39 protein-coding genes are annotated in these 41,193 nt (G+C 68.0%); 22 read left to right on the top strand and 17 right to left on the bottom strand.

Annotated features, from left to right (window positions below; translation table 11 throughout):
* The 4 genes from ACXJKR_RS01065 to ACXJKR_RS01050 form a co-directional block, all read left to right on the top strand.
* On the top strand, positions 1–1,873 hold a 1,873-nt coding region (locus ACXJKR_RS01065; RefSeq protein ID WP_457320012.1), incomplete at its 5' end, for a TonB-dependent receptor domain-containing protein.
* Positions 1,874–1,918: 45 nt separating this feature from the next.
* Positions 1,919–3,172: an MFS transporter gene (locus ACXJKR_RS01060; protein WP_082532879.1), complete on the top strand. Its 1,254-nt coding sequence runs from the start codon at positions 1,919–1,921 to the stop codon at positions 3,170–3,172.
* Positions 3,169–4,740: an alpha,alpha-trehalase TreF gene (gene treF / locus ACXJKR_RS01055; RefSeq protein ID WP_457320010.1), complete on the top strand. Its 1,572-nt coding sequence runs from the start codon at positions 3,169–3,171 to the stop codon at positions 4,738–4,740. The genes ACXJKR_RS01060 and treF overlap by 4 nt, the downstream gene beginning before the upstream one ends.
* A 69-nt stretch (positions 4,741–4,809) precedes the next feature.
* A complete protein-coding gene (locus tag ACXJKR_RS01050) occupies positions 4,810–5,502 on the top strand; it encodes a CAAX prenyl protease-related protein (protein ID WP_457320008.1) in 693 nt (230 codons plus the stop codon).
* A gap of 60 nt (positions 5,503–5,562) precedes the next feature.
* Here ACXJKR_RS01050 and ACXJKR_RS01045 read toward each other — a convergent pair whose 3' ends face one another.
* Both ACXJKR_RS01045 and ACXJKR_RS01040 read right to left on the bottom strand, forming a co-directional pair.
* Complete coding sequence (locus tag ACXJKR_RS01045; protein ID WP_457320006.1) at positions 5,563–6,522, bottom strand: caspase family protein; 960 nt, start codon at positions 6,520–6,522, stop codon at positions 5,563–5,565.
* Between the two features lie 226 nt (positions 6,523–6,748).
* The gene (locus ACXJKR_RS01040; protein ID WP_457320004.1) at positions 6,749–7,519 is read right to left on the bottom strand and encodes a helix-turn-helix domain-containing protein; all 771 of its coding nucleotides are present in this window, start codon (positions 7,517–7,519) and stop codon (positions 6,749–6,751) included.
* 198 nt (positions 7,520–7,717) lie between these two features.
* On the opposite strand from ACXJKR_RS01040, the gene ACXJKR_RS01035 reads away from it, so the two are divergent.
* From ACXJKR_RS01035 to ACXJKR_RS01005, 7 genes are all read left to right on the top strand, one after another.
* Entirely contained in the window at positions 7,718–8,185 is a 468-nt protein-coding gene (locus ACXJKR_RS01035; RefSeq protein WP_056201340.1) for a YiaA/YiaB family inner membrane protein, read from the top strand.
* 15 nt (positions 8,186–8,200) lie between these two features.
* The gene (locus ACXJKR_RS01030; protein WP_457320002.1) at positions 8,201–8,641 is read left to right on the top strand and encodes a hypothetical protein; all 441 of its coding nucleotides are present in this window, start codon (positions 8,201–8,203) and stop codon (positions 8,639–8,641) included.
* Positions 8,638–9,423, top strand: a complete 786-nt coding sequence (locus ACXJKR_RS01025; protein ID WP_457320000.1) for a DUF2145 domain-containing protein — start codon at positions 8,638–8,640, stop codon at positions 9,421–9,423. Before ACXJKR_RS01030 ends, ACXJKR_RS01025 begins: the two co-directional genes overlap by 4 nt.
* A 134-nt stretch (positions 9,424–9,557) precedes the next feature.
* Positions 9,558–11,462 carry an MFS transporter gene (locus ACXJKR_RS01020; protein WP_457319998.1) on the top strand — a complete coding sequence of 635 codons (1,905 nt, stop codon included), beginning with the start codon at positions 9,558–9,560 and terminating at the stop codon, positions 11,460–11,462.
* Positions 11,459–11,713: a hypothetical protein gene (locus ACXJKR_RS01015; protein WP_457319996.1), complete on the top strand. Its 255-nt coding sequence runs from the start codon at positions 11,459–11,461 to the stop codon at positions 11,711–11,713. The genes ACXJKR_RS01020 and ACXJKR_RS01015 overlap by 4 nt, the downstream gene beginning before the upstream one ends.
* Positions 11,710–12,450, top strand: a complete 741-nt coding sequence (locus tag ACXJKR_RS01010; RefSeq protein ID WP_457319994.1) for a prolipoprotein diacylglyceryl transferase — start codon at positions 11,710–11,712, stop codon at positions 12,448–12,450. Before ACXJKR_RS01015 ends, ACXJKR_RS01010 begins: the two co-directional genes overlap by 4 nt.
* Positions 12,447–13,907 carry a radical SAM protein gene (locus ACXJKR_RS01005; RefSeq protein ID WP_457319993.1) on the top strand — a complete coding sequence of 487 codons (1,461 nt, stop codon included), beginning with the start codon at positions 12,447–12,449 and terminating at the stop codon, positions 13,905–13,907. The genes ACXJKR_RS01010 and ACXJKR_RS01005 overlap by 4 nt, the downstream gene beginning before the upstream one ends.
* Here ACXJKR_RS01005 and ACXJKR_RS01000 read toward each other — a convergent pair.
* From ACXJKR_RS01000 to tgt, 3 genes are all read right to left on the bottom strand, one after another.
* A complete protein-coding gene (locus ACXJKR_RS01000) occupies positions 13,873–14,382 on the bottom strand; it encodes a hypothetical protein (protein WP_457319991.1) in 510 nt (169 codons plus the stop codon). The two genes, ACXJKR_RS01005 and ACXJKR_RS01000, sit on opposite strands and share 35 nt — an antisense overlap.
* A 154-nt stretch (positions 14,383–14,536) precedes the next feature.
* Positions 14,537–15,091 carry an adenylyl-sulfate kinase gene (cysC, locus tag ACXJKR_RS00995; RefSeq protein WP_056200800.1) on the bottom strand — a complete coding sequence of 185 codons (555 nt, stop codon included), beginning with the start codon at positions 15,089–15,091 and terminating at the stop codon, positions 14,537–14,539.
* A 2-nt stretch (positions 15,092–15,093) separates the two neighbouring features.
* The gene (gene tgt / locus ACXJKR_RS00990; protein ID WP_457319989.1) at positions 15,094–16,221 is read right to left on the bottom strand and encodes a tRNA guanosine(34) transglycosylase Tgt; all 1,128 of its coding nucleotides are present in this window, start codon (positions 16,219–16,221) and stop codon (positions 15,094–15,096) included.
* 68 nt (positions 16,222–16,289) lie between these two features.
* Between tgt and ACXJKR_RS00985 the strand changes: the two genes are divergently transcribed.
* Together ACXJKR_RS00985 and ACXJKR_RS00980 are read left to right on the top strand one after the other, a co-directional pair.
* On the top strand, positions 16,290–17,093 hold the full coding sequence (locus ACXJKR_RS00985) for a substrate-binding periplasmic protein (RefSeq protein WP_457319987.1): 804 nt from the start codon (positions 16,290–16,292) through the stop codon (positions 17,091–17,093).
* Positions 17,094–17,114: 21 nt separating this feature from the next.
* Positions 17,115–17,720 (top strand): IMPACT family protein, encoded by a 606-nt coding sequence (locus ACXJKR_RS00980; protein WP_457319985.1) that lies wholly within the window; start codon positions 17,115–17,117, stop codon positions 17,718–17,720.
* On the opposite strand, the gene queA is transcribed toward ACXJKR_RS00980, so the two are convergent.
* The 3 genes from queA to ACXJKR_RS00965 form a co-directional block, all read right to left on the bottom strand.
* A complete protein-coding gene (queA, locus tag ACXJKR_RS00975; protein ID WP_457319984.1) occupies positions 17,672–18,736 on the bottom strand; it encodes a tRNA preQ1(34) S-adenosylmethionine ribosyltransferase-isomerase QueA in 1,065 nt (354 codons plus the stop codon). The genes ACXJKR_RS00980 and queA overlap by 49 nt on opposite strands.
* A gap of 176 nt (positions 18,737–18,912) precedes the next feature.
* Positions 18,913–21,279 (bottom strand): YCF48-related protein, encoded by a 2,367-nt coding sequence (locus ACXJKR_RS00970; protein ID WP_457319982.1) that lies wholly within the window; start codon positions 21,277–21,279, stop codon positions 18,913–18,915.
* A 284-nt stretch (positions 21,280–21,563) separates the two neighbouring features.
* A complete protein-coding gene (locus tag ACXJKR_RS00965) occupies positions 21,564–23,969 on the bottom strand; it encodes a YCF48-related protein (protein ID WP_457319980.1) in 2,406 nt (801 codons plus the stop codon).
* Between the two features lie 138 nt (positions 23,970–24,107).
* On the opposite strand from ACXJKR_RS00965, the gene recG reads away from it, so the two are divergent.
* A complete protein-coding gene (recG, locus tag ACXJKR_RS00960) occupies positions 24,108–26,159 on the top strand; it encodes an ATP-dependent DNA helicase RecG (protein ID WP_457319978.1) in 2,052 nt (683 codons plus the stop codon).
* A 14-nt stretch (positions 26,160–26,173) separates the two neighbouring features.
* Here recG and ACXJKR_RS00955 read toward each other — a convergent pair whose 3' ends face one another.
* The 8 genes from ACXJKR_RS00955 to panB all read right to left on the bottom strand — a co-directional run bounded on the left by ACXJKR_RS00955 (position 26,174) and on the right by panB (position 32,542).
* A complete protein-coding gene (locus tag ACXJKR_RS00955; RefSeq protein ID WP_457319976.1) occupies positions 26,174–26,368 on the bottom strand; it encodes a hypothetical protein in 195 nt (64 codons plus the stop codon).
* Positions 26,369–26,483: 115 nt separating this feature from the next.
* Positions 26,484–27,203 (bottom strand): LytR/AlgR family response regulator transcription factor, encoded by a 720-nt coding sequence (locus tag ACXJKR_RS00950; protein WP_457319974.1) that lies wholly within the window; start codon positions 27,201–27,203, stop codon positions 26,484–26,486.
* A complete protein-coding gene (locus ACXJKR_RS00945; protein ID WP_457319973.1) occupies positions 27,200–28,240 on the bottom strand; it encodes a sensor histidine kinase in 1,041 nt (346 codons plus the stop codon). The genes ACXJKR_RS00950 and ACXJKR_RS00945 overlap by 4 nt, the downstream gene beginning before the upstream one ends.
* 19 nt (positions 28,241–28,259) lie before the next feature.
* Complete coding sequence (locus ACXJKR_RS00940) at positions 28,260–29,156, bottom strand: alpha/beta fold hydrolase (protein ID WP_457319971.1); 897 nt, start codon at positions 29,154–29,156, stop codon at positions 28,260–28,262.
* A 271-nt stretch (positions 29,157–29,427) separates the two neighbouring features.
* Positions 29,428–30,117, bottom strand: a complete 690-nt coding sequence (locus tag ACXJKR_RS00935; protein ID WP_457319969.1) for a peptidylprolyl isomerase — start codon at positions 30,115–30,117, stop codon at positions 29,428–29,430.
* A 75-nt stretch (positions 30,118–30,192) separates the two neighbouring features.
* Entirely contained in the window at positions 30,193–30,837 is a 645-nt protein-coding gene (locus ACXJKR_RS00930; protein ID WP_457319967.1) for a peptidylprolyl isomerase, read from the bottom strand.
* Between the two features lies 1 nt (position 30,838).
* Positions 30,839–31,672, bottom strand: a complete 834-nt coding sequence (gene panC / locus ACXJKR_RS00925) for a pantoate--beta-alanine ligase (protein WP_457319965.1) — start codon at positions 31,670–31,672, stop codon at positions 30,839–30,841.
* 60 nt (positions 31,673–31,732) lie between these two features.
* Positions 31,733–32,542, bottom strand: a complete 810-nt coding sequence (gene panB / locus ACXJKR_RS00920) for a 3-methyl-2-oxobutanoate hydroxymethyltransferase (RefSeq protein WP_457319962.1) — start codon at positions 32,540–32,542, stop codon at positions 31,733–31,735.
* A gap of 301 nt (positions 32,543–32,843) precedes the next feature.
* Here panB and ACXJKR_RS00915 point away from each other — a divergent pair, with 301 nt between their 5' ends.
* The 5 genes from ACXJKR_RS00915 (at position 32,844) to ACXJKR_RS00895 (ending at position 38,180) form a co-directional block, all read left to right on the top strand.
* A complete protein-coding gene (locus ACXJKR_RS00915) occupies positions 32,844–33,767 on the top strand; it encodes a hydrogen peroxide-inducible genes activator (protein ID WP_457319959.1) in 924 nt (307 codons plus the stop codon).
* Positions 33,768–33,835: 68 nt separating this feature from the next.
* Positions 33,836–34,558 carry a P-loop NTPase family protein gene (locus tag ACXJKR_RS00910; RefSeq protein WP_056200848.1) on the top strand — a complete coding sequence of 241 codons (723 nt, stop codon included), beginning with the start codon at positions 33,836–33,838 and terminating at the stop codon, positions 34,556–34,558.
* Positions 34,559–34,697: 139 nt separating this feature from the next.
* The gene (gene katG, locus ACXJKR_RS00905) at positions 34,698–36,860 is read left to right on the top strand and encodes a catalase/peroxidase HPI (RefSeq protein ID WP_457319957.1); all 2,163 of its coding nucleotides are present in this window, start codon (positions 34,698–34,700) and stop codon (positions 36,858–36,860) included.
* Between the two features lie 220 nt (positions 36,861–37,080).
* Positions 37,081–37,575: a Dps family protein gene (locus ACXJKR_RS00900; protein ID WP_457319956.1), complete on the top strand. Its 495-nt coding sequence runs from the start codon at positions 37,081–37,083 to the stop codon at positions 37,573–37,575.
* Positions 37,575–38,180 (top strand): AraC family transcriptional regulator, encoded by a 606-nt coding sequence (locus ACXJKR_RS00895; RefSeq protein ID WP_457319955.1) that lies wholly within the window; start codon positions 37,575–37,577, stop codon positions 38,178–38,180. The genes ACXJKR_RS00900 and ACXJKR_RS00895 overlap by 1 nt, the downstream gene beginning before the upstream one ends.
* On the opposite strand, the gene ACXJKR_RS00890 is transcribed toward ACXJKR_RS00895, so the two are convergent.
* Entirely contained in the window at positions 38,155–39,183 is a 1,029-nt protein-coding gene (locus tag ACXJKR_RS00890) for a fatty acid desaturase family protein (protein WP_162247827.1), read from the bottom strand. The genes ACXJKR_RS00895 and ACXJKR_RS00890 overlap by 26 nt on opposite strands.
* A 205-nt stretch (positions 39,184–39,388) precedes the next feature.
* Here ACXJKR_RS00890 and ACXJKR_RS00885 point away from each other — a divergent pair, with 205 nt between their 5' ends.
* From ACXJKR_RS00885 to ACXJKR_RS00875, 3 genes are all read left to right on the top strand, one after another.
* Positions 39,389–39,961 carry a hypothetical protein gene (locus ACXJKR_RS00885; protein ID WP_056200862.1) on the top strand — a complete coding sequence of 191 codons (573 nt, stop codon included), beginning with the start codon at positions 39,389–39,391 and terminating at the stop codon, positions 39,959–39,961.
* Positions 39,958–40,995, top strand: coding sequence for a sensor histidine kinase (locus tag ACXJKR_RS00880; RefSeq protein WP_457319953.1), 1,038 nt, complete (start codon positions 39,958–39,960; stop codon positions 40,993–40,995). The genes ACXJKR_RS00885 and ACXJKR_RS00880 overlap by 4 nt, the downstream gene beginning before the upstream one ends.
* The coding region (locus ACXJKR_RS00875) for a response regulator (protein ID WP_457319951.1) at positions 40,992–41,193 on the top strand (202 nt) is incomplete at its 3' end. The genes ACXJKR_RS00880 and ACXJKR_RS00875, both read left to right, overlap by 4 nt.

The following is a 41,193-nucleotide window of genomic DNA, read 5'->3' as shown; positions in this document are numbered from 1 at the left end:
ATGGAATGTCATGGTCGGCGGCTTCTGGCGCCAGAGCCAGGGGGTGCGCGACACGCAGTTCCCGGCCGACGAAGGCGGGCAGGCCAGCGTCGTGCTGAGCCGCAAGCTCGAAGGCGGCAGCCTGCAGCTCTATGCCCGCGCGCTGCGTGACCGCAATGCCTTCTTCACGGCCATTCCGGTCGTCGGCAGCACCGACGGCAAGAGCGCGTCCAGCTAYCCCGGTTTCGATGCGCTGAAGGACTACTTCTACGGCAACGAGCTGCGCAGCATCGTGCTGGAAACCGGCCGCGCGACGGGCCGCACCCTGCCCAACGGCAAGCCCGAGATCCAGCGCAGCACCGTCACCAAGGACCTGGCCGACGGCCGCGGCGCCGACGTGCAGACCTATGGTGCCAACCTCGACACCAAGCTGGGCGACTGGACGCTGACCAACAAGCTCAGCCACACCACCGGCGACACGCCAACCTATGCGTTGTTCTCCGGCGCGAATCCGCAGACGCTGTCGAGCTACATCACGTCCCAGGTCACCGCAGCCAATGGCGATGCGGCCGTCGTCGCAGCGGCCGGCCGCGCGGCGACGACCGGCACCGCCACCTTCACCAACGGCGGCGGCACGGTCGCCGGCAGCACGCCCGTCATCGTCAACGGCATGTGGGCCGTCGACAAGGCGCTGCGCTCGACCAGCAACGAGACCCGCCTGTCGCGCGAGATCGCGCCGGGCAACAACCTGACCGTCGGCCTGTATCTGGCCGGCTACAGCTCTCACGACGTGTGGACGCTGGGCCAGGCCCAGCTGATGACGGTGCAGTCGCATGCCCGCCTCATCGACGTGGCCCTGGACAACGGCGTCAAGGCCTCGCGCAACGGCTATGTCACGCCGCCGTTCTCCTTCAACCTCGACGCGAACTACAGCGGCAACACCCACGCCTTCTTCGTCGCCGACGAGTGGCAGCTGAGCAAGGAACTGCGCATCGACCTCGGCGCCCGCCGCGAGACCCAGCGCATCACCGGCACCATCGCCAACGTCAGCAGCGGCGACCTCGATGCCGACCCGACGACGATCTACAACAACAACCTCTCGTACTTCAACGGCACGAACACGCTGATCGACAGCAAGCTCAGCCGTTCGTCGTTCACCGGCGGTGCCAACTACGCCTTCAGCCGCGAGTTCAGCGCCTTCGTGCGCGTCAACAAGGGCCACCGCCTGCCCGACTTCGACGTGCTGCGCGGCCGCGGCGCCAACGAGACCAAGGATTCGGTCGAGGACATCACCCAGTACGAGATCGGCCTGAAGACCGCCACCAAGCTCTACAGCGCCTTCCTGACGGCCTACGCCAACAAGCTGACCAACTCGCAGACCCAGCAGTTCACCAACGCCGGCAATGTCGTGCTGCGCCCCAACAGCAAGGCCACGGGCGTCGAGTTCGAGCTGGCCCTGCGGCCTGGCTATGGCTTCGAGATCGCCGCGACCGGCAATTTCCAGGACGCCAAGTACAAGGACTTCCAGCAGTTCACCGGCAACCGCGTGGAGCGCGCGCCCAAGTTCCAGGCTCGCCTGACGCCGAGCTGGCAGACGCAGACCGGCTTCGGCCAGCTGCGCACGTTTGCCACCTTCAGCCACGTCGGCGAGCGCTTTGCGGACCAGACCAACACGCTCAAGCTGCCGGCCTACCGGACCATCGACGCGGGCGCCGTGTTCTCGATGGACAACGGCCTGGAGGTGCGCCTGACCGGCACCAACCTGACCAACAAGGTCGGCCTGACAGAAGGCAACTTCCGCGTGCCGGGCCAGGGTGCGGGCCAGGACGGCGTGTTCCTGGCGCGGCCGCTATTCGGCCGGGCCTACGAGCTGAGCGTCGGCTTCCAGTTCTGAGGAGGCGCCAAGATGGCGACGCCTGAACTTCAAGCCCCACTCGACATGACACAACCCACAACCCTCCCGGCGGTGCCCCTGTCGAGCGGCGGCCTGCGCATCAGGCTTGCCATCATCCTGACCTACATGCTGTTCGGCGCCCTGCTGAACAGCGTCGGTGCGGTCAACCTGCTGGTCGTGCAGACCCTCGGCGTGCCGCGCGCCGAGGCCGCGCTGCTGGACGCGTGGAAGGATCTGCCGATTGCGCTCACCTCCTTCCTGGTCGCCTCGCTGCTGCCGCGCCTGGGTCTGAAGCGGTCGATGCTGCTGGCCCTCGCGGCCGTCGGCGCGGCCTGCCTGGCGATGCCGGTGCTGTCGGCCTTCTGGGCGATCAAGCTGCTGTTCTGCACGCTCGGCGCGGGCTTCGCCCTCGTCAAGGTCTCGGCCTATTCCATGATCGGCCTGGTCACGCACGACCGCGCCGGCCATGCGCGCTTCACCAACCTGCTCGAAGGCCTGTTCATGGTCGGCGTGCTGGGCGGCTATCTGCTGTTCAGCCAGGCCGCGCATGCCGAGGGGCGAGGTTGGCTGCAGGTCTATCCGCTGCTGGCCGCGTTGGCTGCCGGTGCCTTCGTGCTGCTGCTCACCAGTCCGCTCGACGAAGGTCCGATCCAGTCCCCGAACACCAGCGTGCGCGAAGACCTGCTGGCGATGGCGCCGCTGCTGAAGATGGCCCTGGTTGTCGTCTTCCTGCTGTCGGCCTTCCTCTACGTGCTGATCGAGCAGGGCATCTCGACCTGGCTGCCCAGCTTCAACAACGAGGTGCTGCACCTGCCCACGGCGATGAGCGTGGGCCTCGCGGTCATCATGCCGGCGACGACGGCGCTGGGCCGCCTGACCAGCGCCGCCGTCATCGGGCGGCTGGGCTGGTTTGCCGTCGTCATCGCCTGCCTGGTCGGCATCGCAGCGCTGATCCTCATCACGCTGCCGCTGTCTCTGAACGTCGCACCGCTGGGCGCCGATGCTGGCTGGCTGAACGCCCCGCCCGCGGCCTATCTGCTGCCGCTGACCGGCCTGCTGCTGGCACCCATCTACCCCGCCATCAACTCGGCCATGCTGAGCGCTCTGCCGCAGCGCCAGCATGCGGCCATGACCGGCCTCATCGTCGTCTTTTCGGCCTTGGGCGGCACGCTGGGCAGCTTCGTCACCGGCCGCCTCTTCGTTGCCTTCGACGGCACCACCGCCTTCGGCCTGCTGCTCGTGCCCGTCACGGCCCTGGCCATCTCGCTCGCCCGGCTGCGCCGGCATCTCGCGTCATGACTTCCTCCTCCCAGCGCCCCGGCGACCTCTTGGCCGCCGCGCCCGCTCACGCCACCGCGCATAGCAGCGCAGCCACCCCGCACGAGCTCTACGGCGAGCTTTTCGTCGCCGTGCAGATGACGCGCGTCTTCGGCGACGGCAAGAGCTTTGTCGACGCCCGGCCCAAGACCCCGCCCGCCATGGTCCGTGCGCGCTTCGAGGTCGAGCGTCGCCTGCCGGGCTTCTCGCTCACCGACTTCGTCCACGGCCATTTCGTGCTGCCCGGCCATGACACCGCCGTTGGCCCGCGCCTGGGTGTGCGCGAACACATCCGCGCGCTGTGGCCGCTGCTGGTGCGCGAGCACCGCCAGGCCGAAGACGGCGAAAGCCTGCTCGCGCTGCCCAAGCCCTATGTCGTGCCAGGCGGGCGCTTTCGCGAGCTCTATTACTGGGACAGCTACTTCACGATGCTGGGCCTGGTGGCCGACGGCCGGTGCGACCTGGCCGAGGCCATGCTGGCCAACTTCGCCCACCTGATAGCGACCTACGGCTTCATTCCCAACAGCAGCCGCAGCTACATGCTGAGCCGCTCGCAGCCACCGTTCTTCTTCAGGATGGTCGAGCTGCTGCACGCCGACGACCCGGCCGCCGGCTTCGCGGCCCATCTGGACGCGTTGAAAACAGAACACGGCTTCTGGATGGCCGGCGAGGCCACGCTGGCACCCGGCCAGGCCCATCGCCGCGTAGCCCGCACCGCCGACGGCGCCTTGCTCAACCGCTATTGGGACGACCGCTGCACGCCGCGCGAGGAGAGCTGGCGCGAGGACGTGCTGACGGCCGAGGCCGCGACCGGCCGCACGCCGACAGACGTCTGGCGCGACCTGCGCGCCGGCGCCGAGAGCGGCTGGGACTTCTCCGGCCGCTGGTGCGCCGATCCCGCCGACATCGCGACGATCGAGACGACAGCGCTGGCACCCGTCGATCTGAACGCGCTGCTGGCCGGCTTGGAGAGCGCGATCGCCCTGGGTGCTGCGCGCAGCGGCGACACCGCCACGGCCCAGGCCTTCGAGGCCCGCATGGCCGCCCGCCGCCAGCTGCTGCAGACGCGCTTCTGGCGCGCCGATGCTGGCCCAACGGGTCACTATGCCGACCTGAACTGGCGGCAGGCCACCGACCCGCGCCCGCTGACGGCCGCCGCCCTCGTGCCCCTGTACCTCGGCATGGCCACCCAGCCGCAGGCCGACGCGATGGCCGCCCAGGTGCAGCGCCACCTGCTCGGCGCCAATGGCCTGTTGACGACGGCCCTCACGACTGGCCAGCAGTGGGATGCCCCCAACGGCTGGGCGCCGCTGCAATGGATGGCAGCCCAGGGCCTGCTGCGCTACGGCCATGCGGCGTTGGCCCGCGACATCGCCGAGCGCTGGTGCGCCAGCGTGCACCGCGTCTACCTCGCCACCGGCCGGCTGCTGGAGAAATACGACGTCGCCCAGGACAAGCCCGGCGGCGGCGGCGAGTACGAGACCCAGGACGGCTTCGGCTGGACCAATGGCGTCTTCGTCGCCTTCAAGGATGGCCTTCTTAGCCCCTAGTTCCGGTGCCCACCCCTGAGGCTTGGGGGGGCCCAGCGCCCTGAGTCGTCACGGCCTCGGGCTAAGCTGATGGCCGACATGCCTGCCGACACGCCCACGCTCAGCCCCGCCGCCCTCGCCCGTTGCATTCCCTTCTTCGTCTTCATGGCGCTGCTGGCGCTGCGTGGCTACCTGCCCGCCGAAATCGGCCTGGATGGACGTTGGATCTATGGCGCCCAGACTGTCATCGTCGGCGGCCTGCTGGCCTGGTACTGGCGCGGCTATGGCGAGCTGGTGCGGCAAAACCTGCCCGACGCGCGCGAGACCGGCTGGGCCGTGGTTGTCGGCATCGCCGTCTTCGCGATCTGGGTGCAGCTGGATGCGCCGTGGATGCAGCTCGGCTCAGCCACGGCCAGCTTTGTGCCGCTGGATGCCAACGGCCAGCTGATCTGGCCACTGATCGTGCTGCGCCTGGCCGGCGCAGCCCTGGTTGTGCCGGTCATGGAGGAGCTGTTCTGGCGCAGCTTCCTGATGCGCTGGGTGCAGCATCCTGGCTTCGAGCGGGTCAACCCGCAGACAGTCGGTGCGCGTGCCGTCGTGCTGTCCACCTTCGTCTTCACGCTGGCCCACACGCTGTGGCTGGCCGCCGTCGTCGCTGGCCTCGCCTACGCCTTGCTCTACCGCAGGAACGGCAAGCTGTGGAGCGCCGTCATCGCGCACGCGGTGACGAATGGGCTGCTGGGCCTCTGGGTCATTTGGACCGGGCGTTGGGAGTTCTGGTAAGGCTTGAGCCCCATCAAACGCTCCAGAGTCGCCGCACGGTAAATGCAGCAGAGCCGTGCGTCAGACGCTGAAGGGGCGTTGCGCTTCGAAGCCTGCGTTGGCCGCACCGACCACGTAGTAGTTAGGCGTCTGGCTGGGCGGCATGAGCCTGATGATGTCCCTGCAGAAAGACTCGTAGTCCCGCCCGTACTGGCCATCTGCCCAAACGCGCTTGAGCGTGCCGGTGAACAGGCCGTTGTCCATGCCGTCCATTGACAACTGGTTGTCCTGGCAGCCCGAGATCAGAATCACGCTGGCGCCGATGTTGGCCTTGTCAGCGGGGCCGCAGAGATACTGCAGCGAGTCATAGAAGTTTTTTCGCTCCTGGTAGACAGGCCATGCCCTTTCGAACGGGATCGCCTTGATCGCACCAGCAGGCGGGCTCAGCCCGGCCTGGCGAGGATTCGTCACCGCCATCATGCCCACTGCCTGCGCGACGAATTCATAGCGCGCCATCCTCGCGACCGTGCCGCTATGGCAGCTGTCGGACAGCACCACGATGCGCACGCCAGGCGCGAAGCGGGCCCACATCGCATACAGCTCGTCATCGATCAGCATGCGATCAAAGAGGCACCATGTTTCATCCAGGGCATCGGCCTCCTCGTCGTTCGCGTCCCCGAGCTGCCCGCCGTGGCCCGAGTAGCTCAGAATGAACAGGTCGCCCGGGCGCAATTGCTGCGCCGCGTCCGCAAGTTCCGCGAGTACACGCGCAGACGTCGCCTCCTGCGTCAGCAGCAAGGTGCCCGTGCAGCCGACGCCGGTCGCGATGGCCGCCATGTCCCGTGCATCAGCCTCGCAGGCAATCAGCGGGCCGGCCCAACCACCGTACTGCGCCGGATCGACGGCATTGAGCCCGATCGCCAGGTACCACCCGCGCGACGCAGGTCTGCCGCCGGGGCCTGCGGGCCTGTGCGATTGCGCCGGTCGTCGTGTGGCGTCCGACGGAGTCTGGGCGCCTTGCCATTGGTCAATGCCTGTCATGAGCTTCTCCCGCAAAGGTGGGCGCAGACTGTCCTTGCCCGGACGACGTTGTACGGTTCGGAGCGTCTGTTGAACTCGTCAAACTTGCGGAGGCCATTGCCGATGGACGCACCGCCGGGGGGCAATGCTTGCGAACATGCGTCGGAAACCCTAGCCAAAACAGGCCAGGCCGCGCGCAAGGCCGGCCTCGCCGAGCCTTATCCGGGAGCCTGATTCGGTCGTTTGCCTATCCAGCACGACCGGCGCGGCGCTGGCCCAGGCCCGGCCGCTCCAAGTCGCGGAACGCCTCGAAGATCCATGACCTCAGGCCAATGACCACGCTGTAGGGCCGCTTCTCAGAGGACGGCAGCTTCTGGTCCAGCAGATGCTGTCGGGCGAAGTCATCGGCCGTGCGCTGCAGCCGTTCGGCCAGCTCGCGCGCATGGCCGGCGCCGAACTCGCCATGCACCAGCGTCAGCAGCTCGCCTTCGCCATCGAAGCCGCCGGCGAAGAAATCGGCCATCACCCGCTCGCGGAAGAACTGCATGACCGGCCCCTGCGGCCGCCAGCGCAGCGTCTTGGCCACCTTGAGCTTGTAGCGGTTGTGCGGGCGCAGTTCGATGACGCCGAGACGGTCGAGCTGGGTCAGGGCCGCAACGGCGTCGGATTCGGCAATGCGATAGCGCGACAGCACGTCCTCGATGGCCCAGTGACTCAGGCAGCAGATGGCAACAAGCAGCAGCACGGGCGAGGCCACGACGGCACCCTCCTGCTCCAGTGTCAGCTCGCGCAAAGCCGGCGCCTGTTGCCCCAGGCGCGCGGCCAGCTCGGCGAACTCCAGCTTCAGCACGCGGCAGATCTCGTCCACACGCGACAGTGGCATCTCGCCGCCCGGCGCGAGCATGCGCTTCACGCTGGACTCCGACAGGTCCAGGGCCAAGGCCAGCTCGGCATAGCTCAGGCCCTGCGTCTTCAGCTCGGCCTTGATGAGGGCCACCAGCGATTGCGTGCTCGACATGAGGCGAGACGGTAGCGCATGACGACACCGGCGGCTCGGCGCCTGCGCGACACGGGTCCCCCTCGACCGTCGGGCAGTGTCATGAAGCGCTACTTTGCGGCGCTTGCCACGCGCCTTGGAACTATTCCCGAGGCCAGYCACCCCGGCTTCACGCAAGATCGCGGCCATCGCAACATTCGTTCACAAGAAGACACCCGCATGGCTCAAACCCCTTTCATCCGCCGCGACACCAACGCCTGGCGCCTGCAAGTCTGGATCTCCTTCGGCCTCAGCGTCACGCTGTGCGGCTCGGGGCTGGCCTGGCTGCCGGGGCAGGATCTGGACCGCGCCTTCATGGTCATGGGCTATGTGTTCTGCCTTTCCACCGCCTTTGCGCTGGCCAAGTTCATCCGCGACAACCAGGACCGCCAGGTCGACACGCCGATGTGGCGCCTCGTTGTCTGGTGCGGCTTCGCGCTCGCCATGGGCCTCACCGGCTGGGGCCTGTGGCGCATGGAGATCCAGCCCGTCTGGAAAGCCTACCTCGGCGTCTGCTGGCTCTACCTGATCTCCAACGTCTTCACGCTCGCCAAGATGCTGCGCGACGCCCACGATGCCGACATGCTCGAAGCCCGCATGCAGGGCCGCCGTGAAGCGGCTGCGCAGGCTGACGCCGCAGCCCAATAACCCAAGGAGCCTTTGATGAAGCGCCTGCTCGCCCTCTCCAGCCTGTCACTCGCCCTGGCCCTGCCCGCCCAGGCCCACAACAGCCCGTCCGAGGCCAGCGCGGTGCTGTCCCTGGCGCCCGTCGTGCTGTCGGTCGGCGCGGTCAGCGCCGGCGGCGTCGCACTCAGCGCCATCCCCGCCGGCATCCTGTCGGCCGGCGTGACGTTGGTGGTGGTGTCCGTCGAGGTCGTCGGCAGCGCGACGGTCTGGGTCCTGGAGCGCGCCTCCGACGGCGCCCGCATCAGCATCAAGGCCACCGGCAAGCTGGCCGAGGGCGTCGTCGTGTCCACCGGTGCGGCCGTCGTCGTCTCCGTCATCGGCGCGGGCACCCTGCTGTCCGCCGCCGGCGAGGTCATCGCCTTCATCCCCAATGAGATCGGCAAGGCCCTGCTCTACAACGAGCAGGTGAGCCGTTGAGGCAGGCCCTCGCCCTGGCCGGCGCACTGGCTGTCGCAACCGCCGCCCACGCCGGCCGGCCTTGCGAGGAGAAGCAGCCAACGGCGCGCCAGATCGAGCAGGGGCTCAACCTCGCCCAGGCCACGGCCCGCCAGCTCGATGCCAGCGGCGCCCAGGTCGTCGTCCTTGCCCGCGCGGGGCAGGACCTCTCCAAATACGGCCTGCAATGGTCCCACCTGGGCTTTGTGTACAAGGACACGACGCAGCAGCCGGCCGTCTGGCGCGTCATGCACAAGCTCAACAACTGCGGCACCGACCATGCGGCGCTGTATCGCCAGGGTCTCGGTGAGTTCTTCCTCGACAACCCGCACCGCTACCAGGCCGCCTTTGCCGTGCTCAAGCCTGAGTTGCAGCAGGCCTTGCTCCCCGTGCTGACGGACAACAGCCGTGTGGCGCGTTTCAACGAGCGCCGCTACAGCATGGTGGCCTATGCCTTCGGCACCACCTACCAGCAGAGCAACCAGTGGGTGCTGGAGACCCTGGCAGGCAGCGCCGGCTCCGGCATCTCCAATCGACGCGACGCCCAGGCCTGGCTGAAGTCCCAGGGCTACCAGCCTACCGACCTGCACCTGTCCACACTGACCCGCCTGGGCGGCCGCATGACCCAGGCCAACATCGCTTTCGACGATCATCCGAGCGCGCGTCGTTTCAGCAGCCATATCGACACCGTCACCGTGGATTCGATGTTCACGTGGATGCAGCGCGCCGGCCTGTCCCAATCACCCCAACTCGTCCAGCAATGACGGAATAGCCCACCCCCTACCGGCTTCGCCGGCCCCCTCAAGAGGGCACCGCCAGTGGACCGGCAAAGCCGGATCCACGGCAGTCACTGGGTGGTGCACCATGACTCGGCCCATCCCCCTCTCCGGAACAACGCATGTCTGATCCTCATTCGCATCCGAATCAATTTGCGCTGCTGGGCCAGCGCCGCTTCGCGCCCTTCTTCTGGACGCAGTTCCTCGGCGCCGCGAACGACAACGTCTTCAAGTTCGCGTTCACGCTGATGATCACCTACCAGCTGCAGCTGGACTGGCTGCCGTCCAAGATGGCGGGCCTGGTCATCGGGGCGCTGTTCATCCTGCCCTATGTGCTGTTCTCGGCCACCAGCGGCCAGCTGGCCGACAAGCACGACAAGGCCAGGCTGATGCAGCTCGTCAAGAGCCTGGAGATCGCCATCATGGTGATCGCGGCCTGGGGCTTCTACGCGGCCAATGTGCCGGCGCTGCTGGGATGCGTCTTCCTGATGGGCCTGCACTCGACGCTGTTCGGTCCGGTCAAGTACGCCTACATGCCGCAGCAGCTCAGCGAGCGCGAGCTGACCGGCGGCAATGGCATGGTGGAGATGGGCACCTTCGTCGCCATCCTGCTGGGGCAGCTGCTTGGCGGCATCCTGGTCGATACACCGGTCGTCGGTCCCCAGCACGTGGCCTGGGCCTGCCTGGCGCTGGCCGTGGCCGGCCGGGTCACCGCGCAAGCCATTCCCGCCAGCCCGTCGACCGACCCCGACCTCGTCATCAACTGGAACCCCTTCACCGAGACTTGGCGCAATCTGAAGATCGCACACGAAGGCCTGGCGGTGTTCCGCTCGCTGCTGGGCATTTCGTGGATGTGGTTCTTCGGCGCCGTGTTCCTGAGCAACTTTCCCGCGTTCGCGAAGGAAGTGCTGCATGGCAGCCCGCAGGTGGCGTCGCTGCTGCTGGCGGTGTTCTCCATCGGCATCGGCATCGGCTCGCTGATGTGCGAAATGCTGTCCAAGCGCCATGTCGAGATCGGCCTCGTGCCGCTCGGCGCCATCGGCATGAGCGTGTTCGCCATCGACCTCTATTTCGCCGCGAGCGGCCTGCCCGCCAGCGAGCCCTACAGCGTCAGTGCCTTCCTGGCCGTCACGGCGCACTGGCGCGTGCTGGCCGACCTGACGCTGCTGGCGCTGTTCGCCGGCCTGTACAGCGTGCCCATGTATGCGCTGATCCAGCTGCGCGCCCAGCCCAGCCACCGTGCCCGCATCATCGCGGCCAACAACATCCTGAACGCGGTCTTCATGATCGCCAGCTCGGTCATCGCCGGCGCCATGCTGGGCGCGGGCCTGACCATCCCGCAGATCTTCCTGGCGGTCGGCATCGCCAACGCGGTCGTCGCGTTCTACATCTTCCTCATCGTGCCGGAGTACCTGCTGCGCTTCGCTGCCTTCGTGCTGACGCGCATCGTCTATCGCTTTCGCGTCGTCAACGACGAGCGCATCCCGACCACCGGCCCGGCCGTGCTGGTCTGCAACCACGTCAGCTTTGTCGACGCCGTGCTGCTGATGGCCGCCAGCCCTCGGCCCATCCGCTTCCTGATGGACGCGCAGATCTTCCGCATCCCCGTGCTCGGCTGGATGTTCAAGCTCGCCAAGGCCATTCCGATCGCGCCGCAGAAGACCGACCCGGCCACCTATGAAGCCGCCTTCGCGGCCGCCCGGGCCGTGCTGGCCGATGGCGAGATGGTCTGCATCTTCCCCGAGGGCGGCATCACGCGCGACGGCGAGCTGCAGCCTTTCAAGGGCGGCGTCATGAAGCTCATCGAAGGCATGCCCGAGGTGCCCGTCATCCCGATGGCGCTGGGCAATCTGTGGGGCAGCTATTTCTCGCGCGTCGAGGGCGGCAAGGCGATGGTCAAGCCGATGCGGCGCGGGGTGTGGAGCCCGGTCAGCCTGACAGTGGACCGGCCGATGCCGATGGCCACCGTGTCGCCTGATGGCCTGCGCACCCGCGTACAGGCGCTGCTGGCCGGAGCAGCGTCATGAGCGAGGACGTCAACCCCGTCGGACGGGCATCGCTCATCCTCGTGCTGATCGTGGCCACGCTGGGCTTTGGCGCAGCAGGCCTGTGTGGCGCGGCCTTCACGCTGATGTCGCTGCCCGACATGTTCTCCAACAGGGCTGAGAACTATGCGGGCGCCATACTCGTCATCGCGGTGCCCAGCCTGCTGATCGGCGGCGGCCTGACCTGGTGGTGCGGGCGGGCGCTATGGCGGCAGTTCAAGCGCCAGCCTTGATCGCCGACGCCACCACAGCCGCCTGGGTTCACAGCGCTTTTGCCTACGCGGGCATGGCCATCGGCGCGGCGATGTGGCGCGCCACGCTGCGGCGCCAGCCCACCGGCGGCGCGCTGGCACCAGGCAACTTTGGCGTGCTCGTCGGCCTGTTGATCGGCGCGGCTCTGGGCAACAAGCTCGTCTTCCTCATCGAGCGGCCGGACGTGGCGCTGGCCATCTGGCAGGGCCAGGCCCTCGCGCCTGGCCAAAGCATCGTCGGCGGCCTGCTGGGCGGGCTTCTTGGCGTGGAGATCGCCAAGAAGCTGACCGGCCAAACCCGCAGCACCGGCGACGCCATGGTGCTTCCCATCGCCGTCGGCCTCGCCATTGGTCGCATCGGCTGCTTCCTCGCCGGCCTGCATGACGACACCTACGGGCTGCCGACGGCGTTGCTCTGGGGCGTGGACTTCGGCGACGGCATCCCGCGGCACCCAACCCAGCTCTACGAGATCGCCGTCGTGCTGGTCCTCGGCATCACGCTGAGCCGCGCGCGCTTCACCACACCCGGCCTGGCCTTCAAGCTCTTCCTGAGCGCCTACCTGCTGTGGCGCTTCGCAGTCGAATTCCTCAAGCCCGTGCCGGTCCCTTATCCGCTCGGCCTGTCCGGCATCCAATGGACCTGCCTCATCGCGCTCGCCGTCTACACCCCCATCGTGCTGCGCGCCTGGCGCCGGCCGCCCTTGCTCGCCACGCCATGACCCGCAAAGTCCGTCCCTACCTGTTCTACGACACGACGCAGTCCGTCTGCACGACCTGCCTGCGCCCTGTCGAAGCCAAGATCGTCATCAAGGACGATCACGTCTACATGGACAAGTGGTGCCCCGCGCACGGCACCGAGCGCGTGCTGGTCAGCGACGACGCGGCCTACTACCGGCAGTGCCGCGAGGTGTTCGTCAAGCCACCAGAGATGCCGCAGAGATTCGCGACGCCGATGAAGTACGGCTGCCCCTATGACTGCGGCCTGTGCCCCGACCACATGCAGCACAGCTGCCTGTCCCTCATCGAGATCAGCGACCACTGCAATCTGCGCTGCCCGACCTGCTATGCGGGCTCAGGCCCCGAGCGGCTCAGCCACCGCACGATGGAGGAAGTCATCGCGATGCTGGACGCCGTCGTGGCCAGCGAGGGCGAGGCCGACGTCGTGCAGATCTCGGGTGGCGAGCCGACGCTGCACCCGCAATTCTTCGACATCCTCGACGCTGCCAAGGCCCGGCCCATCAAGCACCTGATGGTCAACACCAACGGTCTGCGCATCGCCCAGGACGAAGCCTTTGCCGAGCGGCTGGCCGGCTATGCACCGGGGCTGGAGGTCTATCTGCAGTTCGACTCGCTGCGGCGCGAGGCGCTGATGGACCTGCGTGGCGCCGACCTGCGCGGGCCGCATGACGCTGCGCTGGCCAGGCTGGACGCGCTGGGCATCTCGACCACGCTGGTCATGACCGTCAAGCGCGGTGTGAACGACGACGAGATCGGCGACGTGATCCGCCACGGCCAGAGCTATGCCTGCGTACGCGGCGTGACGCTGCAGCCCATCCAGAACGCCGGCCGCGTCGAGGCCTACGACGCCGCGAAGCACCGCCTCACCGTCAGCGAGCTGCGCCGCCGCATCGCCGAGCAGAGCGGTGTGTTCACGCTGGCCGACGTGCTGCCGGTGCCCTGCAACCCCGACACGCTGGCGATGGCCTACGCCTTGCGCGGCCCGAACGGCCTGGTGCCCCTGACCCGCTTCCTCGACGCCGCCACGCTGCTGTCCGGCGACCGCAGCACCATCGTCTTCGAGGGCGACCCGGCGCTGAAGGCCTCGGTCTTCAAGCTGTTCTCGACCAACCACTCGCCCGAGAGCCAGTCCAACTGCCTGTCCGAGCTGCTGTGCTGCCTGCCCAAGATCGACGCGCCCCAGCTCAGCTATCGCGACGTCTTCCGCGTGCTCATCGTTCAGTTCATGGACGCCCAGTCGCTGGACATCCGCGCGCTGAAGAAGAGCTGCATCCACATCGCCAGGCCGGACGGCCGCATGGTGCCCTTCGAGGCCTACAACCTGTTCTATCGCGACGAGCGCCAGACCGAGCTGGCTCACATCCGCGCCGAGATCGATGCGCAGCGCGAGCAGCGCCTGCACTTCAAGCCGAAGGCGGTTCCACTCGTGCGCGCCTGAACAACCGCTTCACCCTTAGCTTGATCGCCCGCGCGGTACGCCAGGCCGAGCTGGCCCGCACCCAGGCCAGCAGCTCCGTCTTCCAGGCCGTCCAGCGGGTGTAGAAGCGGGCGAACCACGGCAGCTGCATCAGCGCCGGCTGGATGRGCTGGAACAACCATGCCAGCAGCGCCGTGCCCAGCAGTTTGGCCGCAACGACGATGCCCACGCCCAGCATGACGTGGCCCTCGGCCACCAGCCAGACGGCAGCCAGCTTGATCGGCAGGATCAGCAGGCTGGGCAGCACCAGCACGACGAAAGCCCAGCGCGGCGGCAGGCGCTGGAGCAGGGCCTCGAACTGGCGGATGAGCGGCAGCTTGGCCAGCAGCGCGAAGACGCGCCGCAACGGCTCCCAACCCCATTCCTCGAACAGGATGAGCAGGGCCAGGACGACGCGGATGAGCCAGCGCAGCGGAGCGAGCATCGACTTCAACATGGTCGGGGATCATGCCAGGGCGACGACGCAGTGCCAGAATCCCGGCGGCCCGTTGCGCCGGCCCGATTTCAGGCCATGGACGACCCGGTTTTTCCAGCTGCGTGACACCCCCACCGGGGATCTGTCCGCCGGGCAAGGGTGACGCAGGCGATCGCTAGCCGCTGATGACGCCGGCCGCGCGCAGATGCTCGAATGCCACGGCGGCGGCCTCGTCCGGCGACAGCGTGGCGGTCTGCAGGTGCAGCTCGGGCGACACCGGCGGCTCATAGGGCGAATCGATGCCGGTGAAATCCTTCAGCAGGCCGGCGCGGGCCTTTCGGTACAGCCCCTTGGGATCGCGCGACTCGGCAACGGCCAGCGACACGTCCACGTAGACCTCGAAGAACTCACCCGGTGCGAAGCGTTCGCGCACCGCCTGGCGGTCGCGCCGGAAGGGCGAGATCAAGGCCACGATGACGATCAGGCCCGCATCGGCCATCAGCCTTGCGACCTCGCCCACGCGGCGCACGTTCTCGGCCCGGTCTTCGGCGCTGAAACCGAGGTCGCGGTTCAGGCCGGTGCGCAGAACGTCACCGTCAAGCAAGCAGGTGAGCAGGCCATGGGCACGCAGGCGTTGATCAAGCCGACCGGCCAGCGTGGACTTGCCGGCGCCCGACAACCCTGTCAGCCAGACCACCGCGCCGCCAGGACGTTCCACTGCGGCGCTCATGTTCAGATGCCGCGCGCCCGATCGGCGTGGAACTGCACCCGCCAGGCCTCAAAGCGGCCCGCATCCAGCGCGTCGCGCATCTCCTGCATCAGGTTCAGGTAGTAGTGCAGGTTGTGCACGCTGGTCAGCATCGGGCCTAGCATCTCGCCACAGCGGTCCAGGTGGTGCAGATAGGCGCGGCTGAAGCCCTTGCAGCATTCGCAGCTGCAGGTCTCGTCGACCGGCTTCTCGTCGGCCTTGTAGCGGGCATTGCGCAGACGCAGGTCGCCAAAGCGCGTGAACAGATGGCCGTTGCGCGCATTGCGGGTGGGCATCACGCAGTCGAACATGTCGATGCCCTGGGACACGCCTTCGACCAGGTCCTCCGGCGTGCCCACGCCCATCAGATAGCGCGGCTTGTTCGCCGGCAGCTGGTGGCCGGTGTGTTCCAGGATGCGCTGCATCTCGGCCTTGGGCTCGCCGACTGACAGGCCGCCGATGGCGTAGCCCGGCAGGTCCAGTTCGGCAAGGCCCGCCAGCGACGCGTCGCGCAGGTTGGTGAACATGCCGCCCTGCACGATGCCGAACAAGGCGTTCGGGTTCTCAAGGCGGTCGAACTCGGTGATGCAGCGCCTGGCCCAGCGCAGGCTCAGCTCCATCGAGGTCTTCGCCTCTCGCTCGGTCGTCAGCACGCCCTTGCTCTCGTAGGGCGTGCATTCGTCGAACTGCATGACGATGTCGGAATTGAGGATGGTCTGGATCTGCATGCTGACCTCGGGGGTCAGGAAGAGCTTGTCACCGTTGACGGGCGAGGCGAACTTGACGCCCTCCTCGCTGATCTTGCGCATGGCGCCCAGGCTCCAGACCTGGAAGCCGCCCGAGTCGGTCAGGATGGGCTTGTTCCAGCTCTCGAAGCGGTGCAGGCCGCCGAACTGGGTGACGACGTCCAGGCCCGGCCGCATCCAAAGGTGGAAGGTGTTGCCCAGGATGATCTGCGCACCCATCTCCTGCAGCGAGCGCGGCGTGACGCCCTTGACCGTGCCGTAGGTGCCCACGGGCATGAAGATGGGCGTCTGCACGACGCCATGGTTGAGCGTGAGCGTGCCGCGGCGGGCGCGGCCTTCGGTCTTGAGGAGGTCGAACTTCAGCATGGGGGCGCGATTGTCGCAGCCGGCCGGGGCTGGACGCGAAGCTGCCGAACCGCCACCATCGGCCCATGATGCGCGCATCGCTCCAGCCGCTGATTGCAGGCCTGCTACTCGCCCTGATAGGGGAGCAGGCGRCCGCCCAGGCCTGCGGCCCGTACACAGCGGCGCTCTACCCCTATGCCCGCTTCTATTACGAAGACCCGCATACCGGGCCCGCCGGCATCGACAAGGACATGTTCGACGAGCTGGCGCGCCGTTCGGGCTGCCAGTTGCGGCTGGTGGTCGAGTCGCGCGTGCGCATCTGGGACCAGATGCGGCGCGGTGGCGTGCAGCTGACGCTGTCGGCGCTGGTGAGCCCGGAGCGCCGCGAGATCGCCGAACTGGTGCCCTATGCCCAGGGCCGCTACCAGGTGCTGATGCGCCGCGAGCTGGCGGCGCGCACCCCGACCATCGCCGCCTTCGAGGCCAACACCGAGCTGCGGCTGCTGGACGTGCGCGGCTATGCCCATGGCCCGACCATCGACGCCTGGGTGCAGCGCATGCGCAACCAGGGGCGCCTCGTTGAGGCCGGCGACTTCAAGACCGCCACTCGCATGCTCAAGGCCGGCCGCGCCGACGCCCTGCTGGCCCTGCCCAGCGGCTGGGGCATCGCCATGGCCGCCTTCGACGACCCGGACGAACTCGTTCCTGTGGACGTCACACCCACCGAGCGCAATGCCGTCGCGCTGGCCATGGTGCGCAGCATGCCGGAGGACGACCGCCAGCGGCTGCGCCGCGCGCTGCAGGCCATGCTGGCCGAGGGCAAGGTCCACGAGATCCTGCGTCGCCATCTCGGCGACAAGGGCGCCCGAGCTGCGGCCTATACGGGTGACTGAGCACGGGACAATCCCCGCCACATGTCCCTGACCCTCGCGGCACCTGCCGAACACGAACTCGTCATCAAGAAGAGCCGCTTCCTCGGCCGCGTCGAGCCGTGCGCCGATCGCGCGGCCGCCCTGGTCCGGGTCGCCGAGCTGCGCGCCGCCCACCCCGGCGCGGCCCATGTCTGCTGGGCCCTGCTCGCCGGCGGGCATTCGGCCGCCAACGACGACGGCGAACCCGGCGGCACCGCGGGCCGGCCCATGCTGGACGTGCTGCGCCACCAGGGCCTGGACGGCGTGCTGGCGACCGCCGTGCGCTACTGGGGCGGCGTCAAGCTCGGCGCCGGCGGGCTGGTGCGGGCTTACACCGACTGCATCGCCCAGGCCTTGCTGACTGCCGACAAGATCGAGCGCGTGGCCCAGGTGGAGCTGGGCTGCGAGCTGCCCTATGAGCTGGAAGGCCGGCTCCGGCGGCTGGCCGAGCAGCATGGCGCGCAGCTCGTGGACGCGCGGCACGAGGCGCGCGTGACCATGCGCTTCGCGCTGCCCGTAACTTCACGCGCGGCATTCGTGGCGGCGGTCGACGAGGCGGCTCAAGGTCGCGTTGCTTGGGCGCGCGAAAGCAGCATCGCATCGCCATAGCTGAAGAAGCGGTAGCGCTCGGCAATCGCATGGGCGTACAGCGCCTTGATGCGCTCGTAGCCGGCAAAGGCGCTGACCAGCATCATCAGCGTGCTCTTGGGCAGGTGGAAATTGGTGACGAGGCGGTCCACCACGCGGAACTCGAAGCCCGGCGTGATGAAGATGTCGGTCTCGCGCGCGCCGGCCTCGAGTTGGCCACCCCGCGCCGCCGATTCGAGGGCACGCAGCGTCGTCGTGCCGACGGCAACCACCCGGCCGCCTCGCGCGCGGCAAGCGGCGACGGCATCCACCGTCGCCGGCGGCACTTCGAACCATTCGCTGTGCATCTTGTGGTCGGCCAGTTGCTCGACGCGCACCGGCTGGAAGGTGCCGGCCCCCACGTGCAGGGTCACATGCGCGGTCGCGACGCCACGTTCGGCCAGCCGGGCCAGCAGGGCCTCGTCGAAATGCAGGGCCGCGGTCGGCGCAGCGACGGCGCCGGGCTCCTTGGCAAACACCGTCTGGTAGCGGCGCAGGTCGTCTTCGCCGTCGGCATGGGCGATGTAGGGCGGCAGCGGCACATGGCCGTGCGCCTCCAGCAGCGTGAAAGGATCGCCGGCGAAGCGCAGATGGAAGAGGCCGTTGTCGGGCCCGCAGCGGCCCAGCACCTCGGCGTCGAACGCGTCGGCAAAGCGCACACGGCTGCCGGGCTTGGGGCTCTTGCTGGCGCGCAGGTGCATCCAGACTTCCTGCGTGCCGGGCAGCACCCGCTCGACCAGGGCCTCGACCGACCCGCCAGTAGCTTTGATGCCGAAAAGGCGTGCCTTGATGACCTGGGTGTTGTTGAACACCAGCAAGTCGCCCGCGTTCAGGAGCCCCGGCAGCTCACGGAACACGCGGTCTACATGCATCGCGCCAGTTGCGTCGAGCAGTCGCGAGCCGCTGCGCTCGGGTGCCGGGTGCTGGGCGATCAGCTCTGGCGGAAGGTCGAAGTCGAAGTCGGCGACCGTGAAGGCCGGCGCGGCGGGCGCTTGCATCGTGAGTTGAGGGCCGGACAGACCCGGGCCAGGAGAGTGGGCAGCGATTGTCCCTGACCGCCACGCGTTGTTCGCGGCCATCTCCCGCTCTCGCCCCCCGGACCTTCAAACGAACGAAGGGCTGCATCTGAGTTTGATTGGCCCTCGAAGTGGCCAATCAAATCGGTGCTGGGAACTCAGTTGCCGCCGTTCCCCGTCGCCAAAACGAGACCGCCCTGGCCCGTGATCCAGGCCGTGTTCAAGTCAGCCGCCTGAATGGTATAGAGCGGGAGCGTGGTGCCGCTGGCTTGTTGGCGCCAGGTCTTGCCGCCGTCCTGGGTGGCCAGGATGACGCCCGCATCGCCGACGATCCAGCCGACTTTGGCGGTGGCGAACCTGATATCGCGCAGCGTCGTGTTGCCGGTCGCAAGCTTGACCAGCGTCCATTTCGCGCCACTGTCTTCTGACTTCAGCAGCGTGCCTTCGGCCCCCACTGCCCACGCGGTCTTGCCATCGGAAAAGGCGACTGCGTTCAGCTGGCTGTACGTGCCGGTGTACATCGCGTTCCAGGTGCCTCCGGAGTCGGTGGAGACATAGACGCCGCCGTTGCCGCCGACCGCCACCCAGGCCTGGTCTCCGAAGCGCAACGAGACCACGCCGCTGGGTAGCGCCAATTCCGTCCAGGTCTTGCCGCCATCCTTGGTGAATGCGGCTTGCGCGCCGCCATAAAGGCGTTGCGACCAGCCAAGGTTCTCGTTGACGAAGTAAAGCCCGCTGTAGTAGACGCCCGCCGCGATCGGTGCGGCCGACCAGTTCTGCCCCGCGTCCGTCGACTTGTACAAACGGCCGTCGGCACCGACCAGCCAACCGGTGGTCTTGCTGACGAATTGCACCGCCCGCGCCGTGCCGAAGTTCGTACTCGTGAGCTGCCAGGTGGCACCGCCGTCCTTCGTCGTGAACGCCCGGCCGACCGGGTCGGTCATGAAGCCGTTCTTGCCATCGGCAAATGCCAGTGCGGCCTGCTGGCCGTAGCCGGTGTCGGAGGCCGCAACCACCTGGGCCCAGCTCTGCCCCCTGTCCTTGCTCAGGTAGGTTGCACCGGAGTTGTCCGTAACGAGCAGCGTGTTGGCATMGACACGGCGCAGGCTGTTGCTGTTGACGTTCAACGAGCTTTGCCCTGGGTTGCTCAACTTCTTCCACGTCTGGCCGGCGTCCTCGCTCAGCCACGTGTCGGACGAGGTCGTTGTCGCGACATCGTTTCCGCCAAGCGACACGAATCCGTAGTAGTACGCGCCGTTCACGGGGCCTGCCAACGGAGTCCAGGTCGCACCACTGTCCGCGCTACGCATCACGCCGCTGTTACCGCTGGCGGTCAGCGTCTTGCCATCGGCGGAGATGCCGAGCAGGCGTTGAACGCCGGTCGTCGTGCCCGCGTTCCGAACCTCGACCTTGGACCAGGTCGCACCGCCATCCACCGTCGTGTAGAAGTTTTCGAAGTTGGTGTACGTGTACGAGGTGTAGTCGAAGGTCGAACTCCGGGTGAAGACCGCCGCCTGCAGGTCGCCTTGGGCTACCAGGCTGGTGGTGTCGAAGTAGTAGCTGTTTGCAGGCGTCTTCAGGTCCAGCACTTGCGAGTAGTTCTGACCCCCGTTGCTCGACACGCGCACGCTGTAGCCATTGCCGTTCTGTACGCTCCAGAACTTGCCGGTCGACGTGATCGCATGAGGAACGGTGCTCATGGCACGCCACGTCACGCCACCGTCCGGGCTGCCATAGATGGTGCCGTAATAGCTGCCCGTACCATCGGCGAGTCGGCCAACATAGACCGCCTTGGCGTCCACGATAGTGATGGGGCCCTGGTCGTAGCCGTACGAGGCGTCGCCGGCCTTGGCCACGTTCCAGGTGGCGCCGCCGTCTGTCGTGCGAAGCATGGCGCCGAATGCGCCGGTGGCCCAGCCTGTGTTGGCATCGAAGAACTTGATGCCRTAGATGGTGGCGCTGATGCCGGAGTTCTGGCGCACCCACGTTGAACCACCGTCGGTGGTCTTGAAGATCTCACCGTTGTCGCCAGCGCGCCAACCGGTGGTGGCATTCAGGAAGAACACCGTGTTGACACGATTGCCGGTCGGCCTGGGGTTCTGCCAGCACCAGCCGGTATTCGACGACCCGGTGCAGTCCAGCCCGCGCACGTTGGCGACGTTGGTGATCGACACCTTCGTGCGCGTTTCGCGGCTGCTGCCGGCTTCGTTGGTGACCTTGAGCACCACCTCGAATTCGCCGCCGCTGGCGAAACTGTGGCTGGGCGCTGCCTCCGTGCTGGAGGCGCCGTCGCCAAAGTCCCACTGGTACTTGAGCCCGGTGAGCGCACTGGCGGAATTGCCGAACGCCACCGCGGTGGCCGACTCGACCGTGCCCGGCGCGGTGATGGCGAGGTTCTCGGGAATGGCCGTCGGGCCGGGCGGCGGCGGCGGGCTGTCACTGCCGCCTCCACCACAAGCGGTCAGCGCCGCAGCGGCCAGCAGGCCCAATCCCAATGCGCGCACGCGCAGCGTCAACTTCTGCATCGCAGTTCCTCCCTGCCCTCAATCTGGGCTGTTTTTCGGCCGCGATTGTGAAGGAAAAGAATGACGTTCCGCGCGCGCCCCGCTCGGATAGGGGGTCAGCCCGGGACGTGATTCCTACCACCGCACAATGCCGGCCATGTTTGGGGCTCCAACCCAGCCCCGCCCCGTTGCCAGCAAGTCCGCGCAGGGACGAATCCGGCACGCCGGGTCGGCCGCCGGGCCGCCCCAAGGTGGACCCCGCCCCCTCGGGGGGCAGGGCGTCAACAGGCGTCCGCAGGGGGGCCTTACTGCCCGCCCGAGCCCGTGGCCAACAGGCTGTTCCAGGCCCCGCTGACCCAGGCGGTCTTCGGGTCCAACACGAACACCTTGGCCGGGCTGCGTGGGATGTTCGGGTAGGGCTGCGCTCGCCACGTCGCGCCGCCATCCGTGGTGGCCATGATCGCTCCGGTGCACACCACCCAGCCCACCTTGCTGCTGGCAAAGGCGATGTCCTTCGCCGCACCCGGCGCGCAGGGCAACGCCATCGGGGACCAGGTCGCGCCGCTGTCCTGAGACTTCAGCAGCGCGGTGCTGCCCATGGCCCACAGCGTGCCGGGGTCCGAGACCACCAGCGTCGCCAGGGTCTCAAYGGTGGCCGCGGGCGCCGCCGTCCAACTCGTTCCGTTGTTCTGCGACGTGGCCAGCAAGCCCCGCTCGCCACTGGCCACCCAGCCCCCGCTTGCCGTCCGCCGCAAGTCGTAGGTACCGCTGGGCACCGGCAATGCCTGCCAGGTCTGGCCGCCGTCCTGGGTCACCTGGAAGGTGTAGCCGCGCTCGCTCTCCAGGGGCGGGCTGCGGTAGGGGAAGGGCATGCGGATCCAGCCGGTCTTGTCGTTCTCGAAGCGGAAGTCCACGGCATACCCGGGTCGCGTGCTCGCCACCACCCAGGTCTGGCCGCCATCCTGCGTGCGGTAGAGCGTCGTGACCTGGGTTGCGGCGTCGTATTTCGAGAACCAGCCGAACTTGTCGTTGACGAACTGGATCTTGAGGGCGCCCGGCAGAACGCCCTGGCTGACCAACTTCAGGGTCTTGCCGCCATCACTGGTTTCCCGAGCCATGCCGAAGCTGTCGATGACGAAGCCGTGCCGGGCGTCGCGCATGGCCACGATGGGAGGTTGGAGGTAGTAGTAGAAATCTTCCGCGAAGGTGCCGATGCTCCAGAAGCGTCGGTCCCAGGCGCTTCCTCCCGACTCGCTGAACCACAGGTTGCCATTGAGCACATACGTCAGGTTGGTGGACCCAGGCTGGACCTGCAGCTTGCCGAATTGAAAACCCTTGCCTGCAGGCGAAGAAAAGCTGGAGAAGTTCTTGCCGCCATCCCGCGAGAGATGCACCACGCTCGGGTTGGCGTCCCTGGCGAAGGCCAGTGTGTCGCCGTCCTTCAATACGATGAACTCGGTGATGTCCTGAATCTCCGGCACCGCAGCCCAGGTCTTGCCCGCATCGTTGCTGCGGAAAGTGCTCACGTAGGAACCCAGGAGGGTTTTCCCATCGGCCGAGATGCTGCGCGGTGACAGGCCAAAGCAATCGAATGCCGCTGCACTGACGCAGCCCGCCGGCTGACGCTGCCAGCTGGCGCCGCCGTCAACCGTGGTGCTGATGGTGGTCTTGATCTCCACCAACTGCCCCTGCGCGTCGTTGATGCGCTCGTGGGTGAACAGGGCGGCGGACAAACCGGCGGGATGCACCACCAGCCGCGTCTGGCCCCGCGTGGTCGCCAGGCCGGCCCGGGCGAAATCGAGCACGGTCGTGCGTGTCACACCGGCATCGGCCGTGCGCTCGACGGACTCTTCGTTCAGCCACCAAGCGACCGCGCCGCCGGTCACGTGGGTCGGTGCAGGCGAGAGCTTGCGCCAGCTCGTCCCGCCGTCGGCGGTCACGTAGGCCTCGGTGGGCGCCGCGGCGGGCCAGAAGTAGGCCGTGCTGCCCGAGACGACCTGGAAGCTGCCGGCGGGGTTGGCCACGCCCGCCTGGACACGAACCTCCGCCCAGGTCCGCCCGCCGTCGACGGTGCGCAGTGCCAGGCTGTTTGCCCCCAGCACCCAGCCCACGTTGGCGTCGAAGAAGGTCACCGTCTTGAAGCCGCCCTTGACTGGCGGCGTCTGCGTCTCCCAGTTGAGGCCACCATCCGCCGTCTTGAAGATGTCGCCGGCGCTGGTCACCGCCCAACCCAGGTTGGCATCCAGCAAGAAGCTGTCGGCCAGYGCCCCGGCCGGCCGTGGGCTCTGCACGCACCAGCCGGTGGATGACGCGCCCGAGCACGTCAGGCCCTGCACATTGGCCAGGTTGGTGATGCTCACCGTGGACCTGGCCTCTCGCTTCTGGCCCGCCTCGTTGCTGAGCGTGAACACCACGTCGAAATCGCCACCCTTGGCATAGCCGTGGCTGGGCGCGACCTCCGAACTCTGGGCGCCGTCGCCGAAGTCCCAGCGGTAGCTGTAGCCCGCCAACGGCGCCGCAGAGCTGCTGAACTTGACGGCGCTAGCCGATTCGGACGACGCAGGCGCCGTGATCGTGACGCTGTCGGGCAGCGCGGTCGCCTGTGGCGGCGGCTCACCCGCGCCTCCGCCGCCGCCACACCCGGCAACCAGCGCGCTCGCGAGGAGCCACCCATACCCGAGCCGATGCCGGGCGAATAGTCCGTCAATCATGTCTTATCTCCCTCTACGTCCCATGTTACTCAGGCTCAGCGTTAGTCCGCCCCACGAAACGGTAACGACTTGGCAGCCCGCGCGCAGCGCGCAGGCCGCGCTGCGGCGGCTGCGTCCGATGCCGCCAGAATGCCGCCCATGACCACGCCCGCCATGCCTTCGGACAAGCCCAAGTCGGCGCCGCAGAAGGCGATGGAAAAGCTCGGCCTCGTGCGCGACATCGACCTGGCCCTGCACCTGCCGATGCGCTATGAGGACGAGACCCAGCTGATCCCCATTGCCGCGCTGCGCGAGAACGAGCCGGCGCAGGTGGAGGGCGTCGTCGTCGACTGCCAGGTGGAGCTGCGCAGCCGCCGCCAGCTGCTGGTGCGCGTGAAGGACGACTCGGGCACGCTGCTGCTGCGTTTTTTGCACTTCTACCCCTCGCAGCAGAAGCAGATGTCGGCGGCCAACCGGCTGCGCGTGCGTGGCGAGGCGCGCGTCGGCTTCTTTGGCCGCGAAATGGTGCACCCCGTCGTCAAGGTCGTCGACGAGGACACGCCGCTGGCGCAATCCCTGACTCCCGTCTACCCGGCCTCGGCCCAGCTGCCCCAGGCCTATCTGCGCAAGGCGGTGGGTTCGGGCCTGGCGCGCGCCGACCTGCGCGAGCTGCTGCCGGCCGGCGTCGTGCCGCAGGGGCTGCCGGGCTTGAAGGACGCGCTGCACTACCTGCACCACCCGCCACCCAGCGCCTCGCTGGCTGCGCTGGAAGACCACAGCCACCCGGCCTGGCAGCGGCTCAAGTTCGAGGAGCTGCTGGCCCAGCAGTTGTCTCAGCTGCAGGCGCAGCGCGAACGTGCACTGCTGGCGGCGCCGGCCCTGCGCGCCCACCCTGGTGGCCTGCACGAAAAGCTGCTCGCTGCCCTGCCCTTCCAACTGACCGGCGCTCAGCAGCGCGTGTCCGAGGAGATTGCGCAGGACCTGGCCCGGCCACAGCCGACGCACCGCCTGCTGCAGGGCGATGTCGGCTCGGGCAAGACCGTCGTCGCCGCCTTGGCTGCGGCCGTGGCCATCGACGCGGGCTGGCAGTGCGCGCTGATGGCGCCCACCGAGATTCTGGCCGAGCAGCATTTCCGCAAGCTGGTGCAGTGGCTGGAGCCGCTGGGCCTGAAGGTCGCGTGGATCACCGGCAGCGTGAAGGGCAAGGCGCGGCAGAAGATGCTCGATGCCGCCGCCTCGGGCGAAGCCCAACTCGTCATCGGTACGCATGCCGTCATCGAGGACAAGGTGAAGTTCGCCCGGCTGGGCCTGGCCATCATTGACGAGCAGCATCGCTTTGGCGTGGCGCAGCGGCTGGCCTTGCGCAACAAGCTCAAGGCGATGGACCTGGAGCCGCACCTGCTCATGATGAGCGCGACACCGATCCCCCGCACTCTGGCGATGACCTATTTCGCCGACCTCGATGTGTCCACCATCGACGAGCTGCCGCCCGGCCGCAGCCCGATCGTGACCAAGTTGTTCACCGAGTCCAAGCGCCACGACGTGGTCGACAAGATCCGCACGGCGGTGGCGGACGGCGCCCAGGTCTACTGGGTCTGTCCGCTGGTGGAGGAGAGCGAGGCGGTGGACCTGCGCAACGCCACCGAGACCCACGCCGAGCTGAGCGGCGAACTGCCGGGCTGCAGCGTGGGCCTGCTGCACGGCCGCATGGCCGCGGGCGAGAAGGCGGCCGTCATGGCGCAGTTCTCCAGCGGAGCGATGAGTGTGCTGGTGGCGACCACGGTCATCGAGGTCGGCGTGGACGTGCCCAACGCCAGCCTGATGGTCATCGAGCATGCCGAGCGCTTCGGCCTGGCGCAGCTGCACCAGCTGCGCGGCCGCGTGGGCCGCGGCGCGAAAGCCAGCGTGTGCGTGCTGATCTACAGCCCGCCGCTGTCCGACACGGGCAAATCGCGGCTCAAGGCCATGGCGGAGACGACCGACGGTTTCGAGATCGCGCGGCGCGATCTGGACATCCGCGGCCCCGGCGAGTTCATGGGCTCGCGCCAGAGCGGCGCTGAGCTGTTGCGCTTTGCCGATCTGCAGGAGGACGCGCCGCTGCTGGTTGCGGCGCGAGCGCTGGCACCCCGGCTGCTGGATGAGCATCCCGAGGCGGCGCGACGTCAGGTCGCGCGCTGGCTCGGGACGAAGGCGGAGTTCCTGAAGGCTTGAGAGAGTGAGAGGCCTTACTTACAGACGAAGCTCTTCGCGTTGACTTCCTTCACGTTGCCGGCGCCACAGGCGGCGATGGCGCGTTCGGTGTTCTTGGCCATGGCGTCGGCATCAAACGCGTTGGATGAGCCGGCCGGCGGTGCGAAGACGCAGGCGCTGAGCAGGGCGGCGCAAGCCAGGGCGAGGAGGGAGCTTGTGAGACGGTTCATTCGAGTTCTGGGGTCAGGTGTTGAGGAAAGTGGATCGTCGCCAATGTCCGCCGCAGGTGCCCGCGGCATGCGACGAACGGCACAACGCCTGGGACAGGCTGCGCGCTGACAGCGGCTACAGCTCCAGCTTCTCGCGCAGCAGCCTGGCCTGGCGGCGTGACACCTCCACCTGGTGGCCGTCGCGCAGCGTGACGCGGTAGCCGTCGCTGCTGGACGGCGCGATGGCCTGGATCCAGCGCAGGTTGATGAGGTGGCTGCGGCTGGCGCGGAAGAAGAGCTGCGGGTCCAGCCGCTCCTCCAGGCTGGTGAGCGTGCGCGCGATCAGCGGGCGCTGGCCATCGAACCAGGCCTGGGCATAGTTGCCGCACGCCTCGAAGCCGGCCACGTCGCCCAGGCGCACGAACCAGCAGCGCTCCCCGTCGCGCAGGAAGACCATGTCGTCGGCGCCCTTCAACGCCGACGTGGGCGCAGCGGCGGGCACGGGGCGCAGGCGCAGCCGCGCCTTGGCGAGCGCAGCCTCCAACCGCCCGGCGTCAATGGGCTTGAGCAGGTAATCCAGCGCATTGCGCTCGAAAGCGGCCAGCGCATGCTGGTCGTACGCCGTGGTGAAGACAACGAGCGGCACATGTTCCAGCTGATCGAGCAGGTCGAAGCCGGTCGCGCCGGGCAGTTCCACGTCGAGCAGCAGCAGTTCGGGCTGCAGCGTGTTGATGGCCTCGCGCGCAGGCGCCAACTCAGCGGCCTCGCCAACGATGTCGGCATCGGGGATGGCGGCCAGCAACGTGCGCAGCTCCTGGCGGGCCAGGCGCGAGTCCTCGACGATGTAGATCCTCATGCGTTCAGTTCCACAGTGACGTTGACACGGCCGTCGGCCGCCGCGATGCGGCAGCCCGCGCCGTCGCCGCCAGCGCGCGCAAGGCGCTCGCGCAGGTTGGCCAGGCCCAGGCCGGTGCTGTCCGTCGACCCCGGCTTCCACTGGCCTGGGTTGTCGACGGCAATGCTCAGCTTGCCGCCGTCGCGCCCGATACGGATGTCCACGACACCGCCGCCGGCCGTGCGCGCGATGCCATGCTTGATCGCGTTCTCCACCAGCAGCTGCAGCAGCATCGGCGGCACGCTGGCGCTCGCCGTGGCCGGGTCGACCTGCCAGTCCACACGCAGCCTCTCTTCATGGTGCAGCTGCTCCAGCGCGATGTAGTCGTGCACGACGGCCAGCTCGTCGGCCAGCGGCACGCGTTCCTTGGCGCTGTGCTGCAAGGTGTGGCGCAGCGTGTTGGACAGGCGKCTCAGCATCTCGCGGGCGCGGGCCGGATCCTCGTTGATGAGGGCACGCAGGTTGTTCAGCGCGTTGAACAGGAAGTGGGGGTTGATCTGGGCGCGCAGCACCTGCAGTTCCAGCTCGCGCGCCGCGGCCTCGGCCTGCCATTTGGCGATCTCGCCGACACGCCAGCGATGCAGCATCTGCAGGCCCACCCACACGGCCAGCCACAGCCACAGCATGATGGTCGTGTTGAGCGTGTAGCTCAGCAGCACCAGCCAGCCTTGCGGCACATTGGGTGGGAAGTGCAGCAGGCCGAGCGAGATCCCGGCCCAGTTGATGGCGAAGAGCACGCCCTGCACTGCCAGGGCGAACAGCGGCGGCAACAGGGCCAGGCGCAGMAGCAGGGCGGGTGGCGAACGGTCCAGCCAGGCGCGGCGCAGGGCCAGGGCTCGCAAGCCCTCGCTGGCTGCCCACAGGCCGCCACCGACGCAGGCCATCACAAAGACGAAGGAGGCGTTGAGCGGCTGGAAGCTCGACACCATCGCGAGCGAGATGGCCACATAGCCGCCCCACAGCAGCGCCTGCATCGCCATCCGCTTGCGCGTGTCCATGCCCCTCAGCCCTCTCGATTTACTTGCCGGCGGCCAGGAAGCCCTTGACCTCGCCAACCAGCCAGTCGGCATCGTCCCACATGAGGAAGTGATAGCCGCGCTGGCTCATGGACACCTTGGCACCGTTCAGGCCGGCGTACTGAGCCTCGAAGATCTTCTTCGTGCTCTCCAGCGTCGAGCCCATGGGCTCGTAGGCCGCCCAGGCGCCCAGCACCAGCGTCGGCGCGGTGATGCGGGGCAGTAGCGGGCGCAGATCGTCGCCCCACAGCTCGGACATGGCCTGAGCCGTTGTCGCACGGTCGCTGGCCAGGCCCCAAGCGACGATGCGCTCGGTGTTGGCCGGGCTGCGGCTCATGCCGCCCGCGCCCTGGCGGGTGCCGGCCTCCCATTGCTCCTTGGAGCCGGCCAGCATCTGCTGGCGCATGCCAGCCGCCATGCCGCGCGCAGCTTCGGGCGTCATGCCGCGCAGGCCGGCCAGGAAGGGCAGGGAGTCGACGATGACGAGGCGCTCGATGCGGCCGGGCTTCTCGGCCGCCATCTGCAGGGCCAGCACGCCGCCCAGGCTGTGGCCCATCACGACAGGTCGGTCGAGCTTGCGGTCGTCCAGGTAGGCCAACAGGCGGTCGCGCATGCCGGCCAGGAAGTTGTCCGTCACCACCGCAGGCGCGCCGGCAAAGCCGGGCAGCTGCACGATGTGGCATTGCACGCCGGGCTGCAGGGCAGCGCAGGTCTCCGTCCAGGTGCTGGCCGCGCTGTTCAGGCCAGGGATCATGACGACCGGCCGGCCCTGGCCGACCAGGTCCACGCGCAAGTCACGGAACTCGGTCGTCGCGGCCTGGGTGTTGCTCACCCAAAGGGCGGTGGCGATGCCCACGGCGGCGCCGAACAGGCCGATCCACGAGGTCTTGCGGGTCATGGCGTCTTCTCCATCAAGGTTGTGATGGAGGCATGTTGGCCATGTCCAGGCCGGGCTGCCCGGGCCCGATGACGAACGGCAAGCCGCGCTGACGAATGGCGACCATCCCAGATGGGCGGACCACCATTACCCTGCCGTCGTGCCTTCTTGCGGGCCGAGCGCCGGGCCGCTCCCTAGCCGGCCCGCCTTGGGCGATGTGCTTGCCGGTCGATCCGGCAAGCATCGCCGTCCCCGCGGGGGACCGGCCAAGGTACTCCTTGGACGAGGGGCTTCATTTCAACCTTTGGGCCCAGTAGACCAGCACCTCGGTGCGCGGCTCGATGTCGGTCGAGCTGTAGGTGTAGGTCGGCACGATGTTGATCGCGTCCAGCGTGTTGAGGCCGGAGATGATGCGGCCGAAGACGGCATAGCCCGGGTTGGCGGCGCTCTGGTAATCCAGGCTGGTGTTGTCCTTCACGTTGAAGAAGAACTGGCTGGTCGCCGAGTCCGCGTCGCTGCGGCGGGCCATGGCGATGGTGCCGCGCAGGTTGGACAGGTCGTTGTTGCTTTCCAGCTTGATCGGCGCATACAGCGGCGTCTTGGTGACCATGCCGCTTGTGTAGCCACCGCCTTGGACGACGAAGTCGCGGTCGACGCGGTGGATCAGCGTGCTCGTGTAGAAGCCCGCCGAGACGTATTTGTAGAAGTTGGCCACCGTCAGCGGCGCGTAGGTGTCGTAGAGCTCCACGACGATCTCGCCGCTGCTGGTCAGCATGCAGACCGTGCCCCATTGGCTCGCGGCGGACGCGGCCAGGCCTGCGGGGCTGCATGACTGCGTGGGCGGATTCGGGTTGGGATTGGGGCGCGGGTATTGGGTGCCGCCGCCTCCACCTCCGCCTCCGCCGCCCACTTCGATCTCGACACCCCCGCCACAGGCGGACAGGGCGGTGACGAGCAACAGAGCGGCGAGACGTTTGAACATGGCAGGACACCCGCGAGGTGAAGGGGCCTGCCTAACGAAGCGGCCCGCCGTCTGGACGACAGCGGACGCAGCTTGTTACGGAATCACCTTGGCATCGGTGATGGTGATGTCGACCAGTGGCACGTCCGAGATATTGGTGTTGACCGCACGGATCTTGTCGACGATGTCCATGCCTGCCGTCACTTGGCCGAACACGGCATAGCCAGGGTTGGCGGTACTGGCGTAGTTCAGGCTCGTGTTGTCCACGGTGTTGATGTAGAACTGGCTGGTGGCGCTGTCGGGCACCGAGGTGCGGGCCATGGCCAGCGTGCCGCGCAGGTTGGACAGGCCGTTCTGGCTTTCCAGCTTGATGGCCGCGTAGGTCGGCGTTTTGTCCAGCAGGCCGTCCGGCCCGCGCGTGACGCCGCCGCCTTGGATGACGAAATCCCTGATGACGCGGTGGAAGACCGTGCCCTTGTAGAAGCCGTCGTTCACATACTTCAGGAAGTTGTCCACGCTGATGGGGGCGTGGTTGTGGTCCAGGCCCAGCTCGATGTCGCCCATGGAGGTCGTGATCTTGACCTTGTGGGTGACGGTCAGGGTGACCGGCGCCGGGGGTGGGGGCGGGGTGACAGGGTCACCACTGCTGCCACCACCACCACCGCAGGCGGCCAAGGTCAGCGCAAGGGAAGCGGCGGTCAGGGCCAGCAGCGGGCGGCGGCGCAGTCGAATGTTTGTCATTTCAGATTTCAAGGTTGTCGATCAAACGGGTGCTGCCTAGTTTCGCAGCTCCTAACGCAACCAGCGGCTGACCTTCCACCGCGGGCCCAAGATCGTGCTGCCGGCGCAGCGTCAGATAGTCCGGCGCCCAGCCCGCATCGCGCAGCGACTGCAGTGCCTCAGCCTCCATCCCGGCTAAGTCGCGCTCTCCGGCGTGCCAGCGGGCGATCAGCGCTTTCAGCGTTCGCGACAGGCGCAGCGCCTCGGCCTTCTCGGCCTCGCTCAGGTACCCGTTGCGCGAAGACAGCGCCAGGCCTTCCGGGCTGCGGCGCGTCTCGCCACCATGGATCTCGATGGGCAGGGCCATCTGCGCCGTCATGCGGCGCAGCACCATCAGCTGCTGGTAGTCCTTCTTGCCGAACACGGCCAGCGTCGGCTGCACGATGTTGAAGAGCTTGTGCACGACGGTGCACACGCCCGTGAAGAAGCCGGGGCGGAAATGGCCTTCGAGGATGTCGGCCAGCTCGGTGGGCGGCTGCACCTTGTAGCCCTGCGGCTCGGGGTAGAGCTCCTTCTCCGACGGCGCGAAAACGATGTCGCAGCCCGCGCCTTCGAGCAGCGCGCAGTCGCGCTCCAGCGTGCGCGGGTAAGTGTCGAAATCCTCGTGTGGCGCGAACTGCAGCCGGTTGACGAAGATGCTGGCGACGACGGCGCCCGCCGGGCCGACCAGCTCGCGCGCCTGCCTCGCCAACTGCAGATGGCCGTCGTGCAGATTGCCCATCGTCGGCACGAAGCCGCGCTGGCGGTGGATGGCGAGGGCGTCGCGAAGCTCAGCGATGGTGCGGATGACTTGCATAAGTCTCAATCAGTTGGGGACAGAGCTTGCCACTGCGTGGCTGCGGTCAGTCCCGCAATGTCAAACAAAACCGTGCACGTCGTTCACCGGAAAGGTCTTGGCCTTCACCTCGTCCACATAGCCCTTCACGGCGGCCAGCACGGAGTCCTTGCCGGCCATGAAGTCCTTGACGAAGCGCGGCTTCCTGCCCGGCGTGATGTTGAGCATGTCGTGCAGCACCAGCACCTGGCCCGAAGTGCCCACACCCGCGCCAATGCCGATGACGGGCACGGGGGATTCAGCGGTGATCTCGGCGGCCAGCGCAGCCGGCACCATCTCATACAGCAGCATGGCTGCGCCCGCCTCCACCAGTTCCCGCGACTCGCGCTTCATGCGCGCCGCGCCAGCCTCGTCGCGGCCCTGGACCTTGAAGCCGCCTAAAGCGTTCACCGTCTGCGGCGTGAAGCCGAGGTGGGCGCAGACCGGGATGCCGCGCTCGCTGATGAAGCGCACGGTCTCGGCCGTCCAGCCGCCGCCCTCGAGCTTGACCATATGGGCACCGGCTTTCACCAAKGCCGCGGCGCTTTTCCAGGCCTCTTCCTTGCTGACGTGATAGCTGTCGAAAGGCAGGTCGGCAATGATCCAGGCCCACTTGTGGCCGCGTGACACGCAGAAGGTGTGATAGACCATGTCCTCCAGGCTGACCGGCGCCGTGGAGCCGCGGCCCTGCAGCACATTGCCCAGGGAATCGCCGATCAGCAGGATGTCGACACCGGCTTCATCGAGCAGGCTGGCGAAGGCCGCGTCGTAGCAGGTCAGCATCGCGATCTTCTCGCCGCTGGCATGCATCTGCGCCAGGCGCGGCAGGGTCATGGGCTTGCGATCAATCATGGCCACCTCTCAGTGAAAACCCTGGGGCCACCCCCGAGGCGGCCGCAGTGTAGCGTTCGGGCCTTGCTCCGGTGGCTGAGCATGGCCGAGGGACTGGCGAGGCGGGCCGCTGGGTAGGCGCGACGACGAATGTGGGCTTGTGCCCACGAGGCGGAGCAACACCCCCAGCGGCTCGAAGCGCCAGACCAGCGGCCATGCAGCGCTTCGGATCGGAGTGGTGAGCGCCGACAAAGACATGAGGTTTTGATGTGACAAGCATTTCGAGCAATGGCGAGCGGTCAGCTGCCGGGGCAAGGCCTGTATGACCCTCACAGAGTTGCGCTACATCGTCGCCGTCGCCCGCGAGCGGCATTTCGGCCGCGCGGCCGAGGCCTGCCACGTGTCGCAGCCGACGCTGTCGGTGGCCATCAAGAAGCTGGAAGAAGAGCTGGATCTGAAGATCTTCGAGCGCGGCGGCAACGAGGTGTCGGTCACGCTGCTCGGTGACGAGATCGTGCGGCAGGCGCAGTCGGTGCTGGACCAGGCCGGCGCCATCAAGGAGATCGCCAAGCGCGGCAAGGACCCCCTGGCCGGTGCACTGCGCCTCGGGATCATCTACACCATCGGCCCCTATCTGCTGCCCGAGCTGGTCAAGCACACCATCGAGCTGTACCCGCAGATGCCGCTGATGCTGCAGGAGAACTTCACAGTGAAGCTGCTGGAGATGCTGCGCACCGGCGAACTGGACTGCGCCATCATGGCCGAGCCCTTCCCCGAGGCAGGCCTGGCCACTGCCCAGCTCTATGACGAGCCCTTTGTCGTCGCGCTGCCGGCCGTGCACCCGCTGGCCACGCGCGAGGCCATCAGCGCCGAGGAACTCAAGCGCGAGACCATGCTGCTGCTGGGCACCGGCCACTGCTTTCGCGACCACGTGTTGGAGGTCTGCCCCGAGTTCGCGCGCTTCTCCAGCGATGCCGAGGGCATACGGCGCAGCTTCGAGGGCTCGTCGCTGGAGACGATCAAGCACATGGTCGCCTCGGGCATGGGCGTGACCGTCGTGCCCGCACTCAGCGTGCCGCGCGAGCCGAGCCGGCACCTGCGCTTCGTGCCCTTCAGTGAGCCCATTCCGACGCGCCGCGTCGTGCTCGCCTGGCGGCGCAGCTTCACGCGCTACGAGGCCATTGCGGCGCTGCGCAATGCCATCTACGCCTGCCAGCTGGACGGGGTCACCCGGCTGTCGCAGTGACGGCCTGATACAGCCATGCTGCGCCGCACAATGTTCTACTGCGCATCATCTTCACATCCGCCTTCACCATGAGCACCCCTCCCGCTGACACCACGGCTGGCGCCATCCATTTCGTTGGCGGTGAAAAGGGCGGCGTCGGCAAGTCGCTGCTGTCGCGCCTGCTGGCGCAATACATGATCGACCGCGGCATCCCCTTCACCGGCTTCGACACCGACCGCTCCCACGGCGCGCTGCTGCGCTTTTATGCCGACTACGCCTCACCGGCGCTGGTGGACAACTTCGCGGCGCTGGACGCCATCGTCGAGAGCGCCCTGGCCGAGCCGGGCCGGCGCGTGCTGGTGGACCTGGCCGCGCAGACGCACGAGCCGCTGGCGCGCTGGATGGATGAGTCCGGTGTGCTGGAGCTGGCGGCCGAGGCCGGCGTGGCTGTGCACTATTGGCATGTGATGGACGCCGGGCGCGACTCGGTGGACCTGCTGGCCCGTCTGCTCGACCGCTTCGGCGACCGGCTGCGCTATGTGCTGGTGCTCAACCAGCTGCGCGGCGACGACTTCTCGCAGCTGGAGCGCTCCGGCCAGCTCGCCCGCGCTGAAGGGCTGGGCGCCCGCACCATGCCGCTCAAGCATCTGCAGGACGCCGTGCTGCGCAAGATCGACGCGGCGGACGCGAGCTTCTGGTCGGCCCGAACCGCGTCCAGCGGCGAGGGCGCCAAGCTCGGCCTGCTGGAGCGCCAGCGCCTGCGCGTGTGGCTGGCGCTGGTGGAGAGCGAACTGGCGCGGCTGGGCGTTTAGGGCGAGACGGTGCAACATCGGGCGCCGCCCGCGCGGCGCTTGATGATGATTTTGGCTATTGGTAGATTAGTTCTATTCAAATCCAAAACTCAATAGTCATCATTAAGCTTCGGTCTCCCCCCAGACACCAGGAGCTGACATGAGCGACCCGACCTCCAAGAGCGAAGGCAAGTGCCCCTTCCACCACGCCGCCGGCAGCGGCACGACGAACCGGGACTGGTGGCCCAACCAGCTGCGCGTCGACCTGCTGAACCAGCATTCGAGCAAGTCCGACCCGCTCGGCGACGGGTTCAACTACGCCGAGGCCTTCGCCAAGCTCGACTACCCGGCGCTCAAGGCCGACCTCGTCAAGCTGATGACCGACAGCCAGGACTGGTGGCCGGCCGACTTCGGCCACTACGGCCCGCAGATGATCCGCATGGCCTGGCACGCGGCCGGCACCTACCGCACCACCGACGGCCGCGGCGGCGGCGGGCGCGGCCAGCAGCGCTTCGCGCCGCTGAACTCCTGGCCCGACAACGTCAACATCGACAAGAGCCGCCGCTTGCTGTGGCCCATCAAGCAGAAATACGGCCAGGCGATCTCCTGGGCCGACCTCTTCATCCTGGCCGGCAATGTGGCGCTGGAGTCGATGGGCTTTCGCACGCTGGGCTTCGCCGGTGGCCGCGCGGACGTCTGGGAACCCGACATGGACGTGGCCTGGGGCGCCGAGACCAAGTGGCTGGCCGATGACAAGCGCTTCGAGGGCGACCGCAACCTCGTCGCCAGCGTCGGCGCGACCCACATGGGCCTGATCTATGTGAACCCCGAGGGCCCCAACGCCAGCGGCGACTACTTGGCCGCGGCCAAGGACATCCGCGCCACCTTCGGCCGCATGGCCATGGACGACGAGGAGACCGTCGCGCTGATCGCCGGCGGCCACACCTTCGGCAAGGCCCATGGCGCGGCACCCGAGCACCACAAGGGCCTTGAGCCCGAGGGTGCCGGCATCGAGTCCCAGGGCCTGGGCTGGACCAGCGGCTTCGGCGGCGGCCATGGCAAGGACACCATCTCCAGCGGCCTGGAAGTCACCTGGACCCAGACCCCCGCGCAGTGGAGCAACCACTTCTTCGACAACCTGTTCAAGTTCGAATGGGAGGCCACCACCTCGCCGGCCGGCGCCAAGCAATGGGTGGCCAAGAACGCGCCCGAGGACATCCCCGACGCTCACGTCCCGGGCAAGTTCCACAAGCCCACCATGCTGACGACCGACCTGACGCTGCGCTTCGACCCCGAGTTCGGCAAGATCTCCCAGCGCTTCCGCGACGACCCGCAGGCCTTCGCCAACGCCTTCGCCCGCGCCTGGTTCAAGCTGACCCACCGCGACATGGGCCCCAAGGCGCGCTACCTCGGCCCCGAGGTGCCCAAGGAAGACCTGATCTGGCAGGACCCGCTGCCCGCGCCCAGCCATCACCCCACCCCCGGCGACATCGCCGACCTGAAAGCCAGGATCGCCGCCTCGGGCCTGTCCGTCGCTGACCTCGTCGCCGTCGCCTGGGCCTCGGCCTCGACCTTCCGCGGTGGCGACAAGCGCGGCGGCGCCAACGGCGCCCGCCTGGCGCTGGCACCGCAGACGGATTGGGCCGTCAACAAGCCGGCCATCCAGGCCCTGCCCAAGCTGATGGAGATCCAGCGGGCCTCCGGCAAGGCGTCCCTCGCCGACGTCATCGTGCTGGCCGGCGTCGTCGGCATCGAGCAGGCCGCCCAGGCCGCCGGTGCGACGGTGGAGGTGCCCTTCACGCCCGGCCGCGTTGATGCCACCCAGGCCCAGACCGATGTCGAATCCTTCGCCGTGCTCGAACCCCTGGCCGACGGCTTCCGCAACTACAGCAAGGGCAATCTGGGCGCATCCACCGAAGCCCTGCTGATCGACCGCGCCCAGTTGCTGACGCTGACCGCGCCCGAGCTGACCGCGCTGGTGGGCGGCCTGCGCGTGCTGGGCACGAATACCGATGGCAGCAAGCACGGCCAGTTCACCGACAAGCCCGGCACGCTGAGCAACGACTTCTTCGTCAAGCTGCTCGACATGGGCACGGTCTGGAAGCCGACGGACGCCAGCGCCGAGATCTTCGAAGGCCGCGACCGCAAGAGCGGCGCCGTCAAGTACACCGGCACGCGCGCCGACCTCATCTTCGGCAGCAACTCCGTGCTGCGCGCCTATGCCGAGGTCTATGCCAGCGCCGACGGCAGGGCCAGGTTCGTCAAGGACTTTGTCGCCGCCTGGACCAAGGTCATGGAACTGGACCGATTTGACATCCAGTGAGCCCCTCGTCCAGCCCCGCATCGCTGAACGAGAGCATGGCTGACCGGTCCCCCGCGGGGACGGCGATGCTCGCCGCATCGAGCCGCAAGCACATCGCCCAAGGCGGGCCGGCTTGGGAGCGGCCCTGCGCTCGGCCCGCAAGCTGACGTCACGACCCCGTTGACCCCGGGGTGGGCCGAATCCGTTAGGCTCACCCCGTACCGTTTTGGAGCCCCCCCGCATGGCCAAGAAGTCCGCCGCCCCGTCCATCAGCATCGGCATCAGCGAGAAAGACCGCGCCGCGGTTGCCGCCGGCCTGTCCAAGCTGCTGGCCGAGACCTACACGCTCTACCTGACGACGCACAACTTCCACTGGAACGTCACGGGCCMGATGTTCAACAGCCTGCATGCGATGTTCATGGCCCAGTACACCGAGCTGTGGAATGCGGTCGACCCCATCGCCGAGCGCATCCGCTCGCTGGGCTTCCCGGCGCCCGGCAGCTATGCCCAGTTCGCCAAGCTCAGCGGCCTGCCCGACGCGCCCGCCACGCCGCCCAAGGCCATGAAGATGGTCGAGGTGCTGATGCAGGGCCACGAGGCCGTCGCCCGCACGGCGCGCGCGCTGTTCCCGCTGGTCGACAAGGCCAGTGATGAGCCGAGCGCCGACCTGCTGACRCAGCGACTGACAGTGCACGAGCAAACCGCATGGATGCTCCGGAGCCTGCTGGAGGAGTGATGAAAGTCGCCGTCCTCACATTCGACGGCTTCAACGAGCTCGACAGCTTCATCGCGCTGGGCCTGATCAACCGGCTCTATGCCCAGGGCTGGTCGGCTGCCATCACCAGCCCGAGCGCGCAGGTGACATCGATGAACGGCGTGGTCGTCACGGCCCAGCAGCCGCTGGAGTTCGCCAACGAGGCCGACGTCGTGCTGTTCGGCAGCGGCATCCACACCCGCGCCATCGCCAACGACAGCGCGCTGCTGGATCGGCTGCAGCTCGACCCGGTGCGCCAGCTTATCGGCGGCCAGTGCTCGGGCACGCTGCTGATGGCCCGCCTCGGGCTGCTGGCGGACATGCCCGCCTGCACCGACTCGACCACCAAGCCCTGGGTCGTCGAGGCCGGCGTGCGCGTCGTCGAAGAGCCCTTTCATGCCCGCGGCCCCATCGCCACGGCCGGCGGCTGCCTGGCCTCGCAATACCTGGCCGCGTGGGTCATGGCCTCGCGCGCCGGGCTGGACGCCGCGCGCAGCGCGTTGCATTACGCAGCGCCGGTCGGCGAGAAGGAAGCCTACGTGGAGCGCCTGATCGGCGTCGTCAAACCTTTCCTGCCGCAGGCCTGACCGCCCGCGTCGCCTGCCGCAGTCGGCCGATGCCCTCGGCGACGGAGCCCACCCTCACCTGGTGGTATTCAGAGTCGGCCGGCAGCTGCTCCATCAGCCGGCGGTTGGCCGTCGGCAGCGCGTGATAGGGCAGGTAGGGCGCCACGTGGTGCAGCGCGTGGAAGCGCAGGCCCACGGGGCAGAGCAGCACCGAGATCGGGCCGTTGGAGTCGACGTTCAGCGAGTCCAGCAACTGGCCGCGCGCATCGCGGCCTTCAAGCTCCTCGACGTAGAGATGCGTGCCGCCCATCGCGCGGATGGTGTTCAGCGTCGCAATCAGCACGACGAGCAGCGCCCAGGCCGCCACCCACACCCAGCCCGCAAAGACGCCGATGGCCACCAGCGCCCAGCCCCAGGCGCAGCACCACCACTCGACCGCCATCGCCTCGGCGCGGGCGCTTTCCTTGATGGCCGGCGCACGAAACGGCATACGCAGGGCCATGTGGACGAACTCCGGGATCATCTTTTCGCGGATGGGCGGCAGCACGGCGGCCAACGGCGTCAGGACGGCGAAGCGCACCCACAGCGCCAGCGGCAGCGCGAAGTTCAGCGCAAACAGCTTGGCGCTGGCCAGGCCGGCGCGACCCTGGAACTGGTCGTACTCGCCGTCCTCACGGGTGCCATAGGTCGCCTTGTTGTGGTGGCCCTGGTGGATGGGCAGATAGAGCATGAAGGGGATGAGCAGCGGCACGCCGGAGACCGCATGCCAGGTCAGGCGAAAAGCCTTCATGCCCTGCTGGTGGAAGATCTCGTGGATGAAGGCCAGCGTGCGGTAGAGCAGCAGCACCGCCGCGACGAAGGCGAGCGTGCGCAGCAGCGGCGCCCCCGGCAGCACGGCGACGACCAAGGCCACCCACCCCACGGCGGCGCAAAGCAGCAGGTCGGCGAAGTAATGCGCCTGGTTGGGCTCGCGCAGGTCGGCCACCAGCTCCTGCACCCGCTTCATGTCAACCTGTTTATCCATCGTGCTCTCGTCTTGCAAAACCCGCCCACGATAATTCAGCGGCAATCCGCGCTCCATGTTTTCCAGACGAGCGGTATCCGTTGATGTCGACTTTTGACGCCTTGCCGCGCGCCCGGCGACCGTTCGCCCCGTTGCCCGGCGAGTCGGGCCTCACCCACCTAGTCTGCGTGCGGACCGATTCGTGTCCGTCACGGGAGATTGATTGATGAAAGCCTCAGCCATCGTTGCCGCCATCGGGGTGGGCGTGCTCGCCACGGCCCTTGCCAAGCCCACAGGCCTGCCTTCGGGTTGGCTGCAGACCGGCAGCGCCAAGACCTGCGAAGGCTCGGTGGTGCCGGCCAACGGCGCGCCTAGCGCCAAGGTCTTCAACATCGAGTGCAAGCCAGACACCGAGGGCTTCTCGACACTGATGCAGCAGATCGGCAGCGCCGACTATGCCGGCAAGCGTGTGCGCCTGACCGCCCAGGTCCACGGCGACCAGATCGCTGCGTGGGCCGGCCTGTGGATGCGCGCCGACAGCGGCCAGCGGCCCGGCACCGCGTTCGACAACATGAACGACCGGCCGCTGCGCGGCAGCTTCGGCTGGCAGACCGCGCAGGTCGTACTGGACATTCCCGCCGACGCAACGACGCTGAGCTTCGGCTTCCTGCTGGAAGGCACCGGCCAGTTGCAGGCCACGCAGTTCCAGCTGGACGTCGTGCCCGCCAGCACGCCGACGACCGGCCAGGGCCCCATCCAGGTGTTGCCGCGCCAGGCCGGCAACCTGACCCCGCCTTGAACCGCACCGCGCGCACGCTGGGCGGCGAGCTGGCCCAGGCCCTGAGAGAGGAAAGGCTGGGCTGGCAACGGCCCGGCCCGCTGCTGGCCGGCGTCGCGCTGTTTGCACTGGCGGCGCCCTGGTTGCGCGATCACGGCGCCTGGGCGCTGTCCCTGGGCTTGTGGCTGGGCCACGCCATCACCGATGGCCTGTGCGGCCTGGTTGCCCGGCGGATGCGGCCCGAGCACCACGGCGCCTTGCCTGGCCTGCTGTTCCTGGCCCTGCTGCTGGGCGCGATGTCCGGTTGGTCCGCCGAGCAGGGCCTGACGCGCGAGCTGCTGAGTGGCAATGACCGCATCACCCGTGCCTGGCTGCACTTCAGCTTCTGCGCCCTGCTGCTGGGCCTGCCGCTGCTGCAAGGCCTGCGCCGCCAACGCGCCGTGCAGCGCGTGGAACAGGAGCGCGCCCGGTTGCGCGCCGAGCTGCAGATGCTGCAGGCGCAGATCGAGCCGCATTTCCTGTTCAATACGCTGGCCACGCTGCGCAGCTTCGTGCGCCAGGGCTCGGAGCGCGCGCTGCCGCTGCTGGACGCCGTCAGCGGCCTGCTGGAGACCACGCTGGAGCGGGTGCGCCAGGCCGAGGACTCGACGCTGGGCCAGGAGTGCCAGATCGTCGAGCACTACCTGGCCATCATGGCACTGCGGCTGGGCGAGCGGCTGAGCTACCGCGTCGAGGTCGACCCCGAGCTGCACGACCTGCCCCTGCCACCGCTGATGCTGCAGCCGCTGGTGGAGAACGCCATCCAGCACGGTATCGAGCCCAGCGAGAGCGGCGGGCAGGTGCTGTTGCAAGCCGAACGGGCCGACGGGCAGTTGCGGCTCAAGGTCATCAACAACGGTTGCGCGCTGACGGCAGACGCGACCGCAGGCCACGGCCTGGCCCTGGTCAACCTGCGCCAGCGCCTGCAAGCCCTGCACGGCGACCGCGCCGGCCTGAGCCTCGCCACCAATGCTGACGGCCTGACCGAGGCCACGCTCACCTTGCCGATGCCATGACGACTGCGCTGATCGCCGACGACGAACCCCAGCTGCTTGAAGAGCTGCAGCAGCTGCTGGGAGAGGCCTGGCCCGAGCTGGAGATCGTCGCCCAGGCCCGCAACGGCACCGAGGCGCGCCGGCTGCTGGACGAGCTGCGCCCCGACATCGCCTTCCTCGACATCCGCATGCCCGGCATCGACGGCCTCGGCCTGGCCC

This window comes from Roseateles sp. P5_E11 (assembly GCF_054049355.1).
Note: the sequence above shows the minus strand (reverse complement) of the source record. Positions and strands in the feature narration are given on the sequence as shown.

Bases quoted from the DNA above. Each gene is read 5' to 3' on its own strand.
- ACXJKR_RS01060 (WP_082532879.1), top strand. From the start codon at position 1,919: ATGACACAACCCACAACCCTCCCGGCGGTGCCCCTGTCGAGCGGCGGC.
- treF (WP_457320010.1), top strand. From the start codon at position 3,169: ATGACTTCCTCCTCCCAGCGCCCCGGCGACCTCTTGGCCGCCGCGCCC.
- ACXJKR_RS01050 (WP_457320008.1), top strand. From the start codon at position 4,810: ATGGCCGACATGCCTGCCGACACGCCCACGCTCAGCCCCGCCGCCCTC.
- ACXJKR_RS01045 (WP_457320006.1), bottom strand. From the start codon at position 6,522: ATGACAGGCATTGACCAATGGCAAGGCGCCCAGACTCCGTCGGACGCC.
- ACXJKR_RS01040 (WP_457320004.1), bottom strand. From the start codon at position 7,519: ATGTCGAGCACGCAATCGCTGGTGGCCCTCATCAAGGCCGAGCTGAAG.
- ACXJKR_RS01035 (WP_056201340.1), top strand. From the start codon at position 7,718: ATGGCTCAAACCCCTTTCATCCGCCGCGACACCAACGCCTGGCGCCTG.
- ACXJKR_RS01030 (WP_457320002.1), top strand. From the start codon at position 8,201: ATGAAGCGCCTGCTCGCCCTCTCCAGCCTGTCACTCGCCCTGGCCCTG.
- ACXJKR_RS01020 (WP_457319998.1), top strand. From the start codon at position 9,558: ATGTCTGATCCTCATTCGCATCCGAATCAATTTGCGCTGCTGGGCCAG.
- ACXJKR_RS01015 (WP_457319996.1), top strand. From the start codon at position 11,459: ATGAGCGAGGACGTCAACCCCGTCGGACGGGCATCGCTCATCCTCGTG.
- ACXJKR_RS01005 (WP_457319993.1), top strand. From the start codon at position 12,447: ATGACCCGCAAAGTCCGTCCCTACCTGTTCTACGACACGACGCAGTCC.
- cysC (WP_056200800.1), bottom strand. From the start codon at position 15,091: ATGAGCGCCGCAGTGGAACGTCCTGGCGGCGCGGTGGTCTGGCTGACA.
- tgt (WP_457319989.1), bottom strand. From the start codon at position 16,221: ATGCTGAAGTTCGACCTCCTCAAGACCGAAGGCCGCGCCCGCCGCGGC.
- ACXJKR_RS00980 (WP_457319985.1), top strand. From the start codon at position 17,115: ATGTCCCTGACCCTCGCGGCACCTGCCGAACACGAACTCGTCATCAAG.
- queA (WP_457319984.1), bottom strand. From the start codon at position 18,736: ATGCAAGCGCCCGCCGCGCCGGCCTTCACGGTCGCCGACTTCGACTTC.
- recG (WP_457319978.1), top strand. From the start codon at position 24,108: ATGACCACGCCCGCCATGCCTTCGGACAAGCCCAAGTCGGCGCCGCAG.
- ACXJKR_RS00955 (WP_457319976.1), bottom strand. From the start codon at position 26,368: ATGAACCGTCTCACAAGCTCCCTCCTCGCCCTGGCTTGCGCCGCCCTG.
- ACXJKR_RS00950 (WP_457319974.1), bottom strand. From the start codon at position 27,203: ATGAGGATCTACATCGTCGAGGACTCGCGCCTGGCCCGCCAGGAGCTG.
- ACXJKR_RS00940 (WP_457319971.1), bottom strand. From the start codon at position 29,156: ATGACCCGCAAGACCTCGTGGATCGGCCTGTTCGGCGCCGCCGTGGGC.
- ACXJKR_RS00935 (WP_457319969.1), bottom strand. From the start codon at position 30,117: ATGTTCAAACGTCTCGCCGCTCTGTTGCTCGTCACCGCCCTGTCCGCC.
- ACXJKR_RS00930 (WP_457319967.1), bottom strand. From the start codon at position 30,837: ATGACAAACATTCGACTGCGCCGCCGCCCGCTGCTGGCCCTGACCGCC.
- panC (WP_457319965.1), bottom strand. From the start codon at position 31,672: ATGCAAGTCATCCGCACCATCGCTGAGCTTCGCGACGCCCTCGCCATC.
- ACXJKR_RS00915 (WP_457319959.1), top strand. From the start codon at position 32,844: ATGACCCTCACAGAGTTGCGCTACATCGTCGCCGTCGCCCGCGAGCGG.
- ACXJKR_RS00910 (WP_056200848.1), top strand. From the start codon at position 33,836: ATGAGCACCCCTCCCGCTGACACCACGGCTGGCGCCATCCATTTCGTT.
- katG (WP_457319957.1), top strand. From the start codon at position 34,698: ATGAGCGACCCGACCTCCAAGAGCGAAGGCAAGTGCCCCTTCCACCAC.
- ACXJKR_RS00895 (WP_457319955.1), top strand. From the start codon at position 37,575: ATGAAAGTCGCCGTCCTCACATTCGACGGCTTCAACGAGCTCGACAGC.
- ACXJKR_RS00890 (WP_162247827.1), bottom strand. From the start codon at position 39,183: ATGGATAAACAGGTTGACATGAAGCGGGTGCAGGAGCTGGTGGCCGAC.
- ACXJKR_RS00885 (WP_056200862.1), top strand. From the start codon at position 39,389: ATGAAAGCCTCAGCCATCGTTGCCGCCATCGGGGTGGGCGTGCTCGCC.